Raw genomic sequence first — 57671 nt, 5'->3', positions numbered from 1 at the left:
GGACTCACAGATACCACAATCACCCGCTTTGCAGCTATGTTCAAGATGGATGCCAGCCGATAGCGCAGCATCGAGGATTGATTCATCCTCTCTACCGGAAAATTCAATATTTGATGGAAAAATCTTAATAATATGAGACACGATGCTTACTCTGTTAACAAGGCTTGATGCAGTAAAGGTGCTGCAGCATCTTTTGCTGAAAGCTCAGGCAGCTGAGAAAAAGGCCATTCAATACCTATTGTCTCATCATTCCATAGAATGCTACCTTCCGATGAAGGTGAGTAATAATTAGTTGCTTTGTACAGAAACTCTGCATACTCACTAAGAGTAACAAAACCATGAGCAAAACCTTCTGGAATCCAAAGCTGTCGCTTATTCTCAGCAGATAGATTTACGCCAACCCACTGACCAAAAGTAGGCGATTCTTTTCGGATATCGACCGCAACATCAAAAACCTCACCGACAGCACAACGAACTAACTTACCCTGTGCATTTTCTCCTCTCTGAAAATGCAACCCTCTGAGTACGTTCTTTTTGGATTTTGAATGATTATCTTGAACAAATGTAACTTTACGTCCAATCGACTCTTCAAAGGTCTGCTGGTTATAACTTTCAAAAAAGAATCCCCTCTCATCGCCAAAAACTTTAGGCTCTAAGATCAAGACATCTGGTATTGCTGTTTTAATCACAATCATCACTTATAAACCTTTCACCATCTTCAGCAAATATTTGCCATAATCATTTTTTGATAATGGCCCGGCCAGTTCTATAACCTGTTGTGCATTTATAAAATTTTTACGAAATGCGATCTCTTCCGGGCAGGACACTTTTAGTCCCTGGCGTTCTTCGATGGTTGCAATAAAATTACTAGCCTCTATCAAACTCTGATGCGTCCCTGTATCCAGCCAGGCATAACCACGCCCCATCATAGCGACAGACAATCTTCCCTGCTCCATATAGATACGGTTAATATCCGTGATTTCTAACTCACCGCGAGCGGAAGGCTTAAGATTTTTCGCCATCTCCACCACGCTATTATCATAAAAATACAGCCCCGTTACCGCGTAATTACTCTTCGGTTGTAACGGTTTTTCCTCCAGACTAACGGCTGTGCCATTTTGGTCAAACTCAACCACACCGTAGCGCTCTGGATCGTTTACATGATAAGCAAAGACGGTAGCACCACTTTCTTTATTAACGGCAGCTTCCATTAACTTTGGTAAATCATGACCATAGAAGATATTGTCACCCAGCACTAATGCACAATCATCATGACCAATGAACTCTTCACCAATAATAAACGCCTGTGCTAAGCCATCCGGGCTTGGCTGTACTTTATATTGGAGATTCAGTCCCCACTGGCGGCCGTCTCCCAGCAGTTGTTGAAAACGCGGCGTGTCCTGTGGCGTACTGATGATCAGGATATCCCGAATGCCTGCCAGCATAAGCGTGGAAAGGGGATAGTAAATCATCGGTTTATCATAAATTGGTAGCAATTGCTTACTTACCGCCATGGTCACCGGATAAAGACGGGTGCCGGAGCCCCCCGCTAAAATAATGCCCTTACGCGTTTTCATTTCCATTTCTCATTCATAGAAAATGCCCTGATGGGCATTTAAATTTATCAGATGGGTGTCGTCGTAAACATTTCAGTCAGCATACGCTTAACTCCTAATTCCCATTGCGGCAGAATAAGGCCAAAATTACGCTGAAACTTTTCAGTATTGAGACGCGAATTTCCAGGTCTGCTCGCCGGCGTCGGGTAGGCGCTGGTCGGCACAGCATTAAGCTCCGTAAGCGCAAGCGTTATCCCTGCTTTGCGTGCCTCGTCAAAGACTAACGCCGCGTAGTCATGCCAGGTTGTGGTTCCCCCGGCAACCAGATGGTAAAGACCTGCGACTTCTGGTTTATTTAACGCCACACGGATCGCATGCGCCGTGCAGTCAGCCAGTAATTCCGCACCGGTTGGCGCACCGTACTGATCGTTGATGACTGAAAGTGTCTGACGCTCTTTCGCCAGACGAAGCATTGTCTTTGCGAAATTATTGCCCTTACCTGCATAAACCCAACTGGTGCGGAAGATAAGGTGCTTAGGGCAGTTATCCTGCAGGGCCTTTTCTCCCGCCAGTTTGGTCTTGCCATAGACATTCAGCGGCGACGTAGCGTCCGTTTCCTGCCATGGGATATCGCCGGTACCAGGAAATACATAATCGGTTGAATAATGCACTACCCATGCGCCAGTTTCGTTGGCCGCTTTAGCGATGGCTTCCACACTGGTGGCGTTAAGTAACTGCGCTAGTTCTGGTTCAGACTCTGCTTTATCTACTGCAGTATGGGCTGCTGCGTTAACAATCACATCGGGACGAAGCTTACGAACGGTTTCAGCAACGCCTTTCGGATTACTAAAATCACCGCAAAACTCTTTTGAATGGACATCCAGGGCAATCAGATTCCCCACTGGTGCCAGAGAACGTTGCAACTCCCAGCCTACTTGCCCTGTCTTACCAAAAAGTAAGATATTCATTACTGGCGTCCTTCATAGTTCTGTTCTATCCAACTCTGATACGCCCCACTTTTAACATTGTTTACCCATTGAGTATTTGCAAGGTACCATTCCACTGTTTTACGAATACCGCTTTCAAAGGTCTCCAGCGGTTTCCAGCCTAATTCACGGCTAATTTTACCTGCATCAATGGCATAACGACGATCATGGCCCGGACGATCCGCGACATAAGTGATTTGTTCACGATAAGAAGTCGCTTTGGGTACAATCTCATCCAGCAGATCACAGATAGTAAATACCACATCGAGATTTTTCTTCTCATTGTGGCCACCAATGTTATAAGTCTCCCCTGCCTTGCCTTCAGTCACTACCATATGAAGCGCGCGAGCGTGATCTTCTACATATAGCCAGTCGCGAATCTGATCCCCTTTGCCATAAATTGGCAAAGGCTTTCCTTCCAGTGCGTTCAAAATGACCAACGGAATCAGTTTTTCAGGGAAGTGATAAGGGCCATAGTTATTAGAACAATTGGTAACGATCGTTGGTAGACCATAGGTACGCCGCCAGGCACGGACTAAATGATCGCTGGATGCTTTTGACGCAGAATAGGGGCTACTTGGCGCATATGCCGTCGTTTCAGTAAATAACGGCAGCGTAACGCTGTTTTCAACTTCATCAGGATGCGGTAAATCGCCGTAAACTTCATCAGTGGAAATATGATGAAAACGAAAACTATTTTTTTTATCTTCGCCAAGCGCAGACCAGTATTTACGCGCAACTTCAAGAAGTACATAGGTGCCGACGATATTGGTTTCAATAAATGCTGCCGGCCCGGTAATCGAACGATCCACATGACTTTCCGCAGCCAAATGCATCACCGCGTCCGGCTGGTACTGCTCAAAAATACGCGTTATTTCAGCGGAATCACAAATATCCGCGTGTTCAAAATTGTAGCGATTACTTTCAGAAATATCAGAAAGGGATTCAAGATTACCGGCGTAGGTTAATTTATCAATATTAACTACAGTGTCCTGTGTATTCTTAATAATATGGCGGACAACAGCTGATCCAATAAAACCTGCCCCGCCAGTAATAAGTATTTTCACTTTTCTATTCCATAAGGCGTATTTAATGTGGTATTTAATTTGCCAATAAAAATTAATTGCTCAAGTCGTTACACACGCTACCGCCCCTGGCTCATCAGCTACCAGTGCACTGCGTACATATCGACTTGTTACAAACCTCGCCCAGCAGGGCAAAGCTCACTAAAACTTAAACGCTAATTGTCTTATTAATTGCATCCGGAAACAAGGATTAATCTTATAAAATCAGCATTAAAATGCTCCAGATAACCCCTTGTTACTTAAGCCCTTTATACAAAACTAAAACGGCAGTCAACACTCGTTTCAGCCAACTTGCCGCTTCGAATGTTCACTGCCGTTATTATGTTTATCACCAACCATTTATCACGGTTGTTAATACTTATTCATGCAAAAGCTGCTCTATGCTCTTACGGAACTTCGCTCCTTCTTTCAGGTTGCGCAGCCCGTACTTCACAAATGCCTGCATGTAGCCCATTTTTTTACCGCAGTCATAGCTGTCACCCGTCATCAGCATCGCGTCAACCGACTGTTTTTTCGCCAGTTCAGCAATGGCATCGGTGAGCTGGATGCGGCCCCAGGCGCCCGGTTCGGTTCTTTCCAGTTCCGCCCAGATGTCGGCTGAAAGCACATAACGGCCTACCGCCATCAAATCGGAATCCAGCGTCTGCGGCTGATCCGGTTTTTCGATAAACTCCACAATCCGGCTGACTTTGCCTTCATTATCCAGAGGTTCTTTCGTCTGGATAACGGAATACTCCGATAAATCACCTTTCATGCGCTTCGCCAGCACCTGGCTGCGACCCGTTTCATTGAAACGCGCCACCATCGCCGCAAGGTTATAGCGCAGCGGATCGGCGGTAGCATCATCAATAATAATATCCGGGAGTACCACAATGAAAGGGTTATCGCCCACGACCGGACGCGCGCACAGAATAGAGTGCCCCAGCCCTAACGGCTGCGCCTGGCGAACGTTCATAATCGTTACGCCCGGTGGGCAGATAGATTGCACTTCCGCCAAAAGCTGGCGCTTAACGCGCTGCTCAAGAAGTGATTCAAGTTCATAAGAGGTGTCGAAGTGGTTCTCAACGGCGTTTTTAGACGCGTGAGTCACAAGTACGATTTCTTTGATCCCTGCAGCCACAATCTCATCGACAATGTACTGAATCATTGGCTTGTCGACGATCGGTAGCATCTCTTTTGGGATTGCCTTGGTGGCAGGCAACATATGCATACCCAAACCCGCTACCGGTATAACTGCTTTCAAATTCATCATTGTTTCTTCCACCTGTAAAATGGTTGCTGAATTATAGCTCTTTAGCTTGTTTTCGCCAGCATGAATTACTCTGCTGCCAGGGATAATGATGGCACGCTCTACATTACGTCTTAGTCGGCACCATAACATTAAGTATGAACAACTTTTTCCCAGGAATTTTCGTAAAAATAGCGGTACTTACCCTCCCCGCTTCGGCAGCGAAAAATTCACTGCTTCGACATTCACGGTTTGGTGATTAATCCTGTCGATATCCACGGAACTCTGCCCGTTTTCATTGATGGCATGAACATTAGCGAGGGAAAGCAGCGTGTCCTGGCGGGCCATAAATTGACCACGGACATCTTTACGCAAATCGAAATGCATTTTTAACGCCGGGCCAATCGCTGAAGTTTGCATCACGTTGATATTGCGCAGAAAGAGGTGCTGCGGTTGATTATGCAGTTCCAGCGTAGCACGCGTCATCCGTACATTGGTGATGGCAACAAATGAGGGGGCGTTACCGGATGAAATTTGAATGCCGCGTAATTTATAAGCAACCTGGCGATTATCCAACCGAATAGCGTTTAATTTAAAGTTTTGCGGAATTGACAGGTATTTTCCTTTAACGACGCCATAGCCGATGAGCATCCCGGCACTATTCGTCATATCAATATTATCAATGACGAAATTATCACAGCCATAAATTGCGATCGTTGCGTTATCAATACCCGCATTTTTACTGAAATCGGGCGTGATGTTTTTGGCTTTGACATTGCGAATGACGAAATGTTTGCCATTTTCTACGTGCACCAGCTGTCGGCAATCAGATCCGGTAATATTGGCCACCACAAAGTTTTTTACTGCCTGATCTTCAGGATAACTGTTGTCATAGGTGCTACCCGCCAGCCCGATGCCGATCCCCCAGTTGATTTTGCCATTGGTACAATCAATGCGTTCGATGACATGATCGGAAATCAGGATGTCGCGGTCGTGAATCGCGACATTCCACTCAATGGCGTCCCCCTGTAAATCGCTAAAGCGGCTATGCGTAATCCTCGCGCCGTCCATTTGGTTATGAAATCCCTGGCGGAGAATGGCGTAGTTGGCGTGGGTAACGGTGATGTCATCGATAATGAGATTACGCATCACCTGCGGTTCCTTACCACCAATGAAAATTTGCGCGACGGGGCCAAAGCCGCTCATCGTCACGCCTTTAATCACACAGTCCGACCCGCGAACATCCATCGTCACATTGTGCAGACTGCCGCCCTGCTCCCCCACCACCTGACACCCGTCCTGCAAAATAAACCGTCCCCGGCCATTCCCACGCACCGCGCCCTGTACCCGCAGCGTTTTTCCCGCCGGGATCGTTATCGCCGCATTGATATTTTCACACACCCATCCTGGCGGTACGACCACGGTCTGTCCGTCGGCGAAGGCCTGTTTGAACGAGGCAATACCGTCATCCGCCGGATAATCCTTAATATCGACGGTCTGGCGAGGTTCACGCGCCTGTAGCGGCAAGGCGCGCAGAAAAGGAAGAACAGCAAGCGCGGAACCTGCCGTCAGGAGGGTTCGTCGGGAGAATTTAGTCGCGGGCATACCACCTCGTTTATATCGTTTGTAGCAGGCTGGCTAACTGGCGATTAATCACCTGCTGGTTAAAATCTTGCGCCACTTTTTCACGGGCGCGCGTGATCACCGACTCCAGCGTGTCGTGGTCAATCCGGCTGAACTCAGCGAGTCGGGCCGCCAGCGCCTGCGCATCGTTTTCCGGCACCAGCCAGCCGGATTTGCCGGCCTCCACCAGTTCCGGAATGCCGCTATGCACGGTAGACACCACGGGAATCCCCACCGCCATCGCCTCCATCAGCGCTACCGGAATACCTTCCATATCGCCATCCGTACCGGTAATCGACGGCAGCAAAAAAACATCGGCGTCATCCAGCATCGCCTTCACTTCATGGCTCGGTTTAAACCCCGGCATCTCAATGACATCCTCTAACTGATACTGCTCGATGAGCGTGCGCAGCCGACGTTCCCACGGGCCAATCCCCAGAATGCGGTAGCGAAACGCCACGCCCTGCGCTTTCAGTTGCCGACAGGCTTCAATCGCCACATGCAGTCCTTTTTTCTCGGTCAGGCGCGCGACGGAAATCATCTCCAGCGGCATCCCTGGCGCTTTCACCGGACGATGGGAAAAACGCGTCATGTCGACGCCCATGCGCGAAACGGCAATCTTTTCCGGCGGGCAGCCCATACTTTTCAGGCGACCGGCCCACAGATCGCTGATGGGCAGCATCAGATCGCCACGACGAAACAACTGCTGATACTCCGGCGTGTAATGACTGAGCACTTCGCGGCTGGAAATATCAATCCCGTGGAAAATAGTCGCGATTTTGCCGCGAAGCACGCCCAGTTCGCGTAGTTTGGCCGCCGTCACGCCCGCCGGACCAAAGTGCGCGATAAACACATCCGCCACAAAAGGGTGGCTCACCTGCGCGCAAATCGCGGAAAGGATCAAATTGCGTGATTCATCGCCATAGCGGATAAAATTGAGCGCTTTCCAGGTCACCGCACGATGCAGCCCCGGCAGCGTTTTACATGCCCGGTAGCGCAGTTTCGCCAGCCGTCCCTGGGGCTCATCCTGTAACCAGCGGGTTTTCGCCGCCAGGCCATACTTCTCCCAGGCGGCGTGAGTATGTTGGGTATCGCCTTTTTGTAACGCGACAATCTCCACCTCATGGCCCATATCAACAAACGCAGTAATCTGATTCAGCACAAAGGTTTCCGATGAGAGTGGAAATTTCAGCAGAAAAAAGCTGACTTTCATTGTTCCTCCCGAATTCTGTCGAGAACGGATTTGATCATCGTGAACCCTTTCGCCCGCTCCTCGGTAACGGCGTTAGCCACTTTTGCCTTTAGCGCAGGCAATTGATTGAGCGTATCGGCCACCACGCTTTGTAATGAACCGTTCAGCAAGTGACGGATATCGATAGCCAATTCCGCCAGGCCTAGCTGCTGCATAATCCCGGCGGATTTATGTTCATAATTAATGGCGATGGCGGGCGTGCCAAAATTCATGGAGATAATGGCGGAATGCAGGCGCGTCCCGATGGTCAGTACGCAGGATGCGAGGATCTTTCCGATTTCCACGTCATTGAGTTCGTCCATCGCGATATGAAAATGCTCTGAGTCGTTTACATACTTCGCCATCCGTAACGCAACCATCCGGTCATCGCGGTTATAGCGATCGATACTGGTGCAGGTCGACAGCGCCAGTACCTGATAACCGTCCGCAATCAGGCGATTCACGACCTGGGCAAATGCCTGCTCATAGGCCTGCTGAGTGGTGCCCAGGCGTTTATCAAACGGCTCCAGATCGCGCAACGTAATCGCGACGGTTTTGCGGCGCGCGGTGACGTCCAGCCAGTGCTGCACAGCATAACTGGCGACAAACTCGTCGTGACGGCGTTCGACTAACCAGGCGGTATCCACCCCCTGCTCTACTTTTCGGGTATCGATCTGCGCGGCGGTCATCAGATCGCGGCTGACGGTTTCACGCAGGATCAGCGCACTGGTGCGCCCAAAAACATAATTGGCGAGCTGGTTAAAGTCAGGGTTCTGGAAAGGGCCGACGCTATGTCCCACCATATAAATTGGTTTGTTCGCCATAAACGCGCACAGCGGATATTCAAAGTGAGTCAAACCGTATAAGTCGACATAGTTTGAACCGCCCACCTGAATGACGGCGTCATACTGCGCAATAAATTGCGCGAATTCGGCAAATTCCGGCGCGATAGCAAAATTACGCAGCGATCCTTCCTGGGCGACTTTAGACAATAAAATTTTATGCTGAAAACGACGGCGTAATACTTTTTTCACCCGACCGTTAAGTCCTGCCGCCGCCTGCTGTTTCTGACTTAACTGATACAGCGGGTCGGCAATAATCGGGCGCCCCTGCAACCAGGCGGAACTCACCGGGAAACGGCTCATCACATCCATCTCCGCCTCTGGCGCCTGTTGACGGATGGCATCAAGCAAACCGCGCATAATGGCGCTATCACCACGGTTGCCGCATGTGTGGTTGCCTAAAATTAATAATTTCATAAATAGCCTCTTATATCCCCGTCATCCGACACGTAATAACTTTTTCAGTTTTGCACTGCCAACAAGCTGATTTTTAATTTCCATCACCAGCGCATTGCGTGAAAAAATAATCATTAAAATAAAACTCAAAATACCGACCATAACCTGTAGCGCGAATACCCCTGACAACGGTAAATAGCCGTCGACCAGCTTTCCTGCGCCGTAGCTGGTAATAAATGTGGGCAATGAGAGATAAAACGGTAGCCACAGGCTGAGAATATACTGACGATAGCTGGAGCCGAGTACCGGCTTAATCATCACGAAATAGCTCAGAATGGTGTTGATGATTTGCACCACCAGGAACCCCAGCGTCACGCCAATCGCCCCCGCCAGATGGCCACCAATGAGAATTGCCGGGATAAACAGAAACGTTTTAAAGACGTTGAACTTAAAGCTGATATCCACGCGCGCTTTCGCCATCAGCAGCGAACCAATCGGGTTGCCGACCGAGCGCAGCAGCCCCACCACGCACAGCAATTGCAGGATCGGGATAATGCTGTTCCACTTCTCGCCAAACACTAACGGCACAAAATTGTTCGCCACTACCATCAGGCCCAACAGCGCGGGAAAATTGATAATTCCCACCACGGAAAGCAACTTATAGAAGTTGACGCGCAGCTTCTCGGTATCGTCCTGGATTTTGGCGAATGCCGGAAATAGCACGCGAGTAATGATGGGGTTAAGCTTTGCCGGCGGCACAACCGCCACGTTGTACGCGAGGTTATATCCCCCGGCGACGCTTGCGCCGAGAATTCTCGCCAGTACCAGCGTCGATAAATTCGTGTTGATGTAATTGACGATACTGTCCGCCGTCAGCCACGCGCCAAAACGCAGGTTCGTGGACACCGATGCCAGCGAAAAATGCAGCCCCGGACGGTAAATCTTGCGGCCAAAGTAACCAAACAGCAGCGTTCGCACCGCGCTGTTCACCAGATAGCCGAGAATCGCGGTTAACGCCAGCGGCCAGTAATGGGCGCTAATCACCGTAAAGGTGAACCCCGCCAGCACGGAGGTCGTTTCGATCATGCCGATCTTATTGAACTCCAGCTCTTTTTGCATCAGCGCGCGGAACTGCTGCCCGTGAGGGATCACGATAAACGCCAGCGACAACGTTTTGATTAACGGCGCGAGATCCGGGTTATGCAAAACATGGGCAATCGCATCGCTCAGCCAAAAGACCACCGCAAATACCACAATCCCAAGCCCAACGTTTAGCCAGTAAAGCGTGGTCAGCTCCAGATGCCCAATCGTTTTACGCTGGATAATCGAGTTCGCGATGCCAAAGTCCGAGATCGTGTCGGCCAGCGCGATAATCACCAGCGAGACGGTCAACAGGCCAAACTGGTGGTTGTCGATGATCCGCGCCAGCACCGTCATCTGAATTAACCCCAGACCGATAATCACTATCGTGGCGATAGCCGACCATTTAGCGCCGCTGATCGTTTTTTGTCGTAAACTCATTCTTTTCTCCAGAACCTGTTCACAAGGCGTCATTGGCGCAGCCAGATTGAACACGGACAGCGCGGGAAAACCGGAGCGTACACGCTGCCCTGGTTCAATATGGCAAGTAAAATAGCCTTGTGGGTCAGGTTCTTAATACGCCGCTTTATTAACAAACCCTTTAAAAATCGTCAGAAAAACGATTTTGATATCGAACCAAATACTCCATTCGCGGATGTATTCCAGGTCGAATTCCACGCGTTTTTCCATTTTCTCCAGCGTATCGGTCTCACCGCGCCAGCCATTAATTTGCGCCCAGCCGGTGATGCCCGGCTTCATCTTGTGGCGTAGCATGTAACCTTCAATCAACTGACGATACTGTTCGTTATGCGCCACCGCGTGCGGGCGAGGACCGACGATAGACATCCCGCCGGTTAATACGTTGATAAACTGCGGTAATTCATCCAGCGAGGTACGACGCAAAAAGTTACCTACCCGGGTGACGCGCGGATCGTTTTGTGTCGCCTGGGTAACGACCTTATCGTTCTCCATCACCTTCATTGAGCGGAACTTCCAGACCTTGATCGGCTTGCCGTCCATCCCGTAGCGCGTCTGACGGAAAATCACCGGCCCGGGCGAGCTCAATTTGACCGCCAGCGCAATGCAGCACAGTACCGGTGAGATGAGCAGCAGAATCAGCGACGCCAGCACGATATCTTCTGCCCGTTTAAGCAGACGGTTAATCCCTGACAGCGGCGTGTCATACAGCGGAACGACCGGAACGCCGCTCATCTCCTCCACGCGCGAGTGGAGAATATTAAAGGTGAACACATCGGGAATAAGGATCACCGAGCAGGTGGTGTCGGCCAGCTCGCGCACCAGTTTTTTCACCATGGCGCCGTCGCTCATTGACATAGCGATATAAACATTGTGAATTCGCGAGGCTTTCGCATCGTCAATTAACTGCTCGAAGTTCCCGGCCCAGTCAGCAGAGACGCCGCCCGGTTTGGGATCGTGATAGACGCCCACCACCTCAAAACCCAGCCACGGCTCATTACGGAAGCTATCCAGCAACGCCTGGCCCGCAGGCAAATCTCCGGCGACGGCGACCCGGCGAGTGTTATAACCACGATTGCGTAGCCAGCCCGCGCCGAAACGAATAAATGAACGGCATAACACTAAACCCAGGCTGGACAGCGCATACCAGGCCAGCCAGGTGGCAAGGCGGTTGTCAAAGTCATCATTAAACGCCACCAGACCGGCGCTGAAGATCAGGCTCAGCGTCCAGTTTTGCAGTAACAGCGTTAACTCTGTCGACATTTTGACGCCGCGCCAGGAGCGATAAAAATCGGTCATCCCGCCCAGCATTTGAAAAACAACCAGCGTAATCAGCGCCACCAACAGGTGCATGTACAGGAATGGCAGTCCACTGACTTCACAGATGAACCACAGCCCGCCAAACATGATGGTGATATCTGAAAAGCGTTGCACCATAGAGATTAACGATGCATTGGTTTTGGCTCGTTCGCGCTTTTTTAGATTTGTCATCGTTGTTCCTGTGATTGGCCCCTTACCCGCAGGCGGTAAGGGGAGATCTGACGTTACTGATTCAGCAGCGCCAGCAGAGTGCGTGTTCGCGCTTCCATCAGCGGAATATCGCCGCGTGATTCCACATTCAGGCGCACCACCGGTTCGGTGTTCGACGAGCGCAGGTTGAAACGCCAGTCGGCGAACGACATGCTGAGTCCGTCCGTGCGGTCCACCGCCTGCGCCTCTTCCGCGAAGTGCGCTTCCACCCGCGCGATGGCCGCTGCCGGCTCCGCCAGCCTGCTGTTGATTTCCCCGCTCGCCGGGAACGCCGCCATCCGGTCGCGGACCAGTTCACCCAGCGACTGTCCCTTCAGGCACACCAGCTCCGCCACCAGCAGCCACGGGATCATTCCGCTGTCACAGTAGGCAAAATCACGAAAATAGTGATGCGCGCTCATTTCCCCGCCATAAATGGCATCCTCCGTACGCATCCGCTCCTTGATAAAGGCGTGCCCGGTTTTTGACATCACCGGCGTCCCGCCCGCCGCCGTCACCACTGCCTCCGTGTTCCAGGTCAGGCGCGGGTCGTGGATAATCTTCGCCCCCGGGTGTTTTTCCAGAAACGCTTCCGCCAGCAGCCCGACGATGTAGTACCCCTCGATAAACTGCCCTTTCTCATCGAACAGGAAGCAGCGGTCGAAGTCGCCGTCAAAGGCGATGCCCATGTCCGCCCCGTGTTCAATAACGGCCTTGCGGGTGTCGTCGCGACACTCCGGCAGCAACGGGTTGGGAATGCCGTTCGGGAAGGTGCCGTCCGGGGTGTTGTGGATTTTGATGAACTCCACCGGCGCGCCCAGCGCCTTCAGACGCGCTTCGATGGCGTCAATGACCGGCCCCGCCGCCCCGTTGCCGGAATTCACCACCAGCTTCAGCGGGGTGAGATTGTTAACACTGATGTAGGCGAGCAGGTGGTCGATGTAGGCGTCGCGCAGGCTGATTTGTCTGTAGCTGCCGCGCGCGGCGTCGTTCACCGGCGGGAAATCGCCCGCTTCCGCCAGACGCTGAACGTCGCGCAGACCGGTGTCGCCGCTTATCGGGCGGGCGCCCTCGCGCACCAGCTTCATACCGTTGTAGTCCATCGGGTTATGGCTGGCGGTCACTTCAATACCGCCGTCCACGCCGAGGTGGAAGGTGGCGAAGTAAATCTCTTCGGTGCCGGACATACCGATATCCAGCACGTCGACGCCCGCGTCCTGTAACCCTTTCGCCAGCGCCAGCTTCAGCGCCTCGCTGGTCAGGCGCACGTCGCCGCCCAGCACGATGGTTTTCGGTTTTAAATATTCGCCGTAAGCGCGGCCAATCCGCCACGCGATATCTTCATTGAGCTCTTCGCCCAGCCTGCCGCGAATGTCGTAGGCCTTGAAACAGGTTAATTTTGTCATGTTCTTACCCTTCTTCAGGCAACAGTTAGCCCTGACCGTAAATGGCCAACATCGTTATTGTTGTTCATTGCCGGATGGCGCGTTGCGCTTACCGGGCACCATTGCAGGCGTCAGACCCGCCCGTAACGGTCCTCGAACCGCACCACGTCGTCCTCTTCGAGATACGAGCCGGAACGCACTTCAATTAAATCGAGCGGTATTTTTCCCGGATTTTCCAGGCAGTGGGTCGCCCCCAGCGGAATATAGATGGACTCGTTTTCACCGAGCAGCTTAACCTCGCCGTTGATGGTGACTCTGGCGGTCCCTGCCACCACCACCCAGTGCTCGGCGCGGTGATGGTGCATCTGTACCGACAGTCCTTCCCCCGGCTTGACGGTAATGCGCTTCACCTGATAGCGCTCGCCCGCGTCGATGGAGTCGTATTTGCCCCACGGACGGTAAACCTCGCGATGCATGTGGTGCTCATGGCGTCCGTCGGCCTTGATCTTCTCCACCACCTTTTTCACGTCCTGCACCGCGTGGCGATCGGCAATCAGCACGGCGTCTTTGGTCTGCACCACCACCAGATCCTTCACACCGACGGTGGTCACCAGGCCGGATTCGGCGTAAACGTAGCTGTTTTCCGTTTTATGGCTGATGACGTCGCCGTGGTGGACATTTCCCTCCGGGGTGTGGGCGCTGATTTCCCACAGCGAGGACCACGAGCCGACATCGCTCCAGCCCGCGTCCATTGGCATCACCACCGCGTCCGCCGTCCGCTCCATCACCGCGTAGTCAATGGACTCTTCCGGACAGGCGAGGAAGGCCTCTTCATCCACACGAATGAAGTCAAGATCCGGATCGACGCCGCGCATCGCCTGTTCACAAGCGGCCAGAATATCGGGGCGGAACTTTTTCAGCTCTTCCAGATAGCGTCCGGCGCGGAACAGAAACATGCCGCTGTTCCAGTAGTAATCGCCGCTGGCGACGTAGGCCTGGGCGGTTTCCAGCCCCGGCTTCTCAACGAACTGCGCCACCTCAAAAGCCACCGCATCCGTCGCGCCCGGCACGACATCACCGCGCCGGATATAGCCATAGCCGGTTTCCGGCAGATCCGGCACAATACCGAAGGTCACCAGTTTGCCCGCGTAAGCATAGGGCATGGCGCCGCGCACCGCGTCGCGGAAGGCCTCTTCATTGGCGATCGCATGATCCGCCGCCAGTACCAGCATCAGCGGATCGCAGTCCGTATGCTGGCGCGTCGCTGCCAGCGCCGCCAGCGCAATCGCCGGCGCGGTATTGCGCCCGGCGGGCTCAAGAATAATGTTCTCCGTCAGCTTATTGAGCTGGCGGAGCTGTTCGGCAACGATAAAACGGTGCTGTTCGTTGCAGATAACCACCGGGCTTTCGCACTCCACGCCGTTCAGACGGCAAATGGTGGTTTGCAGCATGGTGAGATCGCCTTTCAGGCACAAAAACTGTTTTGGATAAAGCACGCGAGAAAGCGGCCACAATCGGCTACCGGAGCCACCGGCCATCACAACCGGGTAAAGTTTTGTCTGACGCATTATCATCCCCGAATATCTGCAATAAATTGGCGTAGCACGTTCTCTTTATTGAGCGTGCGTTCGGCGTATTCACGTGCCGTCGTGTTGTTTTTCGGCATGGCGAGCGCCTGGCTAATCCCGTCGACCAGCGCGTCGGTTGACTCCGGCTCCACGCAAACGGCGATGCCCGGATAACGCGCGCAAAGTTGTCCTAATTCGGTGTGCGGCTCAGCGGTAATTACCGCATTGCCGCCGACCGCCAGAATGTTAGTCAGCTTGGAGGGCAGTACCGCATCCGCCGCGCCGCGCTTTTGCACCACCAGATGGCAGTCGCCCATTTTCAGCAGCGCGGGTAAGGCGTCGTAAGGCTGCAGCGGGAGGAATTTAATATTTGGCAGGCCGCGTTCGCGGGCCATGTTCTCCAGCCGCGCCTTGCCGCCCCCCTGGCCGACAATCGCGAAAATCAGCGGTCGATCGCGTAATCGTTCCGCGGCGTCTATCACCTTTTCCAGCCCTTGCTTTTCGCCGATATTGCCGGAATAGAGCACGATTTTTTTACCCTCTGGCAAGCCAAGCTGCTGACGCAAAGCCGTCACGTCAGCGTCATTAACGTCCTGAAAGCGCGCCACTTCCGACCAGTTCGGAAAAAAGAGGATTTTTTCCGCCGCGACGCCCTTTTCCCGCGCTTTATTCATCATGGAGCGAGAGATGGTCGAAACATTATCAACGTTACGCAGCGCGCTGCGTTCAAAGGCCGTCGCTAACCGCGCTACGCTGCCGCGCTTGCCTTTTCCCGCCATTCCTAAGCCGAGCATGGCGTCCGCTTCGTAATCCTGAATATGCAGTACGGTACGCGCGCCGGAGAGTGTCGCCAGCAGACGCATTCCCGGCGTACAAAAGAGCGTCGGTACAACGCCGATAATCCGATCCGGCTTCCAGCGACGCTGCGCCATCAGTGGGAAAAAACTGCTCAATGCAAAGCTCCCCAGATGAAGCAACCGTTTTAAGGTGGAGGGCTGTTTCGGCACATACAGCGGGCAGCGCCAGACGGTAGCCTCGCCCTCTTCCCGGCGATAGCGCCAGGCGGAATAGCGCTCGCCGACCTTCCACTGCGGGTAGTACGGCGGCGCAGTAATGACCCGCACCTCATGGCCTTCCCGCGCCATCCACGCCACCATTTCGCCGGTATATTTGCCGATACCGGTCAGTTCCGGCGAATAGTTAATGCCATAGACCAGGATCTTCATAGGCCCACCGCCGGCGCGTCAGGAAGGAAGTAGGCCCGACTGTTCTCATGAACATTATCGCTTGCCAGAAGCTGTTCCGGCGTCAGCCAGCGGTAACTGCCATGCTGGGTCTCAGGCAGGCGTAAATCGCTCTCCGCCACGCGCAGACGAAAGCCGAGCACGATGTAGTGAGTTGAAAAATCCTCACCGGAAAAGTTGTCGTCATAGAAGTGCTGCCAGACGCCATAAAACGTCCCTGCCGCCAGCGGCAGACGCACGCCCAGTTCCGCCTGCGTCAGGCGTGCAAAGGCGGCCTCCAGCGTTTCGTCTTTGCACACCCGCCCCCCCGGCACAAACCAGTAGCCCTGCGCCGGACGGTTGAGACGCTGGCCCAGTAAAATTTCCCCCTGGCCGTTTTCCACAATGAAATCGAGGGAGATGAGGGGCGTCGCCCGCACCACGGCGGCGAAATCTTCCTGACGTAAAAACATTGTCACCCCCGGAACCGTTGCTGATTCTCAAGGAACCACTGGTAAGTACCGGCAAGCCCTGCCTCCAGTGAAATTTCGTGATACCAGCCAAGCTGATGCAGGCGCGTGACGTCGAGCAATTTACGCGGCGTGCCGTCCGGCTTCGCGGCGTCGAACACCACCCGGCCCTGGTAACCCACCACCTTTGCGATGGTCTGCGCCAGCTCGCGGATGGTGCAGTCCACGCCAGTGCCGACGTTAATGTGCGACAGCATCGGGGCAGTGTTCTCCTGCCACACTTCACGCGCCAGCTCCATCACGTGAATACTGGCCGCCGCCATATCGTCAACGTGCAGAAATTCACGCATCGGCGTGCCGCTGCCCCACACCACCACCTCCGGCGCGTGGCTCTGCGCAGCCTCATGAAAGCGACGCAGCAGCGCCGGGATCACATGTGAATTGTCCGGGTGGAAATTGTCATGCGGGCCGTACAGGTTGGTTGGCATCACCGAACGGTAGTCGCGACCGTACTGCCGGTTGTAGGACTCGCACAGTTTAATCCCGGCGATCTTGGCGATGGCGTACGGCTCGTTGGTCGGCTCCAGCGTCCCCTGCAGCAGCTCGCTTTCCGCCATCGGCTGCCTTGCCAGTTTCGGATAGATACAGGACGAACCGAGAAACAGCAGTTTGTTCACGTTGTGCAGGTGCGCGGCGTGAATAATGTTGCTCTCTATCATCATGTTTTCATAAATAAAATCCGCCGGATACGTGTTGTTGGCGACAATGCCGCCCACTTTCGCCGCCGCCAGATAAACCTGGTCGATACCCGCCCCGGCAAAGAACGCCTGTACCGCACGCCCGTCGAGCAGATCCAGCTCATCGCGGGTGCGCAGTACCAGTTCCACGTCGCCGCGCTGCGCAAGCTGCCGTACAATGGCGGATCCCACCATCCCACGATGGCCCGCCACAAAAATTCGTTGCTTATTCATTCTCAGGACTCCAGCGCGATGGCCACCTCGTAACCGTGAGATTTCAGCAGTGAGTGTTTTTTCGCGGCCTCCAGATCGTTCGCCACCATCTCGGAGACCATCTCCGACAGGGTGATTTCCGGTTTCCAGCCCAGTTTCTCATGCGCTTTGGACGGGTCGCCCAGCAGGGTTTCCACTTCCGCCGGACGGAAATAACGCGGATCAACGGCCACAATCACATCGCCCGGTTTCACGCCCGGCGCATCGTGTCCGGTAACGGATACCACGATCCCTTTCTCATTAATGCCTTCGCCTTCAAAGCGCAGTTTTATCCCCAGTTGCGCCGCCGCCAGCTCCACAAACTGGCGTACGGAATACTGCACGCCGGTGGCAATCACGAAATCTTCCGGCTGCTCCTGCTGTAACATCATCCACTGCATTCGCACGTAATCTTTCGCATGACCCCAGTCGCGCAGCGAGTCCATGTTGCCGAGATACAGGCAGGACTCCAGTCCCTGGGCGATATTGGCGATGGCGCGGGTGATCTTACGGGTGACGAAGGTTTCGCCGCGACGCGGGGACTCGTGGTTAAACAGAATGCCGTTACAGGCGTAAATACCGTAGGATTCACGGTAGTTGACGGTGATCCAGTAGGCGTACAGTTTCGCTACCGCATAGGGGGAACGCGGGTAGAACGGCGTGGTCTCTTTCTGCGGAATTTCCTGCACCAGACCGTACAGTTCAGAGGTGGAGGCCTGGTAGAACCGCGTTTTCTTTTCAAGACCGAGGAAGCGGATCGCCTCCAGCAGGCGCAGAGTGCCCATCGCATCCACATCGGCGGTATATTCCGGCGACTCAAACGACACCGCCACGTGGCTCATCGCGCCCAGGTTGTAAACCTCATCCGGCTGCACTTCCTGTAAAATACGGGTCAGGTTGGAGGCGTCGGTCAGGTCACCATAATGCAGATGAAATTTCGGGTTGCAGCTGTGCGGGTCCTGATAAATATGGTCCACGCGCTCGGTATTAAACGATGACGCGCGGCGCTTGATACCATGCACCTCATACCCTTTTTCCAGCAGAAATTCTGCCAGGTAAGAACCATCCTGTCCGGTTACGCCAGTAATGAGAGCGACTTTTGACATTTTCATTTCCTCAAATAGTCCCGTTAGGGAGTAACTTTCTGAACGCGCTGGCGCGTTACCACTGCGGGATTGCCCCGACAAATCGCGTTTGCCGGTAATGATTTAAATACGCTGCTGCGCGCGCCGACGACGGTGCCATGACCTATCATCACGCCGGGCGCGACAAAAACATCGGTTGCCAGCCAACATTTTTCGCCAATAACAATCGGCGCGGCGTTAATATCGAAATGGGCGCTGGTATAATCATGGCTACCGGTACACAAATACCCTTTTTGTGAAATGACCGCATGTGCGCCAATATTAATTTCACCCAACGTATATAACACCGCGTCGTCGCCTACCCAGGCATAATCGCCGACGGTTAATTTCCACGGATAGGTAATTTTTACTGACGGTCGAATAACCACATTCTTTCCAATTTTGGCGCCAAACAGACGCAGCAAAAAGGCTCGCCAGCGATACAATATTTGCGGCGACCCGGCGAATAATGTCGCCTGTACCGCCCACCATAATTGTACTTTTAGCGCATTAGCGCCGCGGAACCCCTTCGGCACCGTAAAGCCGCTAAGATCCTGCATAATAACTCCCGGTGATTAGACTTTGTTATATCGCGCTTTTGTTTTACCCGTCGTTTTCAGACGTAATAAATAGGATAATTGCGCCCAAAACCCTGGCACACGTAATATTTTTCGCTGTACGTTTTTTGCATCCTGACATAATTCCAGATTATTCGAGGTTGACACGCCGCCCATCGAAAATTCAGATACCAGTCCGTTAATTCGCCGAAAAGGATAGCCTGCTTTATAGAGACGGGCCGCCAGCGCATAATCTGAAGAGACATGATATTGCAGATCATAAGGATACTTTTTTAACGCTGCCGTCGGGAAAAATATCGCCTGATGGCTGGCTGGCAAACTATGGTAGATATAATACCCGGGTTTAGCCTTCCGGCGTATTTTATGCCCGCCGCCGAAATCCAGCAGCGCGTCGCCAATATACATCGCCTCGCCCTTTTGTCGCGCCAGTTGGCGGACAAACAGCGCGGCATCATCATGGAACGCATCACCGGAATTAAGAAACAGGGTATAGCGCCCCTGCGCCAGCGCAATGCCTTTGTTCATGGCATCATAAATACCGCGATCCTTTTCACTGATAAAACGCAGGTTAAACTCACCGTGACGTTTTTGCAGAAATTCGCGCGTGCCGTCCTCCGAACCGCCATCCACTACGATCCATTCAAATGACAGACCCGGATCGCGCGCCAGATTGCGCAGCGAGCGCCAGGTTTTTACCACCCCTTCGTAATTGCGAAAGGCGACGGTAACGACGCTTAAAAACATGCCACCACCCCGTTATGAAATTTTTAACGCCTTGCGCAAAATGAACGGACAGACGATTAAAAAAGCATATTCCGGGCTAAATATTGAACCGGTAAAAAACAGCGACACCGGCGTAAAAAGATAGAGCTGCACCCGAAAATTGCGATTATCGCCAAACGCATTTAGCGCCATTTTTAAAACTTTCCCCATATACCACAGCGTCATTAGCACTGCGAACCAGGAAAAATAAATAATCAGCAGATACAATCCATTGTCTATGGTTTTCCCGACATCCGCACCGTTAAAGATTCCGAATGATGCGACATATTCATAAAGTGAGCCAAATCTGACTACACCATCAATATGGGTCAAGGAATATCCGACCATGACTAAGGGTCCCACAATACGATAATAAGAAGATGAGCCTTCCGTCCCTAAATCGCCAAGTCGTGTCGCGATATAAGGAAATGCAATAATTACCCCAACCAAAAACAGGGTTAATGAGACCAGCGCCAGTGGAAGTTTTTTCTTTATCGCATCCTTATTCAAATATTGGAACGCCCACTCCAGAAGATAAAACAGGATAAAGGTCATTACCCCTGAAAATGATCCTGATAATATTATCCCTGCCAGAATCATAGCATCGCTTTTCGGTGTTTTGATACCAAACTGTTTGATGCTCAGCCAAATTGAGATTAGTGCCAAAGCGAAAAATGCCGGTTCAAAATAAAGCGCAGTGGTACGCTTACCGCCAAATTTTATGAAGTTCAGTACGTAGCTATTACTGTAAATGAGATATTTCGAAATTCCTTCCATAATACTGCTGCCGCCGGTAAGGATAATTTGCGCCATCTCAACCGCGGCGAGCGCGACCACTATACCCACCACCAGATAAAAAAAACGCAAAATCTTTCGGTGGTTATGCGCGGAAATGGTTTTGAATCGGATACTCCAGACCATCCCGATAATGACCACAATATAGACAAACAGCATCGTGGACGTGACATATTTACCAGCATTCAGCGACTGGCCGAACAGGAAGTTAAATGCCGTAAGCCCCGCGCCGATGCCTAAGGCGATCATCAATTTTTTTACGCTAATGCGTTCCACAAATAACAGCAGCAACAGCGGTAAAAAAGTGACGATGGTAATGGGAAAGCTTTCCCCCAGTTGGGCAATCTTGACATTGACCAGTAGGTAGATCAGCGGCAGCAGCAGGTAGCTACAGATTCTGATAGAACGAGACATACTCCTCCAGCATCTGTTGACCGCTGTACGCGACGCGGCTACGCATACGAAAGGCGTCCAGCGTTGCGCCAAATACCGCCTGAGCAATCTCTGGCTTACGCCGCTGCGCCAGGCGCAGTACATCTGTAGCGGCAAAGGTCTGGCCGCCGGATTTCGCCAGCACCTCCTGCGCCGCCTCGCTGTGGGTAGCGAGCACCGGTACGCCGATCGAGAGCGCTTCACACAAGATCAGCGGATAGTTATCGACCCGCGAGCTAAAGACCAGCGCATCCATCTCATTGAGCGCGCTCATTAATTTGCGCTTATCGGTTTCAAAACCGTGATTAACGACGTTTTGGCCGGTAAAAGGCGAAAATTTACCAAAGGTATGCAGTTCAATTTTTTCGCCCAGCGCCATCATGTCGTGTACCAGACGCTGGTCAGTTTTGCCGTCGTAACGCAAGTCATGCGCCACAATGGCAATTCGCGGTTTTCCCGGATTCAGCGGCACAGGTGATAGCTGCGCGAGAATCGCCTCAGTCGCCAGATCGATACCGTTGTTAATAATCTGGCAGCGCCCCGCGCCATAAACGCTGTTAAAGGCCTCGGCCACGTGCTGGCTCGGCGAAATAAACCGGCAGCCCAGCCGCAGCATGTCACGAAAGCGCTGACGTTTGCCGTCAATAAGCTGGTGCGCCCGATCCACCCTGACCGGCGGATAATTGCTTAGGGTCGGACATTTTTGGCAGCCGCTTTTCCAGCCCTCACAACCGTCGGTGAAGGCGCAACGCCCGGTGACGCTCCAGTGATCGTGCAGCGTCCAGACCAGCGTGACGTCCGGTTTTTGCGCTTTGACTTTTTCGCAAAACGTCACGATGTCCGCCAGGTTTAGCCAGTAACTGTGGAGAACATGAAAATGCAGCACCAGCGGGCCGGATGTCTGGATAACCGTGCGGTAAAGATTGTCGAGATTGCCAAACAGATCGCGATTCAGGAAACGAAATAGCGCGATATTGGCGATTGCCGTGCCGCGCGGCGTCTGTTTTATCACCTGCGGATAGCGGTGGTGACTGACGCTTTTTTTTCCGCCTTTGCCATAACCATAGACAAAACGTGACGTCAGCCCTTTTTGCAGCGCCCGCAGATGGAGATCCAACGCCACTCCCGCCGCGCCGCCTTCCGCCAGCCGTACATTAAATTGCAGAATATTCATGTGCTGACCTTCACCCGTGCTTTTTCTCCCACCACCAGCGCATGGTCCGGAATACTGTCAAGCACCACGCTACCCGCGCCAATCGTGACGTGATTACCGATAGTAATATCGCCAAGCAGGATGACATTCGCCCCCAGCTCAACGCCGTGACCAATCACCGGACAAGCCAGGCTGTCCGCGCCGCGATTGCCAATGGTGACGCCGTGGCGAATGGTAAAATCGTCACCGGCGACGACATGTTTGTTGATCACTACCGCGTAACCATGATGGATAGTGAACCGCCGACCAATGGTCGCGGCGGCCTGGATTTCATACCCGAACAGGCATTCCGTGATCACGCGATACAGCACCAGCACCGGCGCGGCCCACAGATTATTCAGCACATTCTTTTTGCGCCAGACGGAACAAAAATGAGCGATACGGTAGGCCAGCACCATGCAACAAGGGCGTAAGCTCCAGCTATTCGCGCGTAAGTCTTCCAGCATCGTTATCGCCCCCGCAGCCCGGCCGCCAGGCGTTTGCTATTACGCACGGAGAGCAACGTCAGCAACGTGCGCCAGGTCATTCGCTTATTGCGAATTTGGTACAGGGTAAAAAGCTGGTATTTTTTACTGGCGCGATCAAATTTATCTTTGTGCTTACGATAAAAATGGAAATAGCCGGAGAACTTTTTCGGCGAAGAGGTAATCTGCATCTCGCCGTGGTTGATATGTAAAATTTGCGTCGCCTCTTCGACTTTCCACGGTTCGCCATACTCCACCACCATGCGCAGAAAAATGTCGTAGTCCTGCGCCGCCTTGAGTTCGGTATCGAACAAACACGCTTTAAAACGCCAGGCCCAGGTAAAAACCTGATTGCCAATAATATTGCGCTTGTAGAACAAGCGGCGCGAATAAGGGGATTTCGGATACAGCGGCAGGCTGGCAGGCTGAGAGTAGACCTCGCCCTCGCACACATAGTCGTTGGCATACAAAAAGGCGTGCGTAGTCAACTGGTGTTTATGGGCCAGAAACACGCTCAGACGGTTTGGCGTCCATTCATCGTCATCATCAATACCGGTAATGTAATGCCCTTGCGCCTGCATAATGGCCTGGTTGCGAACCGCGCAGGCGCCAGTATTCCTGGCATTATGGGTATAACGGACGCGCGGGTCGTTCAGCTCCTCAACAAATTGTTGTAGCTGCTGATAAGACGAGGAGCAATCATCCACGATGATCATCTCCCAGTGACGGTAGTCCTGACGTAGTACTGATTTAATCGCCCGGATAGCCAACTGCTGCCTGTTCCAGGTTGGCATATAAATTGAGATCAGCGGATTGTCTGTTGTCATGCTTATTCCCCAGATAGTTTTGCCGCATGGCGCTACGCTTGTCCGGCCTACAGTCACAGGCCGCGCCATCCGGCACGCCTTATTTTTTATTTGGAATCTGACTGGTATTCATACTCGTAATAGCCATAATCCTGGTAGCCCGTCGCCCGGCGGAAAATGGAGTTGAGAATGACGCCTTTGACCTGAATGCCATTCTGGTCAAAACGGCTCAGACTGGTTTCCACCTCTTTTAAAGTGTTGACGGCATAACGCGCCACCATCAGCGTCGTCCCGACGTGGCGACCCACAATCGCGGCGTCCGTCACGGCCAGAATCGGCGGCGTGTCGATTAATACCAGGTCGTAGCGGCTGCTTGCCCAGGTGATCAGCTCGCCGAAGCGCTCGCTCATCAGCAGTTCCGATGGATTAGGAGGTACCTGACCGCGCGGAATAAGATCAAAATTAGCGATCGCCGTAGGTTTCGCGCAGGAGGCTATCTCGCCTTTGCCCGCCAGAATGTCAGATAAGCCGTCCACGTTATTGGTGCCGAGCAGTTCATGGGTGTAGCCCTTGCGCATATCGCAGTCGATCAGTAATACCCGTTTATGCGTCTGGCTGATGACGGCCGCCAGGTTGGCGCAAACAAAGGTTTTGCCGATAGAGGGGCTGACGCCTGTGAGCATGAGTACATTATTTTGCGCCTGCATCATGGCGAAATGCAGGCTGGTGCGCAGGCTGCGAATCGCCTCAATCGCCAGATCGGTCGGATTGCCCACCGCCAGCAGTTGGCTCTGCTTGTAACGCTTAATCCCTTTAATGGTTTTGACGCTATCGCGCGCTTTTTGCCATTCCGACAGCGGAATACTGGCATAGACGCTGATCCCGTGCTCCTCCAGCACCTGTGGGCTTTCGATACCACGATTAAACAGCGAGCGCAGCAGCACGCCGACAATCGATAACATTAATCCCAGAATAATGCTGCCGAGAATAATCAACGCCTTTTTCGGCTTCAGCACGCCCGGCTGGGTAATCGCCGGGTCAACGATGCGTACGTCGCCAACGGTGCTGGCTTCGGTGATTTTCAGCTCCTGCTGTTTATTAAGCAGTTGCATATAGACCTGCTGGCCGGACTCCACATCGCGGGTCAAACGCACAATCTCCTGCTGGGTTTTCGGCATTGCCGTCACCCGCCCGTTCAGTTTGGCTTTTTCATCTTCCAGCGCTTTACGTTTTTCCAGCAGGGTGCGGTAAGCCGGATGCGCTTTGGTAAAGAGCTTGGAAATTTCCGCCTCTTTAAACGTCAACTCATTCAACTGGGCGTCGATATTAACCATCGAATCGAGCACCGCCTTCGCCTCCAGCGGTAAATCCACCGAGTCTTTATCCTGGCGGAAAGCGTTTAGCTTGTTTTCCGCCACATCCAGACGGCTGCGGACTTCCGGCAGTTGTTTTGCCAGAAACGCCAGGCTCTTCCCCGCCTCTTCAGATTTCCGCGCAATATCCTGTTGCAGATAGTTACGGGTAATACTGTTGAGAATTTCGCGGATCTGGTCGCGATCCTCTCCCGTGAACGTCAGGCTCAGAACGCCTGTATCTTTGCCGGTTTCCGTTACGGTGAGGTTATTTTGCAGGTTATTAATCATGCCAAGCGTTGAGAATTTACTCACCGTAAATTCCGTATCAGGACGGGCGTCAATTGCCTCTACCCACATCGTCACGCCGTCTTTATTGAGTGGCTGGCCCACAACGCCCTGCGCGCTAAATCCGCCGTCGCTGACCAACTGATAACGTTTGTCGCCCAGCACTTTGAGGGTGAAGATCTGTCCGCTCATCGTCTCTGGTCGGGTGAATGTCGTGACTTTCACCATTTCATTGTGACGCCCCATCAGCCGCTCCCACCCGGCGCCGAACAGCGGAAAGGTGTTTTTGGTGACGGCAATATCCAGATCCAGATCGTCAACGGTCTTCCCCAGCACCAGACGCGATCGAATGAGCTGAATTTCCGCATCGGAAGCCGGCGGCTTATTCGCTAATGCGCTGTTGATATCCTGTACCAGCGAATTACCGGCGTTTTGTTCAATCTGCACCAGCGCATCGGCGCTATAGATGGGCGTGGCGAAGAACGTATAAATTACCGCGCACAGCGCAAATATGGCCGTCGTCCCCAACACCCACCAACGCGCTTCAATCACCGTTCCGACCAGGCGCCCGATATCGATTTCATCGCTACCCGTAACCGCCGCAGATTGTTTTACTTTTTCTGTCATGGTTTTCCCTGCTCTGCATTCAGTGCCTGCGCCCACTGGCGGGCAGACCTTTCCAGTAATGTGTACACCGCCTCAAACGCATCGCGGCTTTTGCGATACGGGTCCGGTATTTCACGCTCGCTGTCCCAGTGACCAAACAGCATTACCTTGCCGCGCATTTCCGGCGCAATGTCGCACAGGGCGGCGATGTGGCGTTTCTCCATCGTCAGAATCAGGTCATATTCCCGGCACAGACGCGCGGAAATTTGCCTTGCGCAGTGATTTTCCAAAGACAGATCGTGGGCGCTCGCCACGCTCGCCGCCGCAGGATCGGCGCCTTTGCCGACCAGCGCGCCTAATCCTGCGGACGCAACCGTCAGCGAGGGATGAAAGCGTTTTAGCAAACGTTCCGCCGTCGGGGAACGGCAAACATTCCCCACACAGACCACTAAGATTTTGTTAAACATAACGATTACCAGGAATGAATGTCGCTGGCCGTATCCGTCATATAACGGACACCGCTAATGGTTGGCAGCAACTGATTGATCAGACGGTTCCAGCGAGCAACCGGCGCGGTCGTGACGTACACCACATCGTAAGGCTGAAGTCGGAATTCCGTCGCCATCACCAATGACGTGGCGTCAGACATATCAAGCTGGTAGATATTGGCGATCTTGCCGCCGCGTCCCCCCTCGCCTTTCAACGGACGAATCACAAAAATGCCGCTGGCGTTGGAGGTGGTCAGATCGATGCCTTCCGCATTGCCTAATGCTTCGGTGAGCGTCATGCCGCTGAAATCCATTTTGAGGGTGCTCTGTTTTTTCACTTCGCCCATGACAAAGACTTTCAGATCGTCATTGCGCGGCACATACAGAATGTCGCCAGGGTAGAGCAAGCGGTTCTGGCTAAGATCGCCATTTTGCATTAGCGCCTGTAGCGAAATGCGCTGTTCTTTGCCGTTGTGCGTCAACACGACGTTGCGCCAGTCCGCCATATCGGTCAGGCCGCCCGCAGCGTTAATCGCATCCAGGACGGTTAGCGGTACGTTAGTAATGGCCTGCTGACCGGATTTATTCACCTGGCCGGAGATGTACGCTTTTTGCGAGCGGAAAGCGGCGATATTGACATCCACCTGCGGGTCCGCGATGTACTTCGCTAAACGCCCGGTAATATCGCTGCGAATCTCTGACAAAGTTTTACCGACGACGCTAACCTTGCCAATGTAGGGATAAAACATGGTGCCGTCCGGCTGTACCCAGTTGCCGGTATCGCTTGAGCTACGGTACTGGCCTGCTGGCGTGGTCAATTCCGGGTGATCCCAGACGGTGACATTCAGCACATCGCCAGGCCCGACGCGATACTGATAGCTGGCGATCTCCTGGTCCAGCGACATATTCGGTTGCGCGACATTGGGCCGCGGGCGTAATTGCTCAACCAACCGTGGCGTCAGCGGATACACATTGACCATCCGGTCGAGATCAAAGTCAGCGTCTTGCTGTTTGATCACATCTTTCCCCATCGTAGACATATTGCTGCCCGGAAGTACTGTGCAACCACTTATCAAGCTGAGCGACGCCAATAATGGCATCAATTTCATTTTGGATTTCATCATTGATTATTTATCACTTTGGCAGAGTCATTATCCTGTGCAATTTAAATAGCGGCTTCGTCCGTGCACATTTACCTTGCAGTTAATGGCAGAGAAAATTAACTGGCATCATTCTGAAAAAAAATCAATTCATCCGCAGGCTATTGACAGAATAATAAAGGCTTATATTCAGGCTTTCAGGCACGCTACCGCCCCTGGCTTCTTAGCTACCAATACACTGATTATTCTAAATTTTCGCATTCCCCTCCGATTTCATCCTCGTTCAGATAAAAATCTTCAGCGAAATAAAGGTTACGTATTAATAGTTTTCTCGATGTCGTGACAGGATATTTAAGCGCGCTATCTTAATCCTGCAAGAATTGTTGCAGCTAACCTAATGACAGGCAAGGTAACAAACCCGCCATTCTATATTTTTAAGATTAATATTAAATGAATTAACAGATGATTTTAGGATTTTATTGATGTTGACAATATTTATTTACTCCACTCCACCTGCGATATTTCCTAAATATATTCTTGACATTATTTAGTTTCCGACAGAAACATTACGGCTATTTTAAAGTTATTTTATAGCCGCGTAACAAAGATAAATTGCTCTGCGGCATTGCATTTTTCCGCCGTATTATCCATGATCGAATTGTGACAATTGTCATATTACAGAAGGTATTGCTCTTACTATGGAATGGATTGCCGATCCGTCAATCTGGGCCGGACTGGTAACGTTAATCGTTATCGAACTTGTTCTCGGCATTGATAACCTGGTCTTTATTGCCATCCTCGCTGAAAAACTACCGCCGGGGCAGCGCGACCGCGCGCGCATTACCGGCCTGATACTGGCGATGATCATGCGCCTGCTGCTGCTGGCGTCAATCTCGTGGCTGGTCACCTTGACTAAGCCGCTCTTTAGCGTACAGGCGTTAAGCTTTAGCGCCCGCGATCTGATTATGCTGTTCGGCGGCTTCTTCCTGCTCTTTAAAGCCACCATGGAGCTCAACGAACGGCTGGAAGGGAAAGATAGCGCCAACCCTACCCAGCGTAAGGGGGCGAAATTCTGGGCGGTGGTCGCGCAAATCGTGGTGCTGGACGCTATCTTTTCTCTCGACTCCGTGATTACCGCCGTGGGGATGGTCGATCACCTGGCGGTCATGATGGCGGCAGTGATAATCGCCATTAGCCTGATGCTGCTCGCCAGCAAGTCACTGACCCGATTTGTGAACAACCATCCCACCATTGTCATTTTGTGCCTTAGCTTCCTGCTAATGATCGGCTTTAGCCTGGTGGCGGAAGGGTTTGGTTTCCACATTCCGAAAGGGTATCTGTACGCGGCTATCGGCTTCTCGGTGATGATCGAGGCGCTCAACCAACTGGCTATTTTTAACCGCCGCCGTTTTCTTTCCGCTAACCATACGCTGCGCCAGCGCACAACGGAGGCCGTGATGCGGCTGATTAGCGGTAAAAAAGAGGATGCCGAACTGGATGCGGAAACCGCCGCGATGCTGGCAGACCATGACGACAGCCAGATTTTTAATCCGCAGGAGCGCAGGATGATTGAACGGGTGCTGAATCTCAACCAGCGCACCGTAAGTAGCATCATGACGTCGCGTCACGATATCGAGCATATCGATCTCAACGCGCCGGAAGCGGAAATCCGCGCTCTGCTGGAAAAGAACCAGCATACGCGTCTGGTCGTGACGGGTGAAAATGAACAGGAAGATTTACTCGGCGTCGTCCACGTCATCGATCTGTTGCAACAATCGCTGCGCGGCGAACCGCTCAACCTGCGCGCGCTGATTCGCCAACCGCTGGTTTTCCCGGAAACATTGCCGCTGCTGCCTGCGCTGGAGCAGTTCCGTAACGCCAGAACCCATTTTGCCTTTGTCGTAGATGAGTTTGGCTCGGTTGAAGGCATTGTGACATTAAGCGATGTCATGGAGACTATCGCCGGTAATCTGCCGAATGAAGTCGAGGAAATTGACGCCCGCCACGATATTCAGAAGAACCCGGACGGTTCCTGGACAGCAAACGGCCATATGCCGCTGGAGGATTTGGTGCAGTACGTGCCGCTACCACTGGATGAAAAACGGGAATACCATACGATTGCCGGATTATTGATGGAATATTTGCAGCGCATACCGCAAACCGGTGAAGAGGTTCAGGTGGGTGATTATTTGCTGAAAACATTGCAGGTAGAAAGCCATCGAGTGCAGAAAGTGCAGTTAATTCCGCTGCATAACGGCGAGCCAGACCCGGAGATGTAACGTCTGTTCGCCTGCCCCGGCCTGCTTACCAGGCAGGCCGGAGGCGCGTTAGCCTCGCCATCCGGCTCTGCCCTTTGGCCAAAAACTACAGCTTATCCAGCAGTTTCTTCACATCTTTACCGTTACGGGTATCTTTATTGCGATCCGCCCAGTCGTTGAGCCGACGCTTCGCCTCATCCTGTAAATGCTTGCGCAATAACTGATCCACTTGCAGGGTATAGTTCAGCTCCTGCCACTTGCCATAGACGCGCAGCGGCACCGGCGTCTCTTTCAGGAAGGTGATCAGGTTGCTATTGCCGTTCCATCCGCCCAGCACACGCAGATTAAATTGCGTATCACAGCTCTGCTTAACCAGATCCAGCGTTCCGCTGCCGGTTAACGCCAGCATAGAAGATTGCCCGACCATGTCGTCGAGCGTCAGCGTGCCCTTATTTAGCGCCAGATCGGTCGTGAAGCGATCCAGTCGGGTCGCGTTGTCCATATTTTCCTGCGACTGCTGCGCGTCGCCGCCGCTTCGCTCTACGGCCTGCTGCACCAGTTGTTGGAAATTCATTCCTTCGAGGCGCGTATTGCTCATGTCAACATGCGCTTTTCCTTTCCAGCTATGGCGAAACGCCTCCGCGTCAATATCCGCCCCGGAGAAATCGCCAACCAGCGACATCTTACCGGTCAGGCTAATCGGATAATTGAAGGCTTTCAGGATAGTCCCAATCTCAACATGGTTGAGGCGAGGGTGGAATTCGATGCGCGGACTGGCGGTGCGGGCGTCAAGCGTGCCGGGCAGCGACATCTCTCCGTCGGCCAGTTTCCCCTGCAACTCGGTGATATCCAGCAATCCGGCCTGATTAGACATCTTCGTCGAAACCTGGGTAAAGTCCATTCCCCGCCAGCGAACTGAATCCGCCTGTAAAGCAATCTCCGCCGTAAAGCTTTGCAGCCCCTGATAAGGCGGCGCACCAACACGCGACGCGATAACTGGCCTGGTCAGGGGGAGCGTATTTTGCCCCTGCGACACCGCGCCGCCCGTCTGTGCCACGGTGCTATGATGCGGCAACAGGTTGTCCAGATTAAGCTTGCTGGACTGGAGGTCAATTTGCCATTCCGGCTGCTCCGCCAGCGTTACCTGAACATGCCCGGTCAGAGAACTGTCATTCGCCGTTAAATTTAAGTGGTTAAATGAAAGACGTTTTTGCGCCTCCTGCCACTGCGCCTGCAGTTGTCCCTGCCCCTCAATCCCCTGCGCCGGTAGATCCGCGCCCTGCAATTGCCAGCGCAGTTGCTCAATACCCGCGGTTAAATTATGCGGATAATCGGAAGCATCCACCGTTCCGCTGAACGATAAAGCAAGATCCCGCTGATCGCGGTTCACGCGTCCCGAAAAATCAAACGTGCCGCGATGCTCGGCATCTTGTTCCATATTCAGACGAATATCGCGCACCGTGACCTGATCATCATTTTCATGCTGGAAAACCAGCACGCTGTCGGCAACGCGCAGGCTACGAATATCAAACGACCAGCCGCGATCTTCCGCTACGTCCGGCAAGGTATTATCTTTCGGCGCGACCGGCGCATCATCGCTGCGTACCGCTTCCGTTTGCGGCGTCAGTTGAATCACCCCGCCTTTCAGCATTACCTGCTTAACATGAAGCTGATGACTCAACAGCGGCCATAAAGCGACATCCAGGCGCATATTGTCAGCCCGCACCAGCGGTTCGCTGGCGCCTCGCGCCGTTAGCGTCATTCGCCCGGAAAGGATGCTGAGTTGCGGCCATACGTGCCAGCGCAGCGGCCCGTCCAGTTGCAACTGATATTCACTACGCGCGGCAACCTGCTGCACCATATAGGCGCGGAAATCATTCGGATTGACCAACAATACCAACGCAGAGAATCCGGCCACCAGCACGACCAGGAGAATCATCAGCGTCGTCAGAAATCGTCTCATGCTACCCTCAATGGACCGGCAGTATTGCGCCGAATGGCTCAGTCTTTATCAATCCGGCTGGCAACAGCGCCCTGCTGATCGCGATATTTGGCATCCTGACGGCGGTTATAAGGCCGCGCCGCCGGGCCGGACAGCGGCTCAAAGCTCAGCGCGCCGATGAGCATACCCGGACGCAACGCCAGCGGCAGCTTCCCGGAGTTGTAAAACTCAAGCACAATGCAGCCCGACCAGCCGGGATCGATACGGTGCGCCGTCACATGCACCATCAGTCCCAGACGCGCCAGCGAGGAACGGCCATCCAGCCAGCCCACTAAATCCGGCGGCAGGGTAACGGATTCAAAGGTGACGGCCAGCGCCAACTCGCCCGGATGCAGATAAAATGCCTCGCCGTCCGGCAAAACGATTTCATCGCTCATCACGCGATCCAGCGCCGCGCTGACCTCATCTTTCGGCCCGCTCAGATCGATAAACGCCGCCGTATGGCCACGGAAGGTTCGAAATTTATTGCCAAGACGTACATCGACCGTCGCGCCGTTAATGCGCTCTACGGGAGGTCGCGGGGTGATAGACAAACGGCCTTCATCCAGCCAGGCTTCAATATCTCGGTCGCATAAACGCATGGCACTTTCTCCTTTCGCGCATCAAGCCCTTAAATCAAGCACATCAAGGGCTAACCAGGTTATCACTGAACGGTACACAATTCGCCAGATTTATTCAAAGAACTGGCTGATTTTCGCTTTCAGAATATCAATAGCGATGCGGTTTTTACCGCCGCGCGGCACGATAATATCCGCATATTGTTTGGAAGGCTCAATAAATTGCAGGAACATCGGACGCACCGTTTTCTGATATTGCGCCATCACCGAATCCATTGAGCGACCACGCTCGTTCACATCGCGTTTGATACGGCGCATCAAACAGATATCCAGCGGCGTATCGACAAAAATAGAGAAGTTCATCTCTTCACGCAAACGCGCGTCAGTCAGTAACAGAATACCTTCAAGAATAATCACTTTCTTCGGTTCTACGCGAACCGTTTCCTGCATACGGGTATGCTCAACATAACTGTATACCGGTAATTCAATCGCCGAACCGCGCTTGAGCGCCTGAAGATGCTGAAATAGCAGGCTGTGATCCATCGCATTCGGATGGTCATAGTTGGTTTTTACGCGTTCTTCCATCGACAGATGGCTTTGATCTTTGTAATAACTGTCTTCGGGAATAACGCCAATATGTTCGTCACCCACTTGTTCACGCAATTCGCGGTAAAGGGTACTGGCAATAAGACTCTTGCCGGAAGCCGATGCGCCAGCGATACCGATAATGACGCACTGATGAGACTGATCAGTCATAAATTTAGCGACCTGATTAACCTGGATGTAAGGAAGGGGGGCGCCGAAACGCCAAACGCGGCAATTATAGGGATTTCAGCAGCGCGATACCAGTCCGGCGCTATGCCACGGTGAATTTGTTGGCGGCGCATTCGACGTCGCGACGTAAAAGCGTTCAGTTTTAACGCGGACAGCGGATTTATCGACCCGTCTGGAGGAGGAATACGCCGGGAGCCACAATTTATATTCAGCCAGCGTATAAATCATTACGCGTTTATACTAGCATAATCACAGAGTAAACTGACGCGTCCGGTATTCCGCGACGTTACCGGCGATTCGGATAGAGTGGTAATGAGTAAACCATCCCAACATGTTTTCGTTACCGTCCCCCACCCGCTATTGCGTCTGGTCAGTTTAGGCCTGGTCGCGTTTGTCTTTACGCTCTTTTCGCTCGTATTATCGCGTGTCGGCACCCAACTCGCGCCGCTGTGGTTCCCCACCTCCATTATGATGGTCGCGTTTTACCGCCATGCGGGCCGTCTGTGGCCAGGGATCGCGGTCGCCTGCTCGCTCGGCAGCATCGGCGCCTCACTGACTTTATTTCCTGCCGCCTCGCTTAACTTTAGCTGGACGGCAATAAATATTATCGAGGCGGCCACTGGCGCGATACTGCTGCGAAAACTGCTCCCCAGCTACAACCCCTTACAAAATTTGAATGACTGGTTTCGTCTGGCTATCGGCAGCGCCGTGATTCCGCCGCTACTCGGCGGCATGTTATTTTGGCTGATAGCGCCGGAAGCGGTCGCCTCGAAAGCGTTTCTGATTTGGGTATTATCGGAAGCCATCGGCGCGCTGACGCTGGTACCGTTAGGTTTACTGTTTAAACCACACTATCTGTTGCGTCATCGCGACCCGCATCTGTTGCTGGAAACGCTATTGACGCTGGTCATTACGCTGGCGCTAAGCTGGCTCGCTATGCGCTATATTCCGTGGCCGTTTACGTGCGTTATCGTCCTGTTGATGTGGAGTGCGGTGCGCCTGCCGCGAATGGAGGCGTTTTTAATTTTTTTAGCTACCGTTATCGTGGTCTCGCTCATGCTGGCCAATGACCCCACGCTGCTCGCCACGCCGAAAACCGACGTGATGGTCAATATGCCGTGGCTACCTTTTTTAATGATCCTGCTGCCTGCCAATATGATGACGATGGTGATGTACGCGTTTCGCACGGAACGCAAACATATCACCGAGAGCGAATCCCGCTTTCGCAACGCGATGGAGTATTCCGCCATTGGTATGGCGCTGGTCGGTACGGAGGGTCAGTGGCTACAGGTCAATAAATCTCTGAGCCATTTTCTTGGCTATAGCCAGGATGAATTACGCACGATGACATTTCAGCAATTGACCTGGCCGGAAGACCTGAATAATGACCTTGAACAGCTAAACATGCTGGTGCGCGGCGACATCAATAGCTATTCCATGGAAAAACGCTACTACACCCGCAACGGCGATGTCGTCTGGGCGCTACTGGCCGTCTCGCTGGTTCGTCATAAAGACAATAAACCTCTCTATTTTATTGCTCAGATTGAAGATATTAACGATCTCAAGCAAAGCGAGCAGGAAAACCAGCGGTTGATGGAGCGTATTACACAGGCGAACGACGCGCTGTTTCAGGAAAAAGAACGGTTGCACATCACGCTTGACTCTATCGGAGAAGCGGTGGTGTGTATTGATGTCGCGATGAATATCACCTTTATGAACCCGATCGCCGAGAAGATGAGCGGCTGGCGGCAGGAGGATGCTTTAGGCGCGCCATTATTAACGGTTCTGCGCATTACGTCAGGTAATAAGGGGCCGCTGCTGGAGGATATTTATCGCGCCGACAGGTCGCGATCGGACATGGAACAGGAGATAGTGCTCCATTGTCATAACGGCGGCAGCTACGATATTCATTACAGTATCACGCCGCTCAGTACGCTTGACGGCGATAAGATTGGTTCGGTTCTGGTTATCCAGGACGTTACCGAATCACGAAAAATGTTACGCCAGCTCAGCTACAGCGCAACGCATGACGCCCTCACCCATCTTGCCAACCGCGCCAGTTTTGAAAAGCAGCTTCAACAGCGCCTGCAAACAATACAGGAATCGCCTCAACATCATGCGCTGGTGTTTATCGATCTGGACCGTTTTAAAGCGGTTAACGACAGCGCGGGACATGCCGCCGGCGATGCCTTATTGCGCGAACTCGCGTCACTGATGCTCAGTATGCTTCGATCTGGCGATCTCCTGGCCCGTCTGGGTGGCGATGAGTTTGGCCTGTTGCTGCCGGATTGTAATAGTGACAGCGCGCGCTTTATCGTGACGCGGCTTATCAACGCCGTTAATGAATATCACTTTATGTGGGAAGGACGCCTGCATCGGATCGGCGCCAGCGCCGGGATCACAATGATAAATGAACATAACTGCCAGCTCACAGAGGTCGTGTCTCAGGCCGATATAGCCTGCTACGCCGCGAAAAATAGCGGTCGCGGCCGTCTGACCGTGTACGAACCGCAGCACGCATTAACCTCCTCAAAGGGAATGATGCCGCTGGAAGAACAGTGGCATATGATTAAAAATAACCACCTGCTAATGCTTGCCAGAAACGTCGCGCCGCCGCGTACGCCGGAGGCCACCAGCTTTTGGCTGGTCTCACTCAGGCTGTGGACCAGCGAAGGGGAAGTGATGGAAGAGCGCGCGTTCCGGGCAGGATTAGCCGACTCCGCGCTGCATCACGCGCTTGACCGACGGGTATTCCATGAGTTTTTCCACCATGCGGCGACCGCCGTCGCCAGCAAGGGATTAAGCGTTGCGCTGCCGCTGTCCGCCGCAGGATTATACAGCGCGACCCTTATTGATGAGCTGCTGGAACAACTGGAGCATAGCCCACTGCCGCCACGGTTATTACATCTGATTATCCCGGCTGACGTTATCGTTAAGCAGGCGCAGACCGCCGCTGCGACTCTGCGAAAACTGCGACAACGCGGCTGCCAGGTGATTCTCAGCCATGTCGGGCGCGATTTACAGCTGTTTAATTTACTGACCCCGCATATCGCTGATTATTTACTGCTGGATAGCGACCTTATCGCCAACGTTCATGAGAGTTTAATGGATGAAATGCTGACCTCGATCATCCAGGGACACGCCCAGCATCTGGACATCAAAACGCTCGCCGGGCCGGTACAAAACCCACAGGTGCTGGATACGCTCTCCCGTATTGGCGTGGATCTGATTTATGGCGACACTATCGCCGAAGCGCAACCGTTGGATTTGTTACTGAATACCAGCTATTTCGCTATCCATTGACGGTTGCCAGCCGTGGGTATACCAGATATGCAGTAGCGCGTAGGAACGCCACGGTTTCCAGCGCTCCGCGTAGCGACGGATCTGCGCGGCCGTCATCCCGGCGAAGCGCTGCTTAATTAAGTAATCGTCGGGCAAAAAGATATCTTTTGCCTGCCAACCGCGCAGGGCGAAATAGTTCGCCGTCCAGCGACCAATTCCCGGAAACGTTTGTAAATTTTTAACGCTCTGCTCAATATCCGGCGGCGCGGCGAGCGCCAGTTTTCCCGCCAGCGTCGCCTGCGCCAGATGAATCAGCGCTTCGGCGCGCCGCAGCGGCATCCCCAGAGCTTTAAGCGCCAGCGGATCGGCCAACGCCAGCGTTTCCGGACCGGGAAAACAGACATAATCGGGCGCATCCGGCAACGCCTCACCATAGCGGTGCGCCACTTTCGCCGTCAACTTTGCCGCCATCGCGACACTCACCAGTTGCCCCAGTATCGCCCGCACGCCTTGTTCAAACGTATCAACCGATCCCGGTAAACGCAGCCCCGGTCTGTCCTCGCCCAGTGGCCCCAGCACGGCGGCAACCTGCGCGGGCTGGCAGTCAAGATCAAACAGACGCGAAACCTTCGCCAGACACGCCGGCGCGACGGGAAGTAATCCGGCGCTCACGCTAACCTGCACAGTGTGGGTGGGCAGATGGGGCCTCACGCTGACCAGTCCGCGATGCTCGCCCACCACCAGGCTGCGCGCATAAAAGCCCTCGCCTACCGTTTCCACGCCGTCCACCGCACGCGCGGCAAGAAAGCCCAACATCCACGACCAGTCGTAAGGCGGCTGCCAGCTCAGGGTAAACATACTTTTCTCCTTTATTTGACCTTTCAGCATAAACGCTAATCGCACGTAACGCCTTGCTTTCATATTCCAGTTGTCGCCGCGACGACATTTCGCTAAAGTCACGCCCCTTCTTCACTGGCATGGGGATTTTAAGGTGTTTATAGGATTTGATTACGGTACGGCAAACTGCTCGGTCGCCATTATGCGCGACGGGCATCCACAGTTGCTGACAATGGAGAATAACAGCGCATTACTGCCGTCTATGCTGTGCGCGCCGACGCGCGAAGCGGTGAGCGAGTGGCTGTATCGCCATCATGATGTGCCGGCAACGGACGAAGAAACCCAGGCGCTGCTACGCCGCGCGATACGCTACAACCGCGAGGAAGATATTGAGGTTGGCGCGCAAAGCGTACAGTTTGGTCTGGCGTCGCTGGCGCACTATATTGACGATCCCCAGGAGGTCTGGTTTGTCAAATCGCCGAAATCCTTTTTAGGCGCCAGCGGCCTGAAACCGCAGCAGGTCGCGCTGTTTGAAGATTTGGTCTGCGCCATGATGGTACATATTCGTCATACGGCGCACAGCCAATTGCCGGAGGCCATTACCCAAGCGGTGATCGGTCGCCCGATCAACTTTCAGGGACTCGGCGGCGATGACGCGAACCGCCAGGCGCAGGGTATTCTGGAGCGGGCGGCAAAACGCGCCGGTTTTCAGGAGGTGGTATTCCAGTACGAACCGGTCGCGGCGGGCCTGGACTACGAGGCTACACTGCGGGAAGAGAAGCGTGTGCTGGTCGTGGATATTGGCGGCGGCACCACCGACTGCTCCATGCTGCTAATGGGGCCACAGTGGCGTCAGCGCGCCGATCGTGAAAACAGCCTGTTGGGGCACAGCGGTTGCCGCGTGGGCGGAAACGATCTGGATATCGCGCTGGCCTTTAAAAATCTGATGCCTTTGCTGGGCATGGGCGGCGAAACCGAAAAAGGCATCGCCCTGCCGGTGCTGCCGTGGTGGAACGCCGTTGCGATTAACGACGTCCCGGCGCAAAGCGATTTTTACAGTAGCGCGAATGGTCGTCTGTTGAACGATTTGGTTCGCAACGCGCGTGAAGCAGACAAGGTCGCGTTGCTGCTCAAGGTCTGGCGTCAGCGGCTTAGCTACCGCCTGGTACGCTGCGCGGAAGAGAGCAAAATCGCCCTTTCCGGCCAGGCGGATGTTACGGCGAGGCTGCCATTTATCAGCGACGACCTGGCGGTCGCTATCAGCCAGCAAGGACTGGAAGCGGCGCTGGATCAACCGCTGGCGCGTATTCTGGAACAGGTGCAACTGGCGCTGGACAGCGCGCAGGAAAAACCGGATGTCATCTATCTGACCGGCGGCAGCGCCCGTTCGCCATTGATTAAAAAAGCGCTTTCCGAACAGCTACCGGGCATACCCATCGCTGGCGGCGATGATTTCGGCTCCGTCACCGCAGGACTGGCGCGCTGGGCGGAGGTCGTTTTCCGCTAAGCGCCTCGCAAGCCCAGAGCTGATGGATTGACATTATTCTTGATGTGGCTTAACGTCAGGAGTGAGGGTAAGGGAGGATTCCTCCTCCCCCTGGTGTCTTAGTAAGCTGGTAGGCTAATCACTAAGAGTATCACCAGTATGATGACTACCTTCATCATAACCCTTTCCTTATTTTGGCCCCTTCCTCGGGAGGGGCTTTCCCGTTTCAGCGTCCTGCTGAAATCGGTGGCTTACCTTCATTGCCGTGCCGCCACTTTACCGCACTCCGGCGCGCTAACGATTTTCAGCGATGAGAGTTGCGTAGCGCCTCGCAAAGCGGGTCGCCATTCAGAATAATCCCGACCGTGTTCCATAATTCCTCCATTTTTCTCCCTTCCCTGCTGACTACAATAGAGGGAGCAACATTCCGCAAAACGTTTCAGGATGAGAAACTTATACCGATGAAAGGCAGTAATACTTTCCGCTGGGCAATAGCGATTGGGGTTGTAGTAGCCGCCGCCGCATTCTGGTTCTGGCATAACCGTAGCGAAAGCCCGACCGCCGCGCCGGGCGTCGCCGCGCAAGCGCCGCATACCGCCGCCGCAGGTCGCCGCGGTATGCGCGACGGCCCTCTGGCGCCGGTACAGGCCGCGACCGCGACCACGCAGGCCGTACCGCGCTATCTGAGCGGGCTGGGTACCGTGACCGCAGCGAATACCGTTACGGTACGTAGCCGCGTGGATGGTCAACTCATCGCCCTGCACTTTCAGGAAGGTCAGCAGGTCAACGCAGGCGATCTGCTGGCGCAAATCGATCCCAGCCAGTTTAAGGTCGCCCTGGCGCAGGCTCAGGGACAGTTGGCGAAAGATAACGCTACGCTGGCGAATGCGCGTCGTGATCTGGCGCGCTATCAGCAACTGGCAAAAACCAATCTGGTTTCCCGTCAGGAACTGGATGCGCAACAGGCGCTGGTCAACGAAACCCAGGGAACCATTAAAGCGGATGAAGCCAATGTCGCCAGCGCGCAGTTACAGCTCGACTGGAGTCGTATCACGGCCCCGGTCTCGGGACGCGTGGGTCTGAAACAGGTGGATGTCGGCAACCAGATTTCCAGCAGCGATACCGCCGGTATTGTCGTCATTACGCAAACGCACCCGATTGATCTCATTTTTACTCTGCCGGAAAGCGATATCGCGACCGTAGTTCAGGCACAGAAAGCGGGGAAAGCGCTGGTCGTAGAAGCCTGGGATCGGACTAACTCGCACAAATTGAGCGAAGGTGTGTTGCTCAGTCTGGACAACCAGATTGATCCCACGACGGGAACGATCAAAATTAAAGCGCGCTTTACCAATCAGGACGATACGCTGTTCCCCAATCAATTTGTGAACGCCCGGATGCTGGTCGATACCGAACAAAATGCCGTTGTGGTGCCTGCCGCGGCGGTGCAAATGGGCAATGAGGGCCACTTTGTGTGGGTGCTGAACGACGAAAATAACGTCAGCAAGAAGCGGGTAAAAATCGGTATTCAGGATAACCGAAACGTGGTGATCAGCGCAGGCTTGTCGGCAGGCGATCGCGTCGTTACCGATGGTATTGATCGGCTGACGGAAGGCGCAAAAGTCGAGGTCGTTGAGCCGCAAACCACCGTGGCGGATGAAAAATCCCCTTCCCGCCATGAAGGTCAAAAAGGAGCGCGCGCCTGATGCAGGTATTACCTCCGGGCAGCACGGGCGGCCCTTCGCGCCTGTTTATTCTGCGCCCCGTGGCCACCACTCTGCTGATGGCGGCGATTTTACTCGCCGGGATTATCGGCTATCGCTTCCTGCCCGTCGCCGCTTTGCCGGAGGTCGACTACCCCACTATTCAGGTTGTTACGCTCTACCCTGGCGCCAGCCCGGATGTCATGACCTCCGCCGTCACCGCGCCACTTGAGCGCCAGTTCGGCCAGATGTCAGGACTTAAGCAGATGTCGTCGCAAAGCTCCGGCGGCGCATCAGTGGTAACGCTACAGTTTCAGTTGACGCTGCCGCTGGACGTTGCCGAGCAGGAAGTACAGGCGGCGATTAACGCAGCCACCAATTTATTGCCTTCCGACCTGCCGAATCCGCCGATTTATAGCAAAGTCAACCCGGCGGACCCGCCGATTATGACGCTTGCCGTCACCTCAAACGCGATGCCGATGACCCAAGTAGAGGACATGGTAGAAACCCGCGTGGCGCAGAAGATCTCGCAGGTCTCCGGCGTCGGACTGGTGACGCTTGCCGGCGGGCAGCGCCCTGCGGTACGCGTAAAACTGAATGCTCAGGCTGTCGCCGCGCTCGGTCTGACCAGCGAAACGGTCCGTACCGCAATTACCGGCGCCAACGTCAACTCGGCGAAAGGCAGTCTGGATGGCCCCGAACGGGCGGTGACGCTTTCTGCTAACGATCAGATGCAGTCTGCCGACGACTACCGCAGGCTTATCATCGCGTATCAAAACGGCGCGCCGGTACGGTTGGGCGATGTCGCCACCGTCGAACAGGGGGCGGAAAATAGCTGGCTCGGCGCATGGGCGAATCAAGCGCCGGCTATCGTGATGAACGTTCAACGCCAGCCCGGCGCCAATATCATTGCGACAGCGGACAGCATTCGCCAGATGCTGCCCCAGCTTACCGAAAGCCTGCCGAAATCGGTGAAGGTCACGGTCCTGTCCGATCGCACCACCAATATTCGCGCTTCCGTGCGCGATACCCAGTTTGAACTGATGCTGGCGATCGCGCTGGTCGTCATGATTATCTATCTGTTTTTACGTAACATTCCCGCCACAATTATTCCCGGCGTCGCCGTACCGCTGTCGCTTATCGGCACCTTTGCGGTGATGGTGTTTTTGGATTTTTCCATTAATAACCTGACGCTGATGGCGCTCACTATCGCCACGGGTTTCGTGGTGGACGATGCGATTGTGGTGATCGAGAACATCTCGCGCTACATCGAAAAAGGAGAAAAACCGCTGGCGGCGGCGCTCAAAGGCGCGGGCGAAATCGGCTTTACCATTATTTCCCTCACCTTTTCCCTGATTGCGGTGCTGATCCCGTTGCTCTTTATGGGCGATATTGTTGGTCGACTGTTCCGCGAATTTGCGGTGACGTTGGCGGTAGCGATTTTAATCTCCGCCGTCGTCTCTTTGACGCTCACGCCCATGATGTGCGCGCGTATGCTCAGCCAGCAGTCTCTGCGTAAACAAAACCGCTTTTCCCGCGCCTGCGAGCGGATGTTTGACCGCGTGATCGCCAGCTACGGACGCGGATTAGCGAAAGTGCTCAACCATCCGTGGCTTACATTGAGCGTGGCATTCGCCACGCTCCTGCTCAGCGTTATGCTGTGGATAGTCATTCCGAAAGGGTTCTTTCCGGTACAGGATAACGGCATTATCCAGGGAACGCTGCAGGCGCCGCAATCGTCATCGTATGCCAGTATGGCGCAACGTCAGCGCCAGGTGGCGGAGCGGATATTACAGGACCCGGCGGTGCAAAGCCTGACGACTTTTGTTGGCGTAGACGGCGCTAACCCCACGCTCAATAGCGCGCGCCTGCAAATTAACCTCAAGCCGCTGGATGCGCGTGATGACCGCGTGCAGCAGGTGATCTCCCGGCTGCAAACCGCCGTGGCGACGATTCCCGGCGTGGCGCTGTATCTCCAGCCGACGCAGGATTTAACCATCGACACGCAGGTCAGCCGCACGCAGTATCAGTTTACCCTGCAGGCCACGACGCTCGATGCGCTCAGTCACTGGGTGCCAAAACTGCAGAACGCGCTACAGTCGTTACCACAGCTCTCTGAGGTAAGCAGCGACTGGCAAGATCGGGGATTAGCGGCCTGGGTGAATGTCGACCGCGACAGCGCCAGCCGTCTGGGTATCAGCATGGCGGATGTGGATAACGCGCTCTACAACGCGTTCGGGCAACGCCTGATTTCAACGATTTATACCCAAGCGAACCAGTACCGCGTCGTACTGGAACATAATACCGCCAGCACGCCGGGACTGGCGGCGCTGGAGACGATTCGCCTGACGAGCCGCGACGGCGGCACCGTACCGCTCAGCGCGATTGCCCGCATTGAGCAGCGCTTCGCTCCGCTCTCTATCAATCATTTAGATCAGTTCCCGGTTACGACATTTTCGTTTAACGTGCCGGAGGGCTATTCGCTCGGCGATGCGGTGCAGGCGATTCTCGATACGGAAAAAACGCTCGCCCTGCCAGCGGATATTACAACGCAGTTTCAGGGCAGTACGCTCGCCTTCCAGGCGGCGCTGGGCAGCACCGTCTGGCTTATTGTCGCCGCCGTGGTGGCGATGTATATCGTGCTCGGCGTGCTGTATGAGAGTTTTATCCATCCGATCACGATTCTCTCAACGCTGCCTACGGCGGGCGTCGGCGCGCTGCTGGCGCTGATCATCGCCGGTAGCGAGCTCGATATTATCGCCATTATCGGCATTATTTTGCTGATCGGCATCGTGAAGAAAAACGCCATCATGATGATTGACTTCGCCCTCGCCGCCGAACGCGAACAGGGGATGAGTCCGCGCGACGCTATCTTCCAGGCCTGTCTGCTGCGTTTTCGACCGATTCTGATGACCACGCTGGCGGCGTTGCTCGGGGCATTGCCATTAATGTTGAGTACCGGCGTTGGCGCGGAATTACGTCGCCCGTTGGGGATCGCAATGGTGGGCGGCCTACTGGTCAGCCAGGTATTAACTCTGTTTACCACACCGGTGATTTATCTCCTGTTTGACCGCCTGTCGCTGTACGTGAAAAGTCGCTTTCCGCGCCATAAAGAGGAGGCGTAGATGCGCTTTTTCGCCCTTTTCATCTACCGCCCGGTCGCCACCATTTTGATTGCCGCCGCCATTACGCTGTGCGGCATTCTGGGCTTCCGTCTGCTGCCGGTCGCCCCGCTGCCGCAGGTCGATTTCCCGGTGATTATGGTTAGCGCCTCGCTGCCGGGCGCCTCGCCGGAAACCATGGCTTCGTCGGTGGCGACGCCGTTGGAACGCTCTTTGGGACGCATTGCAGGCGTCAATGAAATGACTTCCAGCAGCTCGCTCGGCAGTACGCGCATTATTCTCGAATTTAATTTCGATCGTGATATTAACGGCGCGGCGCGCGACGTGCAGGCCGCCATTAACGCCGCGCAAAGCTTGTTGCCAGGCGGAATGCCCAGCCGCCCGACTTATCGCAAGGCCAACCCATCCGACGCGCCGATTATGATTTTAACGCTCACCTCGGAGAGCTGGTCACAGGGCAAACTGTATGATTTCGCCTCTACCCAACTGGCGCAAACCATCGCGCAAATTGACGGCGTCGGCGATGTTGACGTCGGCGGCAGCTCCCTGCCCGCAGTACGTGTAGGCTTAAACCCGCAGGCGCTCTTTAACCAGGGCGTCTCGCTGGATGAGGTCCGCGAAGCGATCGACAGCGCCAACGTACGCCGACCGCAAGGCGCAATTGAAGATAGCGTCCACCGCTGGCAAATCCAGACCAACGACGAACTGAAAACCGCCGCCGAATACCAGCCGCTGATTATTCACTATAACAACGGCGCGGCGGTACGCCTGGGCGACGTCGCCAGCGTCACCGACTCGGTGCAGGATGTCCGTAACGCCGGGATGACGAACGCTAAACCCGCTATTTTGTTGATGATCCGCAAGCTGCCGGAGGCCAACATTATTCAGACGGTCGACGGCATCCGGGCAAAACTGCCGGAACTGCGGGCAATGATCCCCGCCGCTATCGATTTACAAATCGCCCAGGATCGTTCGCCGACGATTCGCGCATCGCTGCAAGAGGTAGAAGAGACGCTGGTTATCTCTGTCGCGCTGGTGATCCTGGTGGTGTTTTTATTCCTGCGTTCCGGGCGCGCCACGCTAATCCCCGCCGTCGCCGTTCCCGTTTCGCTCATCGGCACCTTCGCCGCCATGTATCTGTGCGGCTTCAGCCTCAACAATCTGTCGCTGATGGCGCTGACTATCGCGACCGGATTTGTCGTTGATGATGCCATTGTGGTGCTGGAAAATATCGCCCGCCATCTGGAGGCGGGAATGAAACCTTTGCAGGCGGCATTACAGGGTACGCGGGAAGTCGGGTTTACGGTCATCTCCATGAGTCTGTCGCTGGTGGCGGTATTTCTGCCGCTGCTGTTAATGGGCGGCCTGCCAGGGCGATTATTACGGGAATTCGCCGTTACCCTCTCGGTGGCGATTGGCATTTCGCTGGTGGTCTCGCTCACGCTGACGCCGATGATGTGCGGCTGGATGCTTAAATCAAGCAAACCGCGCACCCAACCGCGTAAACGGGGCGTTGGCCGTTTGCTGGTCGCCTTGCAACAGGGTTACGGCACGTCGTTAAAATGGGTGCTTAACCATACGCGTCTTGTCGGTGTGGTTTTTCTTGGCACCGTTGCGCTGAACATCTGGCTTTATATCGCCATCCCTAAAACATTCTTTCCGGAGCAGGACACCGGCGTGTTGATGGGCGGTATTCAGGCTGACCAGAGCATCTCTTTCCAGGCCATGCGCGGCAAGCTGCAGGATTTTATGAAAATTATTCGCGACGATCCGGCGGTGAATAATGTCACTGGTTTTACCGGCGGCTCGCGGGTGAATAGCGGCATGATGTTTATTACGCTGAAGCCGCGCGGCGAACGCAAAGAGACGGCGCAGCAAATCATTGACCGACTGCGGGTCAAACTGGCAAAAGAACCCGGCGCCAGGCTGTTTCTGATGGCGGTACAGGATATTCGCGTCGGCGGGCGGCAGGCTAACGCCAGTTACCAATATACGTTGCTGTCTGACTCCCTGGCGGCGCTGCGCGAGTGGGAGCCGAAAATACGCAAAGCGCTCTCGGCCCTGCCGCAACTGGCGGACGTAAACTCCGACCAGCAGGATAATGGCGCGGAGATGAACCTTATCTACGACCGCGACACCATGTCACGGCTGGGTATTGATGTTCAGGCCGCAAACAGTCTGTTAAATAATGCTTTCGGCCAGCGGCAAATTTCCACCATTTATCAGCCGATGAACCAGTATAAAGTGGTGATGGAAGTCGATCCGCGCTATAGCCAGGATATCAGCGCGCTGGAGAAAATGTTCGTTATCAACCGTGACGGAAAAGCGATTCCCCTCTCTTATTTCGCCCAATGGCGGCCCGCCAATGCGCCGCTGTCGGTGAACCATCAGGGATTGTCCGCGGCGTCCACGATTGCCTTTAACCTGCCGACCGGCACATCGTTATCGCAGGCGACGGAGGCCATTAATCGCACAATGACGCAGCTTGGCGTCCCCCCGACGGTACGCGGCAGTTTTTCCGGAACGGCGCAAGTCTTCCAGCAGACCATGAATTCACAGCTTATTTTGATAGTGGCGGCGATCGCTACCGTCTACATTGTGCTGGGGATACTGTACGAAAGCTACGTCCATCCACTGACCATTCTCTCTACTCTGCCATCGGCGGGCGTTGGGGCGCTTCTGGCGCTGGAACTCTTCAATGCCCCTTTCAGCCTAATCGCCCTGATAGGGATCATGCTATTAATTGGCATTGTGAAGAAAAACGCCATTATGATGGTCGATTTTGCGCTTGAAGCGCAACGAAGCGGCGGCCTGACGCCGGAACAAGCCATTTTCCAGGCCTGCTTGTTACGCTTCCGTCCAATAATGATGACCACGCTGGCGGCGCTGTTCGGCGCACTGCCATTGGTGTTATCTGGCGGAGACGGTTCGGAATTACGGCAGCCGCTGGGGATAACCATTGTCGGCGGTTTGGTCATGAGCCAGCTCCTGACGCTCTATACCACGCCGGTGGTGTACCTCTTTTTCGATCGTCTGCGGCGGCGTTTTTCGCGTAAAAATAGCAAACCGGTAGTAGAAATATGACAGAACTTCCTGACAACACCCGCTGGCAACTCTGGATTGTGGCATTCGGCTTTTTTATGCAGTCGCTGGATACCACCATCGTCAACACTGCGCTGCCCTCCATGGCGAAAAGCCTGGGGGAAAGCCCGCTGCATATGCACATGGTAGTGGTGTCATATGTTCTTACCGTCGCCGTAATGCTCCCCGCCAGCGGCTGGCTGGCAGATAAAATCGGCGTGCGTAATATCTTCTTTGCCGCCATTGTGCTGTTCACGCTGGGTTCGCTGTTTTGCGCCCTCTCCGGCACGCTTAATCAACTGGTATTAGCGCGGGTTTTACAAGGCGTAGGCGGCGCGATGATGGTACCGGTCGGACGCCTGACGGTCATGAAAATCGTGCCGCGCGCGCAATATATGGCGGCGATGACCTTCGTCACCCTACCGGGACAGATCGGGCCGTTACTCGGCCCCGCGCTGGGCGGGGTGCTGGTGGAATATGCTTCATGGCACTGGATCTTTCTGATCAATATCCCGGTGGGAATTGTCGGCGCTATTGCAACCTTTATGCTGATGCCAAACTACACCATAGAGACCCGGCGCTTTGATCTGCCGGGGTTCCTGCTGTTAGCTATCGGCATGGCGGTACTCACGCTGGCGCTGGATGGTAGTAAAAGCATGGGGATTTCGCCCTGGACATTAGCCGGACTTGCTGCGGGCGGCGCGGCAGCCATTCTGCTCTATCTCCTCCATGCCAAAAAAAACTCAGGCGCGTTATTCAGCCTGCGATTGTTCCGCACGCCCACGTTTTCACTGGGGTTGCTGGGCAGTTTTGCCGGGCGTATCGGCAGCGGTATGCTGCCGTTTATGACGCCGGTCTTTTTGCAAATTGGTCTTGGTTTTTCACCGTTTCATGCCGGTTTGATGATGATCCCCATGGTGCTGGGCAGCATGGGAATGAAGCGGATTGTGGTGCAGATAGTTAACCGTTTTGGCTATCGTCGGGTTCTGGTGGCGACCACGCTCGGACTGGCATTGGTTAGCCTGTTGTTTATGTCGGTCGCGCTGCTCGGCTGGTATTATCTCCTGCCGCTGGTACTGCTTTTGCAGGGAATGGTGAACTCGGCGCGCTTTTCTTCCATGAACACCTTAACGCTAAAAGACCTTCCCGATACGCTGGCCAGCAGCGGCAATAGCTTATTATCGATGATTATGCAGCTCTCGATGAGTATTGGCGTCACTATTGCCGGAATGCTGCTGGGTATGTTTGGCCAACAGCATATCGGGATAGACAGTAGCGCCACACATCACGTCTTTATGTACACCTGGTTATGTATGGCGGTTATTATCGCGCTACCGGCGATAATTTTTGCCCGCGTGCCGAACGATACACAGCAAAACATGGTCATTTCACGGCGTAAAAGGAGCCTGTAATGAAAGTCTGGCGGCCCGGAATCACCGGCAAGCTGTTTCTGGCGATTTTCGCCACCTGCATCGTGCTGCTGATCAGTATGCATTGGGCCGTGCGCGTCAGTTTTGAACGCGGATTTATTGACTATATCAAACACGGCAACGAGCAGCGGCTACAAATGCTGGGCGATGCGCTGGGCGACCAGTACCAGCAACACGGCAACTGGCGTTTTTTACGCAACAACGATCGCTTCGTTTTCCAGATTCTGCGTTCATTTGAGCATGACAACGACCGGGATAAACCCGGCCCCGGTATGCCGCCGCACGGTTGGCGCACCCAGTTCTGGGTCGTCGATCAAAATGGCCGGGTGCTGGTCGGCCCACGCGGTCCGGTGCCGCATGACGGTACTCGCCGCCCCATTCTGGTCAATGGCGTCGAAGTCGGCGCGATTATCGCCTCTCCTGTCGAGCGGCTGACGCGCAATACGGATATTAATTTTGATATGCAGCAGCGGCGCGCCAGTTGGATGATCGTGGCATTATCAACGTTGCTGGCCGCGCTGGCGACATTTTTGCTGGCGCGTGGCCTGCTCGCCCCGGTCAAACGGTTGGTCGAGGGTACGCACAGACTGGCGGCGGGGGATTTTACCACGCGCGTGACCCCAACCAGCGCCGATGAGCTGGGAAAACTGGCGCAGGACTTTAACCAGCTTGCCAGCACGCTGGAAAAAAATCAGCAGATGCGCCGCGACTTTATGGCGGATATTTCCCACGAACTGCGCACGCCGCTGGCGGTATTGCGCGGCGAACTGGAAGCCATTCAGGATGGCGTTCGCCAGTTCACGCCAGAATCGGTTACCTCCCTACAGGCGGAAGTCGGTACGCTTACCAAACTGGTTGACGACCTGCATCAGCTTTCGTTGTCTGACGAGGGCGCGCTGGCTTACCAAAAAACGACCGTCGATCTTGTTCCCCTGTTGGAAGTCGCTGGCGGCGCGTTCAGAGAACGCTTTACCAGCCGGGGGCTAACGCTACATTACGCGTTGCCGGATAGCATGACCGTCTTCGGCGACCCGGATCGCCTGATGCAACTGTTTAATAATCTGCTGGAAAACAGTCTGCGCTACACCGACAGCGGCGGCGGCCTGCATATTTCCGCCGAACAACGCGATAAATCATTATTCCTGACCTTTGCCGATTCTGCACCGGGCGTCAGCGATGAACAGTTACAAAAGCTTTTTGACCGTTTTTACCGCACGGAAGTGTCCCGTAACCGCGCCAGCGGCGGTTCTGGACTGGGGCTGGCGATATGCGTCAATATTGTACACGCGCATAACGGTCATCTTCACGCCGCTCATTCGCCTTTTGGCGGGGTTAGCATTACAGTAGAGTTACCGCTGGATCGCGATTTACAGAGAGAAGTATGACTGAATTACCCATTGATGAAAACACGCCGCGCATTTTGATTGTTGAAGATGAACCCAAGCTGGGACAGCTGCTTATTGACTACTTACGCGCGGCAAGTTACGCCCCCACGCTCATCAATCATGGCGACAAGGTACTGCCGTATGTGCGTCAAACGCCGCCGGATCTGATCCTGCTGGATCTGATGCTGCCGGGTACCGATGGTCTGACGCTATGCCGGGAGATTCGCCGTTTTTCCGACATCCCCATTGTGATGGTCACGGCCAAAATCGAAGAGATCGACCGGCTGCTTGGGCTGGAAATCGGCGCCGATGATTATATCTGTAAGCCTTACAGCCCGCGCGAAGTCGTGGCCCGCGTGAAAACCATTTTGCGCCGCTGTAAACCGCAGCGCGAACTCCAGCAGCAGGATGCCGAAAGCCCGTTAATGATTGATGAAAGCCGCTTTCAGGCCTCCTGGTGTGGTAAAGCGCTGGATTTAACCCCCGCTGAATTCCGTCTGCTAAAAACCTTATCGCTTGAACCGGGTAAAGTTTTTTCCCGCGAGCAGTTGTTAAACCACCTCTACGACGACTACCGTGTGGTGACCGATCGTACTATCGACAGCCACATTAAAAACCTGCGCCGTAAACTGGAATCGCTGGATGCCGAACAGTCATTTATACGCGCGGTCTACGGGGTGGGATATCGCTGGGAAGCGGATGCGTGTCGCCTGGTATAATGATTATTGGCATAACAATAACAAGGTCGTAAGACGATATTTTCCGCCAACGCTATTCTGGCGGAATTAACACACTGTCCTCTTTCCTTTGGCCGAGCGGTATCCCGAAAACCACGACGAACGCGATCGGAGACAATAAATTATTTGGCCGCTCTTTTTAGTTTACCGATATACTGTGAGTAGTTTTTTAAACTTATTGCGCATTAATTCATTAAGTGAATCTAAAAATACATAAACATAATACCAGCTTAATTATACATGGATTTTTATGACAGAAACGTCATCTCACCGCTATAAACCACGCAATATAATAAATGCGCCAAATGTAAAATCGTCTATTTTTTCCCGGAGCCAACAACGCGGCGACAGCGAAAATATCCAGCGCTGGTTAAGCAACCATTTTTATCGTTGGATCATTGGTGACTTTCCTCACGTTTATCCTGTGCGCTCCGTCGCCGATTATGCCGTTTATTTTAGCGCTGATGCAGAAATCCCCGCCTGGCTGGTGCCAAAGCTGGGTGGCGATGAGCGCTTTTACTACCTTAACGTTCAGCACCCGCAACTCGTGGCAATGGAAAGAGATTTAGTGGAATTTCTTTCGCGTCAGGAAGGAACGCGGCTGGAAACTAAACTGCAGCGCATCAACTGCTTTACCGTGCTGGCAATGCGCGAAGCGGAGCATCAAAAAATGCAGCGCCTGCGTGAACAAGGTTGGTATCCCTCCAACAGCGAAGCGCTAAAACCGGTGATGGCGGTGAATAACGGTGTACTGGTTGAGCTTGATGCAACAAACCCCGGCCTGCGCAGTGAGATGGCGTATGAATCCTGGCATATGCAACACTGCGTCGGAGATTTTGATAATAAAGGCGCGCTTTCCGGCGGCTACGGCGATTACTACGCCCGGCAAATTGAACAACAAAAACTTCGCCTGTTTAGCCTGCGCGACGGCAATAATATTCCCCACGTCACAATAAGCCTGGTGGTTGGTAATAACGGCCTGAGCATTGATCAGATTAAAGGTAAGCAAAATCGCCATCCTATTAAGAAATATGCTAACGATGTTTTATCTCTGTTACGCCATCTGCAACCACTTCCTGAGCGCCACGCCGATTGCGAAGAGATGGGAATAGTTTATGAAGCAACGCCGGAATATTCAGGTTGGAAATTTATTACTCATATTCATGACCTCAATTTTCTGCTCAATGTGCTGCATGACAATTTTCATTTAATGGAGCACTTCCCTACGCCTCCGGTGGCTTTACAGTGGCTGCTGCTGCACAGCGCCCCGGAGGCGCTGCGCTATCTTCAGGTTGTTGATCCTAACGTGGCGACGGCTGCGGAAATGCTGTTTCCACGGCATGAATGGCACCCTACGCTTGCCGGAAAAAACACCAGTAGTGAACCTTTCGAAATTGAAAGCCTGACGCTACAAACCACGCGCTATCTTTCTGCAACCAGGGAGGAGCGCTAATGTTCTGGATTGTTCTTATTATTGCCGCCCTATTTTTTAGCTGGCGCAACTACAAAAAAAACAAACCGCTGATTGCGGCCCGTATCGCCGAGGAGAAAGAAAAAGATCGCCTGAAGGATCTGCGTCGCGATACCCGGCGGCGGCAATGGGCGCTGGCGCTAGCTGATATCCTCGCCCGGCGCAACGGGCTACCGATCAAAGGCGTTGAGCTGGTCTTCAAACTTGACGATGACAAACGCCGCTATCTGGCACAGCAGGTAAAAAAAGAGCTGGGCTTGAGCGAAAATCTCGACGATGCAGCGTTACGCCACAAGGTTGAGGATATCTTACGCCGCTGGCCTGCGGGCATCGGCAGCTCGCCGCGCACGTTTTACCATTATCTGGCGGCCCAGGGACAGGTCCGCGACGCGCTGGCATTCGACTGCATGCGCACCGCCTTCCTGACCCGCTGTATCGCCGGGCTCGGCTGGTGTGATGAAAATCAGGCCTGGCTGGTGTTGTTACTTAACGCCCAGCGCGCTCAGGACTGTTTTGATTCCTGGGAGGATTACGCCACCGCCTACGTTCGCGCACGCCGGGTATGGCTCACGCTACGTGACACGCCAACAGCGCCTGCCGGACGGGATTTACAGGAAGCCACCCATTATCTGCAAGACCCTGTCAGCCGCTGGCGACAACTGCCGTGGAATGAATTCAAAATTTTCGAGCCGATTTAAAGGACGCTTTATGGAACAGGATGATCGTCTGCTCAACGCTATGTTTGAGATGTGCAACCACAAAAATCCCCTCAATGACGGGCAACGCGAATGGCATATCGCCGATATTCCCGGCCTGCTGCGCGAAGAACGCTATGACGAACTGGACGAACGCTACAACCAGGCGCTGACGGAGAGCTTTACCAGCCGCGAAGCGGAAAAGCGCTATTTCTTCGCCTGGAATCAAATGGACAACCCTTTTTACGATATGGACACGCTGGTTGAGGCCGGGCCGCAAGGATTAGCGCTGATCAAAAACTGGCAGCGCGCCCGCCCCCGCTCTACTCACGCCTGGCTTGCCGAGGCGCAATACTGGAATCACCGTGCGTGGCTGTATCGCAGCTATGGCTGGGCGAGAGAAACCACCCGAGCGATGTGGATCTGCGCTGCCGCCTGCAACGAACGGATGGTCATCGCCGCGCTCAATGCTATCGACTGTGAACCGCGCCAGTGGATGGCGGCGGCCCTGACCAGCACCAACTCAAAAGTCTTCGGCCAGCCCGACTGGCTGGTTGAGTTCCTCGTGGGCGCGGATGTTGCCGGGCAGCCATTAATGGAGGATCTGGCTGAATATCATCGCCATTCACCGCAGGAGGTGGACGCGCTGATGGCCCATTCCGGGCTGTCGTTTGCCGACGCGGTTTGCCCAAATTTGCCGCGCCCGTCCGTATTGCCGGAGTGCGATGACGATGCCGGGCAAAAATACTGGCTCGCCGTCTGCCTGGCTATTTTCCCGACGGCATTTTACGTGCTGGATGAATATATCCCGTTTCGTATGCCACGCTGGAGAGGGTCTCACGAGGAGATCCGCGAATTTCTGGAATCAAGCGTATGCGATCACCTTTCTGCCGCAGAACGTGAACATCTGGAGCTATTAATCTGGTGGGACGATCACCGCGATCTGCGCATCAAAGAGGTTGACTCCCCGGCAGAACAGGAACGTATTATCGCCAAAGCCGAAGAGATTAGCCTGCGAGCGCATATCCAGGAATCTCGCCACAACGCGCTGGAGTGGCTGCGGGTCTGCTATAGCGATCTGGACGATAATGACGCGCTCTGGCGAACCCTTCAGCGTTCGATCGTGGAAAAAGTTAAGCTCAACAATTACTTCTCTGATGACACGATAAAGTTCGCCCTGCGCGATTTTCCTGACACCTGGTGGATGTATAATTTTCTCTGTCAGAATGCGCAGCAAACGGAATTCGCAGTGCCGAAAATCCGTCGTGGCTACTTTCAGTACGCCGGGCTATTGGGTTTCGAAAAGGATGAGGCGCAAGGCCTCGCCTGGCTCGATAGCGTCGCCGACATTCAATATAACCATAACTGGCGGGCGGCGATTAAAAATTTCGACTGGTTCGGGCTCCCGGAACATTTCGTGCCGCTGGCAGAGCTGGGCGCGCAAAGAAATATACCCGCCGCGCTAAACCTGCTGGGCCTTGAACACAATAATAAAGAGAACAACGGCCTACTACCTTACGATCCTGCCATCGCGTTAGGGTATTTTCAGCGCGCGGCGGAGATTTTGCACCGGCAGTTAGCGCTGCGCGAGAGCACCCCGTACAAATTAATAGATAACGGAGGCTATACCGACTATGAAAATGACCTGAAAAATATTCATTTCAGCATTGGCATCTGCAACCAGCGTCTGAGTAAACAAGAACTTGATACCGAAAAACGTTCCGCTTATGAAAAAGAACTGCTCGATAATCTCTGGCTGGCGCATCAGTTCGGGCATAAAGAAGCCTGGGGCTTGTTCCTGCTGAATATTTTTGAAGTGAAGGATATTACGCTGGCGCATAAGCATCTGGAACTAGTGCAACAAGAGGCCAACAAAGGCACGCTACATGCTATGGTGACCCTATCGCGCCTGCACGGTAATAAATACGATCGAACGCTGTTTAATATGAAGCTAAGCGCACGCTGGGCGCATTTTGCCTTCACGCTTTACCCGGATAATGAAATCGTTATGGACTGTCTGGACCACCTGCATTTCGATTCTTTCTGGAAACGCTTTCGTTTCGCCTGGTATACCGTCCGCATCCCGAATTCAGAGCTGCCGGGACAGGTCAACTCAATGGTGTAAGGTGGTTTACTCCCCTCTCCCACGGCGCTACAATGCCCGCCCTTAAAGTGAGGACTCTCCTCCAGCCGCCTCATCAGGTGAGGCGGATCTGACCTGTCATCAGAACGAGAAAATGATGTTTAAACCAGAACTCCTTTCGCCGGCGGGAACGCTGAAAAATATGCGTTACGCTTTCGCTTACGGTGCCGATGCCGTCTATGCGGGCCAACCGCGCTACTCTTTACGCGTGCGTAATAACGAATTCAATCACGAAAATTTGCAGCTTGGCATCAACGAAGCCCACGCGCTCGGAAAAAAATTCTACGTGGTGGTGAACATCGCCCCGCATAATGCCAAGCTCAAAACCTTTATCCGTGACCTGAAACCCGTCGTCGAGATGGGCCCGGATGCGCTGATCATGTCCGATCCAGGGTTGATTATGCTGGTACGCGAGCACTTCCCGGCAATGCCGATTCACCTGTCGGTACAGGCTAATGCCGTAAACTGGGCGACGGTAAAATTCTGGCAGCAGATGGGGCTGACCCGTGTGATTCTCTCCCGCGAGCTGTCGCTGGAAGAGATTGAGGAAATTCGCCAGCAGGTGCCGGATATGGAAATAGAAATTTTCGTCCACGGCGCGCTATGCATGGCCTATTCCGGCCGCTGCCTGCTTTCCGGCTACATCAATAAACGCGATCCGAATCAGGGCACCTGCACCAATGCCTGCCGTTGGGAATATAACGTGCAGGAAGGAAAAGAAGACGTTGTCGGCAACATCGTGCATAAGCACGAACCGATTCCGGTACAGAACGTTGAGCCGACGCTCGGTATCGGCGCGCCGACGGATAAAGTGTTTATGATAGAAGAGGCCCAAAGACCGGGCGAATACATGACCGCGTTCGAAGACGAGCATGGCACCTATATCATGAACTCAAAAGATTTGCGCGCTATCGCCCACGTGGAGCGCCTGACGAAAATGGGCGTCCACTCGCTGAAAATCGAAGGCCGCACCAAATCCTTTTATTACTGCGCCCGTACCGCGCAGGTCTACCGTAAGGCCATCGACGACGCCGCCGCGGGTAAACCCTTCGACCCTACGCTGCTGGAAACGTTGGAAGGTCTGGCTCATCGCGGCTATACCGAAGGTTTCCTGCGTCGCCATACGCACGACGATTACCAGAATTACGAGTACGGGTACTCCGTTTCCGAACGCCAGCAATTTGTCGGCGAGTTCACCGGCGAGCGTAAAGGCCAACTGGCGGCCGTGGCGGTGAAAAATAAATTCTCCGTTGGCGATAGTCTGGAGCTGATGACACCGCAGGGAAATATCAATTTCACCCTGGAACAGATGGAGAACGCCAAAGGCGACGCTATGCCGGTGGCGCCTGGCGATGGCTATACCGTCTGGATGCCCGTCCCGCAGGACGTTACGCTGGATTACGCACTATTGATGCGTAATTTCTCAGGCGAATCAACGCGTAACCCCCATGCCAAGTAGTTAATTGCGGTTATTTTTTCATGGCGGGAAGATTCTTAGAAATTGATCACATACCGCTTCGCTCAATGCGGGTATTATTCAACGCGCTGAAAAACATAACCCATAAATGCTAGCTGTACCAGGAACCACCTCCTTGGCCTGCGTAATCTCCCTTACGCAGGCTTATTTTTTGCATATAATCAATAAAAAAGTGGTACTTCCCGCCATATCCAAAAATTGACCACACTAACCAAAGCGCAAATGGGCGCTTTGGTTTAGAGACCTCCCCTATCCATTGCCAGCCAGCAAGTCACAATCCTCCCCGCATCCGGTCAGACTCAGGGCTTGGCATTCTGACGTTTACGTTTAAAATCAGTGAATTAAATCAAGAACTACTTTGTGCGAACTTATACAAAAAGTTTCCAGGTTATTAAATTAAGGTTAAAAACCGATAATTTAAGCGTGTAAAGTTATGGCACGTTTTAATGCCGCTTTTACAAGGATTAAAATAATGTTTTCCCGGATTAGAGGTTTGATTTCATGTCAAAGTAATACTCAAACCATCGCACCTACGCTCAGTCCACCTTCATCAGGCCATGTAAGTTTTGCCGGGGTTGATTATCCTCTATTACCACCAGATCACCAAACACCCTTCCCACCGTCACGTATAATCGGTATCCAGAGTTATTCCTTTATCCTGTAAAATGTGATACAGATTCTCCATTGATCTAATAACTACCTCAATTTCACATTCAAGTTTCTCTACAGAACTTTCATTGAGTGAGAAGTTGAGAGCCAGTAATAATGATTGTGAGTTATTATCATAACACAAATGTGGTCCATTATTCTCTGCAAACCATAAATTAGCATTGAGAAATTCAAAAGCAAGATTATTATTATCCGGAGGTCTTCCGCAAAAACCGTATATCATTATATACTCGCTATTAGTGCTTGTTAGTAAGATACGGTAACGGTTATCTATAATAAATGAGCATAATCTGTTTTCGTCAAAGGCAATTGAATCGGAATTTAATTTTAGTGAAAACTGTCTTAATAAGCGATCGGCTCTTGAATACATAACACCCCATACTCTATTTAAAGAGTTTCTATATAAGTCATAAGCCTCTTGTCTGGACGCTTAACACCCCGTGTCATCGTCGGAATTCATCTTTTCCCTATGACTTGCTGTGTTTGCTCATTTATGGCCAGGCTGGCCGGGTTCTGATGCCATTTGCGCTAAGGTATAGTCCGGCGCATATTCCCATCATACCAATTCCCCCCATGCCAAGCGATGCGCCTAAAACCGTCAGAGCGGTAGTATATGCAGCACCACTACTGACACTGGCGACAGCCCCTGAGCATACCCCACTGAAAACACTTGTAAACAATGCCGAGGTTCCCAGACACATTAAACATCTGGGTTTATTGCCGTAAGCGTTAAACTCAACGATTTCAGCTACTGGTTTTTCGTCATTACCCCGTTCAGAAGGAGGGAGCAATGGCGTTTGCGCATTCACGCCTGAAGTGACATTCATATAAACCTCTTCATACACATGCCTGTTTATGTTTATGAGAAAAGCGGTACCTCAGGCACAACTATAAGACACCGCGCTAAGT

Annotated in this window: 45 protein-coding genes and 2 pseudogenes (1 of these 47 only partly in view); 14 read left to right on the top strand and 33 right to left on the bottom strand. The window is 53.6% G+C overall.

Annotated features, from left to right (window positions below):
- From LDB27_RS08080 to LDB27_RS07955, 26 genes and pseudogenes are all read right to left on the bottom strand, one after another.
- Positions 1–141, bottom strand: a pseudogene (locus tag LDB27_RS08080) (CDP-6-deoxy-delta-3,4-glucoseen reductase); it reaches 853 nt to the left of the window's first position.
- A gap of 5 nt (positions 142–146) precedes the next feature.
- Positions 147–698: a dTDP-4-dehydrorhamnose 3,5-epimerase gene (gene rfbC / locus LDB27_RS08075; protein ID WP_000973712.1), complete on the bottom strand. Its 552-nt coding sequence runs from the start codon at positions 696–698 to the stop codon at positions 147–149.
- Entirely contained in the window at positions 699–1577 is an 879-nt protein-coding gene (gene rfbA / locus LDB27_RS08070) for a glucose-1-phosphate thymidylyltransferase RfbA (RefSeq protein ID WP_024132299.1), read from the bottom strand. It abuts the gene before it with no gap.
- A gap of 47 nt (positions 1578–1624) precedes the next feature.
- Positions 1625–2524: a dTDP-4-dehydrorhamnose reductase gene (gene rfbD, locus LDB27_RS08065; RefSeq protein ID WP_001023663.1), complete on the bottom strand. Its 900-nt coding sequence runs from the start codon at positions 2522–2524 to the stop codon at positions 1625–1627.
- The gene (rfbB, locus tag LDB27_RS08060; RefSeq protein ID WP_000697850.1) at positions 2524–3609 is read right to left on the bottom strand and encodes a dTDP-glucose 4,6-dehydratase; all 1086 of its coding nucleotides are present in this window, start codon (positions 3607–3609) and stop codon (positions 2524–2526) included. Before rfbB ends, rfbD begins: the two co-directional genes overlap by 1 nt.
- 376 nt (positions 3610–3985) lie before the next feature.
- Entirely contained in the window at positions 3986–4879 is an 894-nt protein-coding gene (gene galF, locus LDB27_RS08055; RefSeq protein ID WP_000981469.1) for a GalU regulator GalF, read from the bottom strand.
- Positions 4880–5056: 177 nt separating this feature from the next.
- Positions 5057–6460: a colanic acid biosynthesis protein WcaM gene (gene wcaM, locus LDB27_RS08050; RefSeq protein WP_001111835.1), complete on the bottom strand. Its 1404-nt coding sequence runs from the start codon at positions 6458–6460 to the stop codon at positions 5057–5059.
- A gap of 10 nt (positions 6461–6470) precedes the next feature.
- Positions 6471–7691, bottom strand: a complete 1221-nt coding sequence (gene wcaL, locus LDB27_RS08045) for a colanic acid biosynthesis glycosyltransferase WcaL (protein ID WP_000868529.1) — start codon at positions 7689–7691, stop codon at positions 6471–6473.
- Positions 7688–8968, bottom strand: a complete 1281-nt coding sequence (wcaK, locus tag LDB27_RS08040) for a colanic acid biosynthesis pyruvyl transferase WcaK (RefSeq protein WP_000770902.1) — start codon at positions 8966–8968, stop codon at positions 7688–7690. The genes wcaL and wcaK overlap by 4 nt, the downstream gene beginning before the upstream one ends.
- 21 nt (positions 8969–8989) lie before the next feature.
- Positions 8990–10468: a colanic acid undecaprenyl disphosphate flippase WzxC gene (wzxC, locus tag LDB27_RS08035; RefSeq protein WP_000058681.1), complete on the bottom strand. Its 1479-nt coding sequence runs from the start codon at positions 10466–10468 to the stop codon at positions 8990–8992.
- Between the two features lie 132 nt (positions 10469–10600).
- Entirely contained in the window at positions 10601–11995 is a 1395-nt protein-coding gene (gene wcaJ, locus LDB27_RS08030; RefSeq protein ID WP_000183163.1) for an undecaprenyl-phosphate glucose phosphotransferase, read from the bottom strand.
- Between the two features lie 53 nt (positions 11996–12048).
- Positions 12049–13419, bottom strand: a complete 1371-nt coding sequence (gene cpsG / locus LDB27_RS08025; protein WP_000164185.1) for a colanic acid biosynthesis phosphomannomutase CpsG — start codon at positions 13417–13419, stop codon at positions 12049–12051.
- Positions 13420–13529: 110 nt separating this feature from the next.
- The gene (cpsB, locus tag LDB27_RS08020; RefSeq protein WP_000605953.1) at positions 13530–14972 is read right to left on the bottom strand and encodes a mannose-1-phosphate guanyltransferase; all 1443 of its coding nucleotides are present in this window, start codon (positions 14970–14972) and stop codon (positions 13530–13532) included.
- Positions 14969–16192 (bottom strand): colanic acid biosynthesis fucosyltransferase WcaI, encoded by a 1224-nt coding sequence (gene wcaI / locus LDB27_RS08015; RefSeq protein WP_000699646.1) that lies wholly within the window; start codon positions 16190–16192, stop codon positions 14969–14971. Before wcaI ends, cpsB begins: the two co-directional genes overlap by 4 nt.
- Entirely contained in the window at positions 16189–16662 is a 474-nt protein-coding gene (locus LDB27_RS08010; protein ID WP_001530314.1) for a GDP-mannose mannosyl hydrolase, read from the bottom strand. The genes wcaI and LDB27_RS08010 overlap by 4 nt, the downstream gene beginning before the upstream one ends.
- Before the next feature lie 2 nt (positions 16663–16664).
- The gene (gene fcl, locus LDB27_RS08005; RefSeq protein ID WP_001041701.1) at positions 16665–17630 is read right to left on the bottom strand and encodes a GDP-L-fucose synthase; all 966 of its coding nucleotides are present in this window, start codon (positions 17628–17630) and stop codon (positions 16665–16667) included.
- A gap of 2 nt (positions 17631–17632) precedes the next feature.
- The gene (gene gmd / locus LDB27_RS08000; protein ID WP_000048160.1) at positions 17633–18754 is read right to left on the bottom strand and encodes a GDP-mannose 4,6-dehydratase; all 1122 of its coding nucleotides are present in this window, start codon (positions 18752–18754) and stop codon (positions 17633–17635) included.
- A 23-nt stretch (positions 18755–18777) separates the two neighbouring features.
- The gene (gene wcaF, locus LDB27_RS07995) at positions 18778–19332 is read right to left on the bottom strand and encodes a colanic acid biosynthesis acetyltransferase WcaF (RefSeq protein WP_001153601.1); all 555 of its coding nucleotides are present in this window, start codon (positions 19330–19332) and stop codon (positions 18778–18780) included.
- A 15-nt stretch (positions 19333–19347) separates the two neighbouring features.
- Positions 19348–20094, bottom strand: coding sequence for a colanic acid biosynthesis glycosyltransferase WcaE (wcaE, locus tag LDB27_RS07990; protein WP_000480132.1), 747 nt, complete (start codon positions 20092–20094; stop codon positions 19348–19350).
- A 12-nt stretch (positions 20095–20106) separates the two neighbouring features.
- Positions 20107–21321 (bottom strand): colanic acid polymerase WcaD, encoded by a 1215-nt coding sequence (gene wcaD / locus LDB27_RS07985; protein ID WP_000091392.1) that lies wholly within the window; start codon positions 21319–21321, stop codon positions 20107–20109.
- The gene (wcaC, locus tag LDB27_RS07980) at positions 21296–22513 is read right to left on the bottom strand and encodes a colanic acid biosynthesis glycosyltransferase WcaC (protein WP_001023843.1); all 1218 of its coding nucleotides are present in this window, start codon (positions 22511–22513) and stop codon (positions 21296–21298) included. Before wcaC ends, wcaD begins: the two co-directional genes overlap by 26 nt.
- Positions 22510–22998 (bottom strand): colanic acid biosynthesis acetyltransferase WcaB, encoded by a 489-nt coding sequence (gene wcaB / locus LDB27_RS07975; RefSeq protein ID WP_000888724.1) that lies wholly within the window; start codon positions 22996–22998, stop codon positions 22510–22512. The genes wcaC and wcaB overlap by 4 nt, the downstream gene beginning before the upstream one ends.
- Before the next feature lie 2 nt (positions 22999–23000).
- The gene (gene wcaA, locus LDB27_RS07970; RefSeq protein ID WP_000205695.1) at positions 23001–23843 is read right to left on the bottom strand and encodes a colanic acid biosynthesis glycosyltransferase WcaA; all 843 of its coding nucleotides are present in this window, start codon (positions 23841–23843) and stop codon (positions 23001–23003) included.
- Positions 23844–23929: 86 nt separating this feature from the next.
- The gene (gene wzc, locus LDB27_RS07965; protein WP_023215231.1) at positions 23930–26089 is read right to left on the bottom strand and encodes a tyrosine-protein kinase Wzc; all 2160 of its coding nucleotides are present in this window, start codon (positions 26087–26089) and stop codon (positions 23930–23932) included.
- The gene (wzb, locus tag LDB27_RS07960) at positions 26086–26535 is read right to left on the bottom strand and encodes a low molecular weight protein-tyrosine-phosphatase Wzb (protein WP_000482224.1); all 450 of its coding nucleotides are present in this window, start codon (positions 26533–26535) and stop codon (positions 26086–26088) included. Before wzb ends, wzc begins: the two co-directional genes overlap by 4 nt.
- 5 nt (positions 26536–26540) lie before the next feature.
- Entirely contained in the window at positions 26541–27680 is a 1140-nt protein-coding gene (locus tag LDB27_RS07955) for a polysaccharide export protein (RefSeq protein WP_000978077.1), read from the bottom strand.
- 674 nt (positions 27681–28354) lie between these two features.
- On the opposite strand from LDB27_RS07955, the gene LDB27_RS07950 reads away from it, so the two are divergent.
- Positions 28355–29935: a TerC family protein gene (locus LDB27_RS07950; protein ID WP_000454712.1), complete on the top strand. Its 1581-nt coding sequence runs from the start codon at positions 28355–28357 to the stop codon at positions 29933–29935.
- 85 nt (positions 29936–30020) lie between these two features.
- Here the strand turns inward: LDB27_RS07950 and asmA are convergent, their stop codons facing one another.
- The 3 genes from asmA to udk form a co-directional block, all read right to left on the bottom strand.
- Positions 30021–31877 (bottom strand): outer membrane assembly protein AsmA, encoded by a 1857-nt coding sequence (asmA, locus tag LDB27_RS07945; protein WP_001252262.1) that lies wholly within the window; start codon positions 31875–31877, stop codon positions 30021–30023.
- Positions 31878–31915: 38 nt separating this feature from the next.
- On the bottom strand, positions 31916–32497 hold the full coding sequence (dcd, locus tag LDB27_RS07940; protein WP_001234783.1) for a dCTP deaminase: 582 nt from the start codon (positions 32495–32497) through the stop codon (positions 31916–31918).
- 90 nt (positions 32498–32587) lie between these two features.
- Positions 32588–33229: a uridine kinase gene (gene udk, locus LDB27_RS07935; protein ID WP_000132082.1), complete on the bottom strand. Its 642-nt coding sequence runs from the start codon at positions 33227–33229 to the stop codon at positions 32588–32590.
- 330 nt (positions 33230–33559) lie between these two features.
- On the opposite strand from udk, the gene LDB27_RS07930 reads away from it, so the two are divergent.
- Positions 33560–36550 carry an MASE1 domain-containing protein gene (locus LDB27_RS07930; protein WP_000042964.1) on the top strand — a complete coding sequence of 997 codons (2991 nt, stop codon included), beginning with the start codon at positions 33560–33562 and terminating at the stop codon, positions 36548–36550.
- On the opposite strand, the gene alkA is transcribed toward LDB27_RS07930, so the two are convergent.
- Positions 36518–37387, bottom strand: coding sequence for a DNA-3-methyladenine glycosylase 2 (gene alkA / locus LDB27_RS07925; RefSeq protein WP_000494711.1), 870 nt, complete (start codon positions 37385–37387; stop codon positions 36518–36520). The two genes, LDB27_RS07930 and alkA, sit on opposite strands and share 33 nt — an antisense overlap.
- A gap of 133 nt (positions 37388–37520) precedes the next feature.
- On the opposite strand from alkA, the gene yegD reads away from it, so the two are divergent.
- On the top strand, positions 37521–38873 hold the full coding sequence (yegD, locus tag LDB27_RS07920) for a molecular chaperone (RefSeq protein WP_000469626.1): 1353 nt from the start codon (positions 37521–37523) through the stop codon (positions 38871–38873).
- Positions 38874–38971: 98 nt separating this feature from the next.
- Here yegD and LDB27_RS07915 read toward each other — a convergent pair whose 3' ends face one another.
- Positions 38972–39031 (bottom strand): type I toxin-antitoxin system Ibs family toxin, encoded by a 60-nt coding sequence (locus LDB27_RS07915; protein ID WP_105887528.1) that lies wholly within the window; start codon positions 39029–39031, stop codon positions 38972–38974.
- 282 nt (positions 39032–39313) lie between these two features.
- On the opposite strand from LDB27_RS07915, the gene mdtA reads away from it, so the two are divergent.
- The 11 genes and pseudogenes from mdtA to LDB27_RS07860 all read left to right on the top strand — a co-directional run.
- Entirely contained in the window at positions 39314–40555 is a 1242-nt protein-coding gene (gene mdtA / locus LDB27_RS07910; RefSeq protein WP_000678803.1) for a multidrug efflux RND transporter subunit MdtA, read from the top strand.
- A complete protein-coding gene (gene mdtB / locus LDB27_RS07905) occupies positions 40555–43677 on the top strand; it encodes a multidrug efflux RND transporter permease subunit MdtB (RefSeq protein ID WP_001528485.1) in 3123 nt (1040 codons plus the stop codon). Before mdtA ends, mdtB begins: the two co-directional genes overlap by 1 nt.
- Positions 43678–46758, top strand: coding sequence for a multidrug efflux RND transporter permease subunit MdtC (gene mdtC / locus LDB27_RS07900; protein ID WP_001210092.1), 3081 nt, complete (start codon positions 43678–43680; stop codon positions 46756–46758). It abuts the gene before it with no gap.
- The gene (locus LDB27_RS07895) at positions 46755–48167 is read left to right on the top strand and encodes an MFS transporter (protein WP_000137815.1); all 1413 of its coding nucleotides are present in this window, start codon (positions 46755–46757) and stop codon (positions 48165–48167) included. Before mdtC ends, LDB27_RS07895 begins: the two co-directional genes overlap by 4 nt.
- The gene (baeS, locus tag LDB27_RS07890; protein ID WP_000870081.1) at positions 48167–49570 is read left to right on the top strand and encodes a two-component system sensor histidine kinase BaeS; all 1404 of its coding nucleotides are present in this window, start codon (positions 48167–48169) and stop codon (positions 49568–49570) included. Before LDB27_RS07895 ends, baeS begins: the two co-directional genes overlap by 1 nt.
- Positions 49567–50289 carry a two-component system response regulator BaeR gene (baeR, locus tag LDB27_RS07885; protein WP_000137854.1) on the top strand — a complete coding sequence of 241 codons (723 nt, stop codon included), beginning with the start codon at positions 49567–49569 and terminating at the stop codon, positions 50287–50289. Before baeS ends, baeR begins: the two co-directional genes overlap by 4 nt.
- 268 nt (positions 50290–50557) lie before the next feature.
- On the top strand, positions 50558–51760 hold the full coding sequence (locus LDB27_RS07880; protein ID WP_000141073.1) for a hypothetical protein: 1203 nt from the start codon (positions 50558–50560) through the stop codon (positions 51758–51760).
- Positions 51760–52476, top strand: a complete 717-nt coding sequence (locus LDB27_RS07875; RefSeq protein WP_000498582.1) for a DUF1266 domain-containing protein — start codon at positions 51760–51762, stop codon at positions 52474–52476. The genes LDB27_RS07880 and LDB27_RS07875 overlap by 1 nt, the downstream gene beginning before the upstream one ends.
- A gap of 10 nt (positions 52477–52486) precedes the next feature.
- Positions 52487–54598 (top strand): DUF4034 domain-containing protein, encoded by a 2112-nt coding sequence (locus LDB27_RS07870; protein WP_000434235.1) that lies wholly within the window; start codon positions 52487–52489, stop codon positions 54596–54598.
- A 115-nt stretch (positions 54599–54713) separates the two neighbouring features.
- Positions 54714–56075, top strand: coding sequence for a tRNA 5-hydroxyuridine modification protein YegQ (yegQ, locus tag LDB27_RS07865; protein WP_001517981.1), 1362 nt, complete (start codon positions 54714–54716; stop codon positions 56073–56075).
- Positions 56076–56526: 451 nt separating this feature from the next.
- A pseudogene (locus tag LDB27_RS07860) lies at positions 56527–56706 on the top strand (non-LEE encoded effector protein NleB); the annotation flags it as partial.
- A 9-nt stretch (positions 56707–56715) separates the two neighbouring features.
- On the opposite strand, the gene LDB27_RS07855 reads toward LDB27_RS07860, so the two are convergent.
- Positions 56716–57132 (bottom strand): CesT family type III secretion system chaperone, encoded by a 417-nt coding sequence (locus LDB27_RS07855; protein ID WP_001543023.1) that lies wholly within the window; start codon positions 57130–57132, stop codon positions 56716–56718.
- Between the two features lie 121 nt (positions 57133–57253).
- Complete coding sequence (steD, locus tag LDB27_RS07850; protein ID WP_001612048.1) at positions 57254–57589, bottom strand: type III secretion system effector SteD; 336 nt, start codon at positions 57587–57589, stop codon at positions 57254–57256.
- Between the last annotated feature and the right edge of the window lie 82 nt (positions 57590–57671).

Source organism: Salmonella sp. JXY0409-18 (assembly GCF_020268625.1).
Taxonomy (GTDB): domain Bacteria; phylum Pseudomonadota; class Gammaproteobacteria; order Enterobacterales; family Enterobacteriaceae; genus Salmonella; species Salmonella enterica.
This window is presented reverse-complemented; position numbering and strand designations above follow the sequence as displayed.

What these genes read in the sequence shown, in the direction of transcription:
- wcaJ (WP_000183163.1), bottom strand. Translation starts at nt 11,995, where the DNA reads ATGACAAATCTAAAAAAGCGCGAACGAGCCAAAACCAATGCATCGTTA.
- steD (WP_001612048.1), bottom strand. Translation starts at nt 57,589, where the DNA reads ATGAATGTCACTTCAGGCGTGAATGCGCAAACGCCATTGCTCCCTCCT.
- dcd (WP_001234783.1), bottom strand. Translation starts at nt 32,497, where the DNA reads ATGCGTTTATGCGACCGAGATATTGAAGCCTGGCTGGATGAAGGCCGT.
- wzxC (WP_000058681.1), bottom strand. Translation starts at nt 10,468, where the DNA reads ATGAGTTTACGACAAAAAACGATCAGCGGCGCTAAATGGTCGGCTATC.
- baeS (WP_000870081.1), top strand. Translation starts at nt 48,167, where the DNA reads ATGAAAGTCTGGCGGCCCGGAATCACCGGCAAGCTGTTTCTGGCGATT.
- mdtB (WP_001528485.1), top strand. Translation starts at nt 40,555, where the DNA reads ATGCAGGTATTACCTCCGGGCAGCACGGGCGGCCCTTCGCGCCTGTTT.
- galF (WP_000981469.1), bottom strand. Translation starts at nt 4,879, where the DNA reads ATGATGAATTTGAAAGCAGTTATACCGGTAGCGGGTTTGGGTATGCAT.
- wcaI (WP_000699646.1), bottom strand. Translation starts at nt 16,192, where the DNA reads ATGAAGATCCTGGTCTATGGCATTAACTATTCGCCGGAACTGACCGGT.
- LDB27_RS07880 (WP_000141073.1), top strand. Translation starts at nt 50,558, where the DNA reads ATGACAGAAACGTCATCTCACCGCTATAAACCACGCAATATAATAAAT.
- asmA (WP_001252262.1), bottom strand. Translation starts at nt 31,877, where the DNA reads ATGAGACGATTTCTGACGACGCTGATGATTCTCCTGGTCGTGCTGGTG.
- fcl (WP_001041701.1), bottom strand. Translation starts at nt 17,630, where the DNA reads ATGAATAAGCAACGAATTTTTGTGGCGGGCCATCGTGGGATGGTGGGA.
- wcaE (WP_000480132.1), bottom strand. Translation starts at nt 20,094, where the DNA reads ATGTTTTTAAGCGTCGTTACCGTCGCCTTTCGCAATTACGAAGGGGTG.
- cpsB (WP_000605953.1), bottom strand. Translation starts at nt 14,972, where the DNA reads ATGATAATGCGTCAGACAAAACTTTACCCGGTTGTGATGGCCGGTGGC.
- wcaC (WP_001023843.1), bottom strand. Translation starts at nt 22,513, where the DNA reads ATGAATATTCTGCAATTTAATGTACGGCTGGCGGAAGGCGGCGCGGCG.
- wcaF (WP_001153601.1), bottom strand. Translation starts at nt 19,332, where the DNA reads ATGCAGGATCTTAGCGGCTTTACGGTGCCGAAGGGGTTCCGCGGCGCT.
- cpsG (WP_000164185.1), bottom strand. Translation starts at nt 13,419, where the DNA reads ATGACAAAATTAACCTGTTTCAAGGCCTACGACATTCGCGGCAGGCTG.
- LDB27_RS07955 (WP_000978077.1), bottom strand. Translation starts at nt 27,680, where the DNA reads ATGATGAAATCCAAAATGAAATTGATGCCATTATTGGCGTCGCTCAGC.
- LDB27_RS07930 (WP_000042964.1), top strand. Translation starts at nt 33,560, where the DNA reads ATGAGTAAACCATCCCAACATGTTTTCGTTACCGTCCCCCACCCGCTA.
- LDB27_RS07875 (WP_000498582.1), top strand. Translation starts at nt 51,760, where the DNA reads ATGTTCTGGATTGTTCTTATTATTGCCGCCCTATTTTTTAGCTGGCGC.
- LDB27_RS07950 (WP_000454712.1), top strand. Translation starts at nt 28,355, where the DNA reads ATGGAATGGATTGCCGATCCGTCAATCTGGGCCGGACTGGTAACGTTA.
- LDB27_RS07895 (WP_000137815.1), top strand. Translation starts at nt 46,755, where the DNA reads ATGACAGAACTTCCTGACAACACCCGCTGGCAACTCTGGATTGTGGCA.
- LDB27_RS07855 (WP_001543023.1), bottom strand. Translation starts at nt 57,132, where the DNA reads ATGTATTCAAGAGCCGATCGCTTATTAAGACAGTTTTCACTAAAATTA.
- baeR (WP_000137854.1), top strand. Translation starts at nt 49,567, where the DNA reads ATGACTGAATTACCCATTGATGAAAACACGCCGCGCATTTTGATTGTT.
- LDB27_RS08010 (WP_001530314.1), bottom strand. Translation starts at nt 16,662, where the DNA reads ATGTTTTTACGTCAGGAAGATTTCGCCGCCGTGGTGCGGGCGACGCCC.
- mdtA (WP_000678803.1), top strand. Translation starts at nt 39,314, where the DNA reads ATGAAAGGCAGTAATACTTTCCGCTGGGCAATAGCGATTGGGGTTGTA.
- wcaB (WP_000888724.1), bottom strand. Translation starts at nt 22,998, where the DNA reads ATGCTGGAAGACTTACGCGCGAATAGCTGGAGCTTACGCCCTTGTTGC.
- rfbD (WP_001023663.1), bottom strand. Translation starts at nt 2,524, where the DNA reads ATGAATATCTTACTTTTTGGTAAGACAGGGCAAGTAGGCTGGGAGTTG.
- rfbA (WP_024132299.1), bottom strand. Translation starts at nt 1,577, where the DNA reads ATGAAAACGCGTAAGGGCATTATTTTAGCGGGGGGCTCCGGCACCCGT.
- yegQ (WP_001517981.1), top strand. Translation starts at nt 54,714, where the DNA reads ATGTTTAAACCAGAACTCCTTTCGCCGGCGGGAACGCTGAAAAATATG.
- alkA (WP_000494711.1), bottom strand. Translation starts at nt 37,387, where the DNA reads ATGTTTACCCTGAGCTGGCAGCCGCCTTACGACTGGTCGTGGATGTTG.
- wcaM (WP_001111835.1), bottom strand. Translation starts at nt 6,460, where the DNA reads ATGCCCGCGACTAAATTCTCCCGACGAACCCTCCTGACGGCAGGTTCC.
- wcaK (WP_000770902.1), bottom strand. Translation starts at nt 8,968, where the DNA reads ATGAAATTATTAATTTTAGGCAACCACACATGCGGCAACCGTGGTGAT.
- udk (WP_000132082.1), bottom strand. Translation starts at nt 33,229, where the DNA reads ATGACTGATCAGTCTCATCAGTGCGTCATTATCGGTATCGCTGGCGCA.
- wcaD (WP_000091392.1), bottom strand. Translation starts at nt 21,321, where the DNA reads ATGTCTCGTTCTATCAGAATCTGTAGCTACCTGCTGCTGCCGCTGATC.
- mdtC (WP_001210092.1), top strand. Translation starts at nt 43,678, where the DNA reads ATGCGCTTTTTCGCCCTTTTCATCTACCGCCCGGTCGCCACCATTTTG.
- LDB27_RS07870 (WP_000434235.1), top strand. Translation starts at nt 52,487, where the DNA reads ATGGAACAGGATGATCGTCTGCTCAACGCTATGTTTGAGATGTGCAAC.
- gmd (WP_000048160.1), bottom strand. Translation starts at nt 18,754, where the DNA reads ATGTCAAAAGTCGCTCTCATTACTGGCGTAACCGGACAGGATGGTTCT.
- wzc (WP_023215231.1), bottom strand. Translation starts at nt 26,089, where the DNA reads ATGACAGAAAAAGTAAAACAATCTGCGGCGGTTACGGGTAGCGATGAA.
- wcaA (WP_000205695.1), bottom strand. Translation starts at nt 23,843, where the DNA reads ATGACAACAGACAATCCGCTGATCTCAATTTATATGCCAACCTGGAAC.
- wzb (WP_000482224.1), bottom strand. Translation starts at nt 26,535, where the DNA reads ATGTTTAACAAAATCTTAGTGGTCTGTGTGGGGAATGTTTGCCGTTCC.
- wcaL (WP_000868529.1), bottom strand. Translation starts at nt 7,691, where the DNA reads ATGAAAGTCAGCTTTTTTCTGCTGAAATTTCCACTCTCATCGGAAACC.